Source organism: Methylobacterium cerastii (genome assembly GCF_022179125.1).
In the GTDB taxonomy this organism is placed as follows: domain Bacteria; phylum Pseudomonadota; class Alphaproteobacteria; order Rhizobiales; family Beijerinckiaceae; genus Methylobacterium; species Methylobacterium cerastii.
On the sequence record NZ_BPQG01000081.1, the window covers coordinates 1 to 54,967 of the forward strand.

General features: G+C 67.7%; 59 protein-coding genes and 1 pseudogene (1 of these 60 cut by a window edge). 30 read left to right on the forward strand and 30 right to left on the reverse strand.

Features of this window, described 5'->3' with window-relative positions:
* Positions 1–140 (reverse strand): annotated as a pseudogene (locus tag MFF13_RS22245) (cation:proton antiporter); the annotation flags it as partial.
* A 154-nt stretch (positions 141–294) separates the two neighbouring features.
* Entirely contained in the window at positions 295–1,065 is a 771-nt protein-coding gene (locus MFF13_RS22250) for a potassium channel family protein (protein ID WP_238272946.1), read from the reverse strand.
* Positions 1,066–1,305: 240 nt separating this feature from the next.
* Here MFF13_RS22250 and nhaA point away from each other — a divergent pair, with 240 nt between their 5' ends.
* Together nhaA and MFF13_RS22260 are read left to right on the forward strand one after the other, a co-directional pair.
* A complete protein-coding gene (gene nhaA, locus MFF13_RS22255; protein WP_147831136.1) occupies positions 1,306–2,538 on the forward strand; it encodes a Na+/H+ antiporter NhaA in 1,233 nt (410 codons plus the stop codon).
* The gene (locus tag MFF13_RS22260; protein WP_147831134.1) at positions 2,535–3,818 is read left to right on the forward strand and encodes a DUF2254 domain-containing protein; all 1,284 of its coding nucleotides are present in this window, start codon (positions 2,535–2,537) and stop codon (positions 3,816–3,818) included. Before nhaA ends, MFF13_RS22260 begins: the two co-directional genes overlap by 4 nt.
* A gap of 205 nt (positions 3,819–4,023) precedes the next feature.
* On the opposite strand, the gene MFF13_RS22265 is transcribed toward MFF13_RS22260, so the two are convergent.
* A complete protein-coding gene (locus tag MFF13_RS22265; protein ID WP_056171512.1) occupies positions 4,024–4,227 on the reverse strand; it encodes a CsbD family protein in 204 nt (67 codons plus the stop codon).
* An 884-nt stretch (positions 4,228–5,111) separates the two neighbouring features.
* Here MFF13_RS22265 and MFF13_RS22270 point away from each other — a divergent pair.
* On the forward strand, positions 5,112–6,710 hold the full coding sequence (locus MFF13_RS22270; RefSeq protein ID WP_238272947.1) for a porin: 1,599 nt from the start codon (positions 5,112–5,114) through the stop codon (positions 6,708–6,710).
* Positions 6,711–7,247: 537 nt separating this feature from the next.
* Entirely contained in the window at positions 7,248–7,547 is a 300-nt protein-coding gene (locus MFF13_RS22275) for a hypothetical protein (RefSeq protein ID WP_238272948.1), read from the forward strand.
* A 131-nt stretch (positions 7,548–7,678) separates the two neighbouring features.
* Here MFF13_RS22275 and MFF13_RS22280 read toward each other — a convergent pair whose 3' ends face one another.
* From MFF13_RS22280 to MFF13_RS22295, 4 genes are all read right to left on the reverse strand, one after another.
* Complete coding sequence (locus tag MFF13_RS22280) at positions 7,679–9,064, reverse strand: sensor histidine kinase (protein ID WP_238272949.1); 1,386 nt, start codon at positions 9,062–9,064, stop codon at positions 7,679–7,681.
* Positions 9,051–9,731, reverse strand: a complete 681-nt coding sequence (locus tag MFF13_RS22285) for a response regulator transcription factor (protein ID WP_238272980.1) — start codon at positions 9,729–9,731, stop codon at positions 9,051–9,053. The genes MFF13_RS22280 and MFF13_RS22285 overlap by 14 nt, the downstream gene beginning before the upstream one ends.
* Positions 9,732–9,906: 175 nt before the next feature.
* Positions 9,907–11,280, reverse strand: a complete 1,374-nt coding sequence (locus tag MFF13_RS22290; RefSeq protein ID WP_238272950.1) for an efflux RND transporter periplasmic adaptor subunit — start codon at positions 11,278–11,280, stop codon at positions 9,907–9,909.
* Positions 11,280–14,531: an efflux RND transporter permease subunit gene (locus tag MFF13_RS22295; RefSeq protein WP_147762528.1), complete on the reverse strand. Its 3,252-nt coding sequence runs from the start codon at positions 14,529–14,531 to the stop codon at positions 11,280–11,282. Before MFF13_RS22295 ends, MFF13_RS22290 begins: the two co-directional genes overlap by 1 nt.
* Before the next feature lie 507 nt (positions 14,532–15,038).
* Between MFF13_RS22295 and MFF13_RS22300 the strand changes: the two genes are divergently transcribed.
* On the forward strand, positions 15,039–15,224 hold the full coding sequence (locus MFF13_RS22300; RefSeq protein WP_238272951.1) for a hypothetical protein: 186 nt from the start codon (positions 15,039–15,041) through the stop codon (positions 15,222–15,224).
* 79 nt (positions 15,225–15,303) lie between these two features.
* On the opposite strand, the gene MFF13_RS22305 is transcribed toward MFF13_RS22300, so the two are convergent.
* Positions 15,304–16,638, reverse strand: coding sequence for an IS1182 family transposase (locus MFF13_RS22305; protein ID WP_238272952.1), 1,335 nt, complete (start codon positions 16,636–16,638; stop codon positions 15,304–15,306).
* Positions 16,639–17,638: 1,000 nt separating this feature from the next.
* Between MFF13_RS22305 and MFF13_RS22310 the strand changes: the two genes are divergently transcribed.
* The 4 genes from MFF13_RS22310 (at position 17,639) to MFF13_RS22325 (ending at position 20,350) form a co-directional block, all read left to right on the forward strand.
* A complete protein-coding gene (locus MFF13_RS22310) occupies positions 17,639–18,151 on the forward strand; it encodes a KwaA family protein (RefSeq protein WP_238272953.1) in 513 nt (170 codons plus the stop codon).
* A 4-nt stretch (positions 18,152–18,155) separates the two neighbouring features.
* Complete coding sequence (locus MFF13_RS22315) at positions 18,156–19,028, forward strand: hypothetical protein (protein ID WP_238272954.1); 873 nt, start codon at positions 18,156–18,158, stop codon at positions 19,026–19,028.
* An 878-nt stretch (positions 19,029–19,906) separates the two neighbouring features.
* Entirely contained in the window at positions 19,907–20,083 is a 177-nt protein-coding gene (locus MFF13_RS22320; RefSeq protein WP_238272955.1) for a hypothetical protein, read from the forward strand.
* A 96-nt stretch (positions 20,084–20,179) separates the two neighbouring features.
* Positions 20,180–20,350, forward strand: coding sequence for a hypothetical protein (locus MFF13_RS22325; protein ID WP_238272956.1), 171 nt, complete (start codon positions 20,180–20,182; stop codon positions 20,348–20,350).
* A gap of 103 nt (positions 20,351–20,453) precedes the next feature.
* Here the strand turns inward: MFF13_RS22325 and MFF13_RS22330 are convergent, their stop codons facing one another.
* Positions 20,454–21,071 carry a hypothetical protein gene (locus MFF13_RS22330; RefSeq protein ID WP_238272957.1) on the reverse strand — a complete coding sequence of 206 codons (618 nt, stop codon included), beginning with the start codon at positions 21,069–21,071 and terminating at the stop codon, positions 20,454–20,456.
* A gap of 139 nt (positions 21,072–21,210) precedes the next feature.
* Between MFF13_RS22330 and MFF13_RS22335 the strand changes: the two genes are divergently transcribed.
* Together MFF13_RS22335 and MFF13_RS22340 are read left to right on the forward strand one after the other, a co-directional pair.
* Positions 21,211–21,570, forward strand: coding sequence for a hypothetical protein (locus MFF13_RS22335; RefSeq protein WP_238272958.1), 360 nt, complete (start codon positions 21,211–21,213; stop codon positions 21,568–21,570).
* Between the two features lie 194 nt (positions 21,571–21,764).
* Entirely contained in the window at positions 21,765–22,082 is a 318-nt protein-coding gene (locus MFF13_RS22340) for a response regulator receiver protein (protein ID WP_238272959.1), read from the forward strand.
* Positions 22,083–22,240: 158 nt separating this feature from the next.
* Here MFF13_RS22340 and MFF13_RS22345 read toward each other — a convergent pair whose 3' ends face one another.
* Positions 22,241–22,867, reverse strand: a complete 627-nt coding sequence (locus MFF13_RS22345) for a hypothetical protein (protein ID WP_238272960.1) — start codon at positions 22,865–22,867, stop codon at positions 22,241–22,243.
* A 389-nt stretch (positions 22,868–23,256) separates the two neighbouring features.
* A complete protein-coding gene (locus MFF13_RS22350) occupies positions 23,257–24,150 on the reverse strand; it encodes a hypothetical protein (RefSeq protein WP_238272961.1) in 894 nt (297 codons plus the stop codon).
* Between the two features lie 274 nt (positions 24,151–24,424).
* Between MFF13_RS22350 and MFF13_RS22355 the strand changes: the two genes are divergently transcribed.
* The 8 genes from MFF13_RS22355 (at position 24,425) to MFF13_RS22390 (ending at position 28,000) form a co-directional block, all read left to right on the forward strand.
* Complete coding sequence (locus MFF13_RS22355; protein ID WP_238272962.1) at positions 24,425–25,018, forward strand: hypothetical protein; 594 nt, start codon at positions 24,425–24,427, stop codon at positions 25,016–25,018.
* 1 nt (position 25,019) lies between these two features.
* Entirely contained in the window at positions 25,020–25,313 is a 294-nt protein-coding gene (locus MFF13_RS22360; protein ID WP_238272963.1) for a hypothetical protein, read from the forward strand.
* Between the two features lie 39 nt (positions 25,314–25,352).
* Positions 25,353–25,529, forward strand: a complete 177-nt coding sequence (locus MFF13_RS22365) for a hypothetical protein (protein WP_238272964.1) — start codon at positions 25,353–25,355, stop codon at positions 25,527–25,529.
* A 69-nt stretch (positions 25,530–25,598) separates the two neighbouring features.
* Entirely contained in the window at positions 25,599–25,874 is a 276-nt protein-coding gene (locus tag MFF13_RS22370; protein WP_238272965.1) for a hypothetical protein, read from the forward strand.
* 208 nt (positions 25,875–26,082) lie between these two features.
* Positions 26,083–26,409 carry a hypothetical protein gene (locus MFF13_RS22375; RefSeq protein ID WP_238272966.1) on the forward strand — a complete coding sequence of 109 codons (327 nt, stop codon included), beginning with the start codon at positions 26,083–26,085 and terminating at the stop codon, positions 26,407–26,409.
* Positions 26,410–26,615: 206 nt separating this feature from the next.
* Entirely contained in the window at positions 26,616–26,939 is a 324-nt protein-coding gene (locus tag MFF13_RS22380; RefSeq protein WP_238272967.1) for a hypothetical protein, read from the forward strand.
* Positions 26,940–26,952: 13 nt separating this feature from the next.
* Complete coding sequence (locus MFF13_RS22385; protein ID WP_238272968.1) at positions 26,953–27,177, forward strand: hypothetical protein; 225 nt, start codon at positions 26,953–26,955, stop codon at positions 27,175–27,177.
* Between the two features lie 166 nt (positions 27,178–27,343).
* Entirely contained in the window at positions 27,344–28,000 is a 657-nt protein-coding gene (locus MFF13_RS22390) for a hypothetical protein (protein ID WP_238272969.1), read from the forward strand.
* Positions 28,001–28,041: 41 nt separating this feature from the next.
* Here MFF13_RS22390 and MFF13_RS22395 read toward each other — a convergent pair whose 3' ends face one another.
* From MFF13_RS22395 to MFF13_RS22420, 7 genes are all read right to left on the reverse strand, one after another.
* Entirely contained in the window at positions 28,042–28,323 is a 282-nt protein-coding gene (locus MFF13_RS22395) for a hypothetical protein (protein ID WP_238272970.1), read from the reverse strand.
* Complete coding sequence (locus MFF13_RS22400; protein WP_238272971.1) at positions 28,310–28,870, reverse strand: metallophosphoesterase; 561 nt, start codon at positions 28,868–28,870, stop codon at positions 28,310–28,312. The genes MFF13_RS22395 and MFF13_RS22400 overlap by 14 nt, the downstream gene beginning before the upstream one ends.
* 340 nt (positions 28,871–29,210) lie before the next feature.
* Positions 29,211–30,692, reverse strand: a complete 1,482-nt coding sequence (locus MFF13_RS22405) for an integrase arm-type DNA-binding domain-containing protein (RefSeq protein WP_238272972.1) — start codon at positions 30,690–30,692, stop codon at positions 29,211–29,213.
* A gap of 395 nt (positions 30,693–31,087) precedes the next feature.
* The gene (locus MFF13_RS26450; protein ID WP_281406040.1) at positions 31,088–31,222 is read right to left on the reverse strand and encodes a hypothetical protein; all 135 of its coding nucleotides are present in this window, start codon (positions 31,220–31,222) and stop codon (positions 31,088–31,090) included.
* Between the two features lie 148 nt (positions 31,223–31,370).
* Complete coding sequence (locus MFF13_RS22410; RefSeq protein ID WP_147752174.1) at positions 31,371–32,051, reverse strand: TenA family protein; 681 nt, start codon at positions 32,049–32,051, stop codon at positions 31,371–31,373.
* A gap of 34 nt (positions 32,052–32,085) precedes the next feature.
* Entirely contained in the window at positions 32,086–32,760 is a 675-nt protein-coding gene (locus MFF13_RS22415; RefSeq protein WP_147752173.1) for a response regulator, read from the reverse strand.
* A 64-nt stretch (positions 32,761–32,824) separates the two neighbouring features.
* Entirely contained in the window at positions 32,825–34,285 is a 1,461-nt protein-coding gene (locus MFF13_RS22420) for an ATP-binding protein (RefSeq protein WP_373322592.1), read from the reverse strand.
* Between the two features lie 132 nt (positions 34,286–34,417).
* Between MFF13_RS22420 and MFF13_RS22425 the strand changes: the two genes are divergently transcribed.
* Both MFF13_RS22425 and MFF13_RS22430 read left to right on the forward strand, forming a co-directional pair.
* On the forward strand, positions 34,418–35,314 hold the full coding sequence (locus tag MFF13_RS22425) for a DUF6925 family protein (protein WP_238272973.1): 897 nt from the start codon (positions 34,418–34,420) through the stop codon (positions 35,312–35,314).
* A 280-nt stretch (positions 35,315–35,594) separates the two neighbouring features.
* Positions 35,595–36,575 (forward strand): hypothetical protein, encoded by a 981-nt coding sequence (locus MFF13_RS22430; protein ID WP_147829227.1) that lies wholly within the window; start codon positions 35,595–35,597, stop codon positions 36,573–36,575.
* Between the two features lie 56 nt (positions 36,576–36,631).
* Here the strand turns inward: MFF13_RS22430 and MFF13_RS22435 are convergent, their stop codons facing one another.
* Complete coding sequence (locus MFF13_RS22435) at positions 36,632–38,368, reverse strand: DEAD/DEAH box helicase (protein ID WP_147763239.1); 1,737 nt, start codon at positions 38,366–38,368, stop codon at positions 36,632–36,634.
* A 215-nt stretch (positions 38,369–38,583) separates the two neighbouring features.
* On the opposite strand from MFF13_RS22435, the gene MFF13_RS22440 reads away from it, so the two are divergent.
* Positions 38,584–39,687, forward strand: a complete 1,104-nt coding sequence (locus MFF13_RS22440) for a calcium:cation antiporter (RefSeq protein WP_147829225.1) — start codon at positions 38,584–38,586, stop codon at positions 39,685–39,687.
* Between the two features lie 368 nt (positions 39,688–40,055).
* Positions 40,056–41,018 carry a phytanoyl-CoA dioxygenase family protein gene (locus tag MFF13_RS22445; protein WP_238272974.1) on the forward strand — a complete coding sequence of 321 codons (963 nt, stop codon included), beginning with the start codon at positions 40,056–40,058 and terminating at the stop codon, positions 41,016–41,018.
* A 39-nt stretch (positions 41,019–41,057) separates the two neighbouring features.
* On the opposite strand, the gene MFF13_RS22450 is transcribed toward MFF13_RS22445, so the two are convergent.
* Both MFF13_RS22450 and MFF13_RS22455 read right to left on the reverse strand, forming a co-directional pair.
* The gene (locus MFF13_RS22450) at positions 41,058–41,738 is read right to left on the reverse strand and encodes an FAD-binding oxidoreductase (RefSeq protein WP_306422442.1); all 681 of its coding nucleotides are present in this window, start codon (positions 41,736–41,738) and stop codon (positions 41,058–41,060) included.
* Positions 41,739–41,766: 28 nt separating this feature from the next.
* Positions 41,767–42,372 (reverse strand): sulfite oxidase-like oxidoreductase, encoded by a 606-nt coding sequence (locus tag MFF13_RS22455; protein WP_147753008.1) that lies wholly within the window; start codon positions 42,370–42,372, stop codon positions 41,767–41,769.
* Between the two features lie 41 nt (positions 42,373–42,413).
* Here MFF13_RS22455 and MFF13_RS22460 point away from each other — a divergent pair, with 41 nt between their 5' ends.
* Together MFF13_RS22460 and MFF13_RS22465 are read left to right on the forward strand one after the other, a co-directional pair.
* The gene (locus MFF13_RS22460; RefSeq protein WP_238272975.1) at positions 42,414–43,250 is read left to right on the forward strand and encodes a class I SAM-dependent methyltransferase; all 837 of its coding nucleotides are present in this window, start codon (positions 42,414–42,416) and stop codon (positions 43,248–43,250) included.
* Positions 43,251–43,426: 176 nt separating this feature from the next.
* Positions 43,427–43,729: a hypothetical protein gene (locus tag MFF13_RS22465; RefSeq protein ID WP_147753009.1), complete on the forward strand. Its 303-nt coding sequence runs from the start codon at positions 43,427–43,429 to the stop codon at positions 43,727–43,729.
* A 40-nt stretch (positions 43,730–43,769) separates the two neighbouring features.
* Here the strand turns inward: MFF13_RS22465 and MFF13_RS22470 are convergent, their stop codons facing one another.
* The 6 genes from MFF13_RS22470 to MFF13_RS22495 form a co-directional block, all read right to left on the reverse strand.
* Positions 43,770–44,672: a DMT family transporter gene (locus tag MFF13_RS22470; RefSeq protein ID WP_246686166.1), complete on the reverse strand. Its 903-nt coding sequence runs from the start codon at positions 44,670–44,672 to the stop codon at positions 43,770–43,772.
* A 55-nt stretch (positions 44,673–44,727) separates the two neighbouring features.
* The gene (infA, locus tag MFF13_RS22475) at positions 44,728–45,003 is read right to left on the reverse strand and encodes a translation initiation factor IF-1 (protein WP_147025743.1); all 276 of its coding nucleotides are present in this window, start codon (positions 45,001–45,003) and stop codon (positions 44,728–44,730) included.
* A gap of 234 nt (positions 45,004–45,237) precedes the next feature.
* The gene (locus tag MFF13_RS22480) at positions 45,238–46,344 is read right to left on the reverse strand and encodes a branched-chain amino acid ABC transporter substrate-binding protein (protein ID WP_147829219.1); all 1,107 of its coding nucleotides are present in this window, start codon (positions 46,342–46,344) and stop codon (positions 45,238–45,240) included.
* Between the two features lie 144 nt (positions 46,345–46,488).
* The gene (locus MFF13_RS22485; RefSeq protein ID WP_147829217.1) at positions 46,489–47,001 is read right to left on the reverse strand and encodes an MmcB family DNA repair protein; all 513 of its coding nucleotides are present in this window, start codon (positions 46,999–47,001) and stop codon (positions 46,489–46,491) included.
* Positions 47,002–47,084: 83 nt separating this feature from the next.
* Positions 47,085–47,861, reverse strand: a complete 777-nt coding sequence (locus tag MFF13_RS22490; RefSeq protein ID WP_147829215.1) for a cobalamin-binding protein — start codon at positions 47,859–47,861, stop codon at positions 47,085–47,087.
* Complete coding sequence (locus tag MFF13_RS22495; protein ID WP_238272976.1) at positions 47,861–48,382, reverse strand: DedA family protein; 522 nt, start codon at positions 48,380–48,382, stop codon at positions 47,861–47,863. Before MFF13_RS22495 ends, MFF13_RS22490 begins: the two co-directional genes overlap by 1 nt.
* A 105-nt stretch (positions 48,383–48,487) precedes the next feature.
* Here MFF13_RS22495 and pdxY point away from each other — a divergent pair, with 105 nt between their 5' ends.
* The 4 genes from pdxY (at position 48,488) to MFF13_RS22515 (ending at position 51,859) form a co-directional block, all read left to right on the forward strand.
* Positions 48,488–49,336, forward strand: coding sequence for a pyridoxal kinase PdxY (pdxY, locus tag MFF13_RS22500; protein WP_238272977.1), 849 nt, complete (start codon positions 48,488–48,490; stop codon positions 49,334–49,336).
* Between the two features lie 20 nt (positions 49,337–49,356).
* Entirely contained in the window at positions 49,357–50,241 is an 885-nt protein-coding gene (locus MFF13_RS22505; RefSeq protein WP_147829209.1) for a PhzF family phenazine biosynthesis protein, read from the forward strand.
* Positions 50,234–50,989, forward strand: coding sequence for an NUDIX hydrolase (locus MFF13_RS22510; protein WP_147829207.1), 756 nt, complete (start codon positions 50,234–50,236; stop codon positions 50,987–50,989). Before MFF13_RS22505 ends, MFF13_RS22510 begins: the two co-directional genes overlap by 8 nt.
* Positions 50,990–51,073: 84 nt before the next feature.
* Positions 51,074–51,859 (forward strand): 3-hydroxybutyrate dehydrogenase, encoded by a 786-nt coding sequence (locus tag MFF13_RS22515; RefSeq protein WP_147763226.1) that lies wholly within the window; start codon positions 51,074–51,076, stop codon positions 51,857–51,859.
* A gap of 77 nt (positions 51,860–51,936) precedes the next feature.
* Here the strand turns inward: MFF13_RS22515 and MFF13_RS22520 are convergent, their stop codons facing one another.
* The 3 genes from MFF13_RS22520 to MFF13_RS22530 all read right to left on the reverse strand — a co-directional run bounded on the left by MFF13_RS22520 (position 51,937) and on the right by MFF13_RS22530 (position 53,540).
* The gene (locus tag MFF13_RS22520) at positions 51,937–52,368 is read right to left on the reverse strand and encodes a CsbD family protein (protein ID WP_238272978.1); all 432 of its coding nucleotides are present in this window, start codon (positions 52,366–52,368) and stop codon (positions 51,937–51,939) included.
* A gap of 43 nt (positions 52,369–52,411) precedes the next feature.
* Complete coding sequence (locus MFF13_RS22525) at positions 52,412–52,540, reverse strand: TFIIS helical bundle-like domain containing protein (protein WP_147726177.1); 129 nt, start codon at positions 52,538–52,540, stop codon at positions 52,412–52,414.
* Between the two features lie 76 nt (positions 52,541–52,616).
* Positions 52,617–53,540, reverse strand: coding sequence for an alpha/beta hydrolase (locus MFF13_RS22530; protein ID WP_238272979.1), 924 nt, complete (start codon positions 53,538–53,540; stop codon positions 52,617–52,619).
* A gap of 226 nt (positions 53,541–53,766) precedes the next feature.
* Between MFF13_RS22530 and MFF13_RS22535 the strand changes: the two genes are divergently transcribed.
* Positions 53,767–54,967 carry the 5' portion of a NupC/NupG family nucleoside CNT transporter gene (locus MFF13_RS22535; protein WP_147829201.1) on the forward strand. It continues 50 nt past the right edge of the window, so 1,201 of the gene's 1,251 nt are visible here — the first part of the coding sequence; it begins with the start codon at positions 53,767–53,769; the stop codon falls past the right edge of the window.

A 54,967-nucleotide genomic window follows, 5' to 3' on the forward strand; every position in this document is an offset into this window, starting at 1 on the left:
TTTGTCACCGCCCTACACACCAGCAGGCCCATCACGAGGAGGCCGATGGTGTGCGGCATCCGCAGGAAGCGGCGGTTCAGCCAACCGAACAGGGCGGAGAGGGTCAGCAGCATCGCCGCCAGGTCGAAGATCGAAATCACGTAGGAAGTCCCATCCGCCCGTGGGCATCCATCCCGTAACGTCGCGCTTCGCCGAAAGGGGCAAGGTAGATTGGCCTGCGGGGGGTAGCGAATGCCGCGCCGTGCCGGCGACCGGGGCCGGACGTGCCGCGAGGAACCCCGGAGACCGCTTCCCTCAGTAGGCTCCCTCGTCCGGGATGCTCAGCACGGTGCCGCACGCCTTGCAGTGGACCGCATCCGGTTCGTGCCGCTGCAGCGCGCAGGCCGGGCACGGGTGGCGGACCTTGTTGGGCCGAAATAGGACTTGGGCGAGCCGCAGGAACAGCGTCACGCCGCAGAGCATCACCACGACCGAGATGAGGCGTCCGCCCGTACCGGACAGCGTGATGTCGCCGTAGCCGGTCGTCGTGAGGGAGGTGACGGTGAAGTACAGGGCGTCGACGTAGTTGCCGATGGCCGGGTTTGAGCGATGCTGGGTCGCGTAGACCAGCCCCGTCATCACGAAGACGAAGACCGCCAGGTTGGTGGCCGCGAGGATCACCTCCTCGTTGCGGCGGAAGAGGTCGCTGTCGGAACGGAGGCGGTCCAGGAGTTGATAGGTCCTGAGGAGCCGCAGCGTCCGCATGATGCGAAGGAAACCCGCCCCTTCACCGACGATGGGTGCGAGGAAGGAGACCAGCGCGGCGATGTCGGCCCAAGTGGTCGGTCGCAGCAGCTCCCGCCAGCGATGCCGCGAGATCGCGAGGCGGGCGACGAAGTCCGTCAGCACGGCCACCCCGATCAGGACATCGAGCCCTTCGAGGAATGGCGCGCGCGGCAGGAACGACGACACCACGACGAAGAGGATGGTGGCGACGTCGAAGACGAGCAGGCCGTACCGGAACCGATGGGCCCGGTCGGTATCGCCTTCGTAGAGGTCTCTCAGGCGGTGCCTCAGGGTATCCATGACGTGTCCCTACCCGCGTCGACCTCCGCCGTCTCGCCCGACGCCGGGATGGACCGCACCCCTTGGAACGTCCGAACCGTCGACGATGGGCCGCGGCGCCGTCAGGCGCGCTGACGCCAAGGGCCAGATTCCGGTCCCGGGCGCGGTCATGGGATGCGGTAGCTCCCGGCCGCCCTGTCGTCTTAACCGAGTCGTCCCGGGGCGATTGCACTCGCGGAATCCAGCTGGCAGGCCAGGCATATGAATGCTCCAAGACCCCTCCGCCGCCCGATCTCCGCCCTTCGCGACATCCTGCACGGCGAGGCGACCGGTGGCCTGATCCTGATGGCGAGCGCCGCCCTTGCGCTCGCCATCGCGAATTCCGCGGGGTCGGAGGCTTACTTCGCGACGCTCAAGACCTACGTCGGCGGCCTCAGCGTGCTGCACTGGATCAACGACGGCCTGATGGCGGTGTTCTTCCTGCTCGTCGGCCTGGAAATCAAGCGCGAGGTGCTCGACGGCCGGCTCCGGACCTGGCCCGACCGCGTCCTGCCCGGCGTCGCGGCGCTGGGCGGCATGGTGGCCCCGGCGCTGATCTACGTCGCGGTCAACCGCTCCTCGCCCGAGACCCTTCGCGGGTGGGCGATCCCGACGGCCACCGACATCGCCTTCGCCCTCGGGGTGCTCGCCCTCCTCGGTTCACGGGTGCCGGTGTCGCTCAAGATCTTCCTGACCGCGCTCGCCATCATCGACGACCTCGGTGCGGTCCTCATCATCGCCGCGTTCTATACCGCCGACCTGTCGCTGCCGATGCTCGGCGGGGCGGCGGTCGTGTTCGCGATCCTGTTCGGGATGAACAAGGCCGGGGTCAGCCGGCTGACGCCCTATCTCGTCCTCGGTGCCGTGCTGTGGTTCCTGGTGCTGAAGTCCGGCATCCACGCGACCATCGCCGGGGTGTTGCTGGCCCTGACGATCCCGCTCCGCCTTAGCGTCGGAAAGCCCGACGACCCGACCTCGCCCCTCCACATCCTGGAGCATGCGATCCACCCGTGGTCGTCGTACCTCGTGCTGCCGGTGTTCGGGTTCGCCAACGCCGGGGTCTCGTTCGCGGGCATGACCACGAAGATGCTTCTCGATCCGGTGACCCTCGGCGTGGCGTTGGGCCTGTTCGTCGGAAAGCAGATCGGGGTGTTCGGGGCGGTAGTTACCGCGGTGAGGCTCGGGCTGGCGCAGCGTCCGGCCCATGCCGGGTGGTGGCAGCTCTACGGCCTGTCGCTCCTGTGCGGCGTCGGCTTCACCATGAGCCTGTTCATCGGGCTCCTGGCCTTCGCCGACAGCCCCGAGCTGGAGGCCGAGACCAAGATCGGCGTCCTGCTCGGGTCCCTGTCCTGCATGGCTACGGGCGCCCTGGTGCTCCTGTTCGCGCCAAGGTCGGACAAGGGCGGTCGCTCCGATGCCCCGGCCGGCCGCCCCCGCGCCTCGGAGGCGGCATGACCTCGCGCGTCAGGGCTTGGCTGGAGACCCTCGGCGACCAGTTCTGGCTTCGTCCGGCCGTCGTCGTTCTGGCCTGCCTCGGCCTGGGGCAGTTTGCGGTCTGGCTGGAGACGGCCCACTTGGCCGGCTACGACGCATCCTCGCCGGAAGCGAACTGGGGCTATTCCGGCGGCGCCGAAGGGGCCAGGGCGCTCCTGAGCGCGGTGGCGTCCTCGACCATCGGGGTCGCAGGCACGACCTTCTCGATCACCATCGCCGCGCTGTCCCTCGCCTCCGGCCAGATGGGCCCCCGGTTGCTGCGCAACTTCATCCGCGACGGCCGCAACCAGGTCGTGCTCGGGATCTTCCTGGGGACCTTCGCCTACGCGCTGATCGTGCTGCGCACCGTGCGCACGGTCCAGGAAACGCCCTTCGTTCCGCATCTCGCGGTCACCGGCGCCATCGTGCTCGCGATGGTGAGCGTCGCCACCCTGGTCTGGTTCGTCCACCACATCGCAACCAGCATCAACGTCGAGACGGTCGTCGACGCCGTCCACCAGGACCTGTGCAAGGCCGTGCGGGAGCGGACCCTTGACGCCGCGGGCATCCCGGCACCGACGGACGATGCGGTGGGCTCGCCCGCGGCCGTCCCTGGAAGCGGTTACCTCCAGGCCCTGGATGCGGAGCGCCTTGCCGATTGGGCCCATGAGAACCGGGTCGTCGTCCGACTGGGGATCCGACCGGGCGACTACGTCCCCATGGGCCTGCCCCTGGCTCGTGTCTCCGCCCCGGTCGAGGGCGTCGAGGATGCGCTCGCCCGCGTGCTCACCTTCGGTCGCCGTCCGGCGGCTCTTCAGGACATCGAGTTCCCCGTCCGGCAACTCACCGAGATCGCCGTCCGGGCGCTCTCCCCCGGGATCAACGACCCCTTCACCGCGGGAAGCGTCGTCGACCATTTTGGAGACGCCCTATGCCGCCTCGCGCCGCGCCACCTGCCGACAGGCGTTCACGAACGGGATGGACGGATCGTCCTCGTGCATCCAGCGACCGATTACGACGGGCTCTGCGATTCCATGTTCCACATGATCCGTCAGAACGCCGCCGGATCGGCGCATGTGCTCGGACGGATGCTCGATGTGCTCACCAGGGTCGCCCGGGTCGAGCGGTCTCCCAGACGGGTGGAGGAGTTGCGGCGCCACGCCGATCTCGTCGTCGCGGCGGCCCGGCGGGATGTGGCCGACCCTGCGGATCTGGAAGACTTGGTAGCGCGGCATCGATCGTTCGGTATCGCCGTGGAGTGACCGGATCTCGCCCCGCCAGTCGCAGGCCTCCGGATGGAACGGCGGTGCCGGCCATCCCCGAATTAAGGTCGCGCGGGCCCGTCACCCCGGCGACACCGTCCTGCCCATCCCTCAAGACGCGCCCAGGTCGTCGACGCCACCCACCACGCTGATCGCCCCCGACACGGCGGTTTGCGGGGCGGACAGGCCGCCCCACGGTACCGGTTCATGCCTTGCCGGTGACCTTGTCGGCGACATGCTTGGCGCCGTCCTTCACGTCCCCGGTCGTCTTCTGGGCGTCGCCCTTAAGTTCCTGCGCTTTACCTTCAGCTTTCAGCTTGTCGTTGTCGGTCGCGTTGCCGATGCCCTGCTTCACGTTGCCGACGGCCTCGTTAGCCAGGCCCTTGATCTTGTCGGTGGTGCTACTCATGGCGTGCTCCTACTACGACCAGGGCGGTCATTGGGGATCAGAAACGGTTAGGGTCTCACCCTCGTTCCGTCGCAAACTCCACCCGCGCGCGCTCGGCGGGGGAATAGGGGGCACCGGCCGAGCCGCGAGCGCCCGTTCTCCAGAAAGTAGTGCAAAGGGTTCAACAACATTGGCATCGAGCCCTCCTGAATGTCCGCTTTCGGGTATCGGCTTTGAAAGCCTGACCGACCGGGTTGGGTCGGGACCCGCCTGTCCGCTCTACGCCCGAGATGGGTGGTTTGCCGCCCGTCTGCTTTCGTAAGTCAAGTTTGAAAATTCGGACGTCTGCTCAGGCCGCGAACCTTACAAGGCTGACGTTATTGAGCGGCGGCGCCATCAGTCCGGGAGCAGAAAGAGCTTGGAAAGCACCCTCTGACCTAACTGATCCGCTGTGGGCGGCTATGGCAAAGCAATCCTTGACCTAGAACATTCCATTATTGGCGACCGCGAACGAGATCTACTCCCGTCTTGGCCGCAGGGCCGTCGAAGCGCTGGCCGAAGCATCTCACAAGATGCGCATCGATTATCGTCTATTCTTTCGGTTTCTACGGGTCTTTATCGGCGTTCTGATGACGGGGAAGATGGCGTCCGCTTCAAACTCATAAAATCAAATCAGTTAGAAAATTAAAATACTATTTAAAAATGGAAATACCTTTATTTAAATAAAGCACTTTTTATTTGTCGAAAGATGCAACCAAATATATAGTCAAGCTGCCGATCGATAAGCGGCCAAGCCACCAAAAAGCTGCAACGATAGTCCTTTCTACTGACGAGGACTGCGATTGGGCACCGATTCGGGTCGATGCTGGCGCTTGGGCGCAAATGGCGTCGGATGTGGGGACACAATGCAAAACCTCAAGACGATTCTGCTCTATTCCTCGGCCCTGCTAGCCATCGGAGGGGGCGCACGCGCCGCGGATCTTCCAGTCAAAAAGGCAGTCCCTGTCGAATATGTCCGCGTCTGCACCGCCTACGGCGCGGGATTTTTCTACATTCCTGGCAGCGACACCTGTATCCGCCTCTCGGGGCGCGCACGGTACGACTACCTGTATCAGGCCAGCAAGGTCCGCACGGGAAGCGGTGGCGACGTGTCTGGCTATGTCGGCCTCCTCCGATTGAACCTCGATGCGCGCACGCAGACTGATTACGGCACCTTGCGCGCGTTCCTGCGCCTCGACGTCGCCTCCCGCAGCGGCCCCTTCGTCACCTCGGCCTCCCGCCAGCGCGAGGGGCAGGCCTTCCCAGGCCTCGGCGCGGACGCCTTCGGTCGGACGCAGGATTTCGTGAATGCCGACAAGGCTTTTATCCAGTTTGCCGGCCTCACTGCCGGTCGCGCATCGTCCTTCTTCGACTTCTACGCCCACGACTTCGAGTTGATCGGCGGCACCGCTGGTTCGGACAATTACAGCACCAACCTGCTTGCCTACTCGGCGGTGCTCGGCAACGGCATCACCCTGACGGCTTCGATGGAAGATCCGACCTTTCGACGCTTCCCGATCTTCGGCACCGGCGCCGCCGCTGGGGCCTTCACGGCGGCGGGCGGATTTGCAGGCTATAGCAACGCCTTCAACCCTTTTACGCCGTCCACGTTCCTCGCCCCGATCATCGTGGGGCCGGGCACCGTCGCCTTCGTGGACGTTACGCAGAAGAGCCGCCTTCCTGACTTCGTCGGCGTCGCTCGAATCGATCAGCCCTGGGGGTCGGCGCAGCTGTCGGCAGCCGTGCACGAGATCAACGCCGGCGACGCCGCCAGCACGGTCGCGGGTGTCGCGACCGCCACGGCAGGGCTCGGCATCGCTCCGACAGGCCGCGCATCCAGCGACTACGGGTTCGCGGTGCAGGGCGCCGTGAAGGTCAATCTACCCTTCATCGCTCCGGGCGACACCTTCTACCTTCAAGGCGCCTATGGCCAGGGCGCCATGAGCTACACAGGCATCTCCAACTACACGGCGCCGTACGATGCCCTCGCTGCCGCCCCTGTGAGTGGAGGATCGTTCCTGCAATACTACTCCGATGCTGTATTGAACCCATCGACGGGCAAGCTAGAACTCTCGACTTCGTTCTCCACCGTCGCCTCGTTGCTGCATTACTGGTCGCCAACTTGGCGCTCCGCAGTTTTCGGGAGCTACGCGCAGATCGACTACAACACGCGGGGCCGCAACGCACTCGGCGCCCTCGGTTTCGGTTTCGCGCCAAGCGGAGCTAATGCGGCAAATGCTTTCGCCTTCGCCACGAGCCCCGTCCTGCGCGGAAACAACCAGATCGTCACGGGCGCTAGCCTAATCTGGACCCCGGTAAAGGACCTGGATATCGGCGTCGAGGGCGAATACATTCGAACCGCCCTTAACAGCGGCGTGACCCCCGACATCTCCAAGAGCTCCCTGCGCTACATCAGTTCGCAGGATGCGGCCCAGGTCCGCTTCCGTATTCAGCGCGATTTCTGAGCCTGTTCCGTCAACGCGGATACCGTCTCGGCGCGTAATAGAGCCGCACGACTATCGACCAGGGCGTTTTCCTTGATCCATGGAGAACGTAAGACATCCTGGTTTCGCTCTTCCTCCGCAGGATCGACAAAGCCCGGTCAACTGGCCGGGCTTTGCTGTTTGCACATCGATAAATTGGTATTCAAATGATAAAACTTATTTTCATTGACTGATACTGTAGTTTTGCTAGAAGTATCATAGTTCTTCGGCGATCCAGTGCACAGCCGGCAGAACAGGCGCTTAGTTTCAGAGCCGACAGGCCCAGGTACCGGGCCGATCGACTCTGAACAAAAGCTTCAGACCCTTCGACTCAGCCGACCGGGAAACCGGTCGGCTTTTTCTTTGGCGCTAAAGTGGACTTAAACTTTCGTTTCAAATTCAAATCCAGCGTTCAAGACGAAAACTTTATTACTTGATAAAACGTTGAATTTACACAGCGTCGGATGCACTATGATGGAATGTCGCCAGCGAGCGACGCCATCGATACGAGAATTGACCATGAAAACGTTCGTTCTGGCCTGCTCTCTTGGTGCCATCCTCATGTCCGGCGCTGCTTATGCGGCGGACACGCAGCAGCCCATCGACCCGAAACTCATCATCCGCACCAGCGGCGATGGCCTCGACGCCGACGCCTACGCACAGGGCAACGACCGTTCCGGCGGCATGTGGCGGAACGCAATAGGAGCGAGCGGCTCGCTCGCGGCGCAGCGCCCGGTCATTGTCGGATCAGTCCCGACGGACCGTCAATGGAGCCACCTGCGGTCGCGCCAGCGTCGGGCCTACAGCGACGCTTACTGAAACCTCAGGGCTTGGCCCCGGCACCAGTGTAGAGCATTTTTCATGGTCCTCGGATCATGGGAAATGCTCTATCTCTTTGTGATGCCGCATTGTCTTTCGTTGAATCGGCAATTGCTCTGATGGAAGGTGCTTCAAGCGCTCTGGGCTCGGATGACAGCGGGGGATCCTGCCGCCGTGACCGCAGGCTTCCACACCAAGGTGGCGTGGGTGCCACCCGCATCGCTCGCGATGTCGAACGCGGCGCTGTGCAACCGGGCGATGGAATCGACGAGGCTGAGCCCGATGCCAAAGCCGCTCTTGCCTGTCCTCAACGCCCCGCGCCGGTACCTCTCCCGCACCGCACCGAGTTCATCGACCGGGATGCCGCAGCCCGTATCGTCGATGCGGATGCCCGGAGGATCGCGCACCAGCGCGACCTTTACCTCGCCACCGGCAGGGGTAAACTTCAGGGCGTTGTCGATCAGGTTGCTCACCGCCTCAAAGATCAGGCTGCGGTCGCCCTCCACGGAACAGGGCTCTTCGGGCTGCTCCCAGCGGAGCTCGATATCCCGTTCCAGGGCTAGGGGCTCGTAGTACTCGATCGCATCCTCCAGCAGGAGGGCGAGGTCGAGGTCCGTGAAGCCCGAGCGGCGCATGCGGTCTTCCATCTCCGAAATACGCAGTAGTGCTGAGAAGCGGATGACGATGTCCTTCACCTCCGCGAGAACGTCCTCGTTGCAAGTGCGGAACGCTTCGACGTTGTCGGCCTTGCGGAGCGACCGCTCCAAAATGCCCACCACTCGCGTCAGCGGGGTCCGCAGGTCGTGAGCGATGTTCTCATTGACGCCCTTGATTTCCAACATTAGCCGCTCGAGCTGATCGAGCATGTCGTTAACGACGCCGGTCAGGTGCGCGAGGTCCGCAGAGACGCCCCGCGTCGGCAGGCGCTCGCTTAGGTCACCCCGCATGATGCGTTCGACAGCTTTGGTGATGGCGTCGTTCTGGCGAAGCGATCCGGCGCCGAAGATCACTGCTCCGACGAGGCCGATGACGATGGTGGCTGCCATGCCCCAGACGAAGGTTTCGACGAGGGCTTTCTCGAGGGCTTCCAGATCCTTGGCCGAGCGACTTACGAGGACGTATTCGCCGCTCTCAAGGCGGCTCAACTGGCTGAACAGGGTGCGCGACCCGTGCTCCGCCGGCTGCGTCAGTACGAATGGGCGGCCGACCGGGGCCGTTTCAGGAAACGGGATCGGTGCCCCTACGCGGCGAGCGTGGTCGGGTCCGAACAGCACGAGGGGGCGGCCGCCTTCGGCGAAATCCTCCGAGGCGTCAATACGATCGCGCAGGGCGTGGGGCGCGAGGCTCAGGAGATGCTTCGACTCCCACCCGACCCACTCGAACGCAGCCTTGCGGCCGTAGCTGCGGGTGTCGAGATAGAGGAAGCCCGAGAGTGCGAGGGAGGCAGTTCCGAACGTCGCGAAGAACAGGCACGCGACCCGGAACCCGCTTGTGCGGCGGACTTCAAGCAGCCGCACGGAGGATGAACCCCGTATTGCGGACGGTGTGGATGCGCGGGTTCAGCCCGTCGGGATCAAGCTTCTTGCGGATCTTGCCGACATGGACGTCGATGACGCTCGACTGGTGGTTGAAGCTGTAGCCCCAAACTGACTCGAAGATCATTTTGCGGCTCACCAGCACGCCCGCGTTCTGCATCAAGAACTCGATGATCGCGAACTCTTTCGGTAGAAGCTCAATCTCCCGACCTGCGCAGTGGAGCACACGCTCGATCAAGTCGAGTTGTAGGTCGCCGACGACGAGTTCGCTCACCGCCTCGGCGGCCATTTTGCGCCGGGCAAGGGCATCGACCCGCGCGGTCAGCTCGATGAACTCGAAGGGCTTGGCGAGGTAGTCGTCGCCCCCGGCACGCAGCCCGTCCACGCGCTCGTTGACGGCCGAGAGCGCGCTAAGGATCAGGACCGGGGTCGAAACCTTGGCGGCGCGCAGCTTGGTAAGCAGGGCGAGGCCGTCGATCTCCGGCAGCATCCGGTCGAGGACGATGACATCGAAGTCACCATCCATCGCCTTGCGTAGACCGATCGATCCGTTCATGGCCTCATCCACCCGAAAACCGTGTTCGGTCAGTGCCAATCCGATTTCGGCAGCAACGCGCTGATCATCCTCAACCACAAGAACGTTGGCCATCCTTTTATCCTTTTTATTATGGATACGCTGAGCCCGTTTCGGGCTCGGCGCTTCGGCTGGGACGCTGGAGTTATGCTCTTCGCGGTCGGTGTCAAATGGCGCGTTATCAGGCGGCGGAGCGTGCGTCATATCGTCGGCAAAGCTTGTCGCATAGGCGCTGTCGTTGGCCATTTCGTCACTCCGCGCTTGCCTGCACGGAGAGCTTGGCAACGGGTTCCCCTGAAGAGACGCTGCCCTTCGGGACGATGCGGCTGCCGTCGCGCAGGTCGGCTGGGGGGTTGAGGACGACGGTGTCGCCGCCCTTCAGGCCGGAACGCAGCTCAAGGGTCGTACCCAGATCACGCGAGATCGTGATCGGATGAAGCTTCACCGTATCGTCGGGCTGGACCACGGCGACCTGGGTTCCAGCGGCATCGAAGATGAGTGCCTCGGACGGGATCTGCAGGCCGGGATGGGCGCGGGGCACGGCGAAGGTCACGTTCACATAGAGCCCCGGCCGCAGCGCCCCGTCCGGGTTCGCTACGTCGACCTCGGTGTCGAGGGTCCGCACCGACGAGCGCAGGGCCACGGAGCTGCGCGAGACCGTGCCCTCGAAACTCCGCTCCGGCATCTGAGCCACCTGAATCGTCGCTCGGACACCGTCGCGGATGTGGACCGCCGCCGATTGCGGCACCTGGACGGACACGCGTAGCACGTCCGTGCTTTCGATGGAGAAGAGTGACGCGCCGCTGCCGAGATCGGCATGGACGAGGTCGCCGACATCGACCATGCGCGCCACGACGATGCCGTCGAAGGGCGCGGTCACGTTCTCGAAGGTGGTGAGCGTGCGCAGCCGGTCTACGGTCGCCTGTTGGGCAGTGATGTTCGCCTCGGCCACCTTCACCTTCGCGTCGGCGGCGGTGAGGGCGGCCGTGGCGGTGAGCATCTGCGCCCGGGTCTGGTCGGCAGTCTGCTTCGAGGCCCAGCCCTGGCCGGCGAGCGTCGACGTCCGGGCGTCGGTGGCGTTGGCGAGGGTGACGTTGGCCTTGGCCTGCTCCACGTCGGCATGGGCGACGGCGAGCTGGGCCTGAAGCTGGCCGAGCTGTGCCTCGGCCTGGCTTTTCTGCTGGTCGAGGTCGGGGGCGGCGATGCGCACGAGGAGGTCGCCCTTCTTGACCCGGGAGCCGATATCGACCCGGCGTTCGGCGATGTAGCCAGTGGCACGGGCAAAAATGTCGGCGTGGTCGAAAGCCTCGGTCTGTCCCGGCAGTGTCAGCCTCATCGGCTCGTCGTCCTCGACGGCCGAAACCGTGCGGACGGTCGGTACGAAGCTGATGACGTCCTCCTGCGTCTCCAACGACGTGCGGTAGGTCTGCCAATGGTGCCAGCCGCCCAGGCCGAGGGCGCTGCCGAGCGCCAGAAGCGCGATCACGAACGGGCGCTTGCGCGGCGGGGGAAGGTGCGCATGAGTCAGGGCCTCGCCCAGCAGGTCCTGCCGCAGAGGATCGATCTCGACCGCATGGGCATGCGCCCGCTCCGCGGCGTCGTTGGATTCGATGAACGGGCTCATCAATAGTCCTCAAGGGGCTTGATCGGGTTGCGGCGGAGAAGCGTGTAGAGGAGCGGTACGAAGAGCAGCGTGGAGAGCGTGCCCATGCCGATGCCGCCCATGACGGCGCGGGCCAGCGCCGCGTTCTGTTCCGAGCCCTCGCCCGAGCCGATCGCCATCGGGATCAGGCCGAGGAACATGGCCGAGGCGGTCATCAGCACCGGTCGCAGCCGGGTGTTGCCGGCCATCAGCGCGGCCTCGGGGGCCGAGCAGCCCGTGGCCTCACGGTGCTCCTTGGCGAAGGTGACGAGCAGGATCGAGTTCGCGCTCGCCACGCCCACCGACATGATCGCCCCGAACAGGGCCGGGATGGAGAAGGTCGTGCCGGTAACGAACAGGCTCATCACGATGCCGCAGAAGGCGAGCGGCAGCGCAGCGATGACTACGAAGGGATCGACCCAAGTCTGGTAGTTGAGGACGAGCAGCAGGTAGACCGCCATCAGCGCGATCCCGAGTCCGACCTCGATATGGGCGAAGGCGCCCTCCATGCTCTCGATCTGACCACGCACACGGATCTTGTCGGGGGCGGGCAACGTCGCCTGCTCCTCCGCGACGATCTTTTCGACCGCGCTGCGCACGCTTCCGAGGTCGGCATCTTGCACGTTGGCGAGGATGTCGAAGGTCGGCTGGGTGTTGACGTGGTTAATCACCGTCTGCTCTGGCTGCCGCTGCATCGTGGCGATATTCGAGAGCAGGATCGGGATGCCCGGCTGGCCGTCTCCGGTGCCGTGGACCGAGACTGGCGTATTCATCAGCCGGGCGATGTCTCCGTTGCGCCATTCCGGGGTCTGCACCCACAGCTGGTACGGCGTGCCGGATTTCGGATCGGCCCAGAAGTTAGGGCTGACCTGAAAGGAGCCGGAAAGGGAGACGTTGAGGTTCTGGGCGATGATCTGCTCGCTCACCCCCATCTCCGAGGCGAGCCGGCGATCAACGTTTACGTACATCTGCGGCGCATCGACGATCTGGTGCAGGTGGACGTCCACCGCCCCCCGCACCGCCGCGACCCGGCGCACGAGCGCGCGGGCGACGGCGAGGTCCTTCGCGTCGTGCCGACCGGAGACCTGCACGTCGATCTGCGCCACGGTGCCGAAGTTCAGGATCTGCGTGATGATGTCGGCGGGCTGGAAATAGAAGACATCCGAAGGAAACGCCCGACGCAGCACCTTCCGCAAACGCCGCTCGTAGAACGAGATCGGCTTGTGCTCACCCTTGAGATTGATGAGCATCTGTCCGTCGTTATAGGCGACGAAGGATGCGTCCATGAACGCGTAATTGTAGTTCGACGCCGGCAGGCCGATATTGTCGAGCATGAGGCCTAGCTCGTCCTTCGGGACGACCTGCCGGACGATGTCCTCCACCTGCGCGAAGGTCTTCTCCGCCTCCTCAATCCGCATTCCCGGCCGGGTGCGGATGTGCAGCGTCATCTGGCTCGACTCGATCTGCGGAAAGTAGTCCTGCCCAATGAAGGGGAAGAGCCCCGCCGTCACGGCGAAGACACAGGCTGCCCCGGCAAGCGCCCGCTTCGGATGGCGGATTACCGCACCGAGCAACCCGACATAGCCAGCGTGGAATCGTGCGAAGCCGCGCTCGAAGGCCTCGCGGAATGCCAAGGCGACACGCAGTGGAAAGCGCAGCAGCCACGCAAGCGGCGCCAGGAGGCGCGACAGGAGCGAGCGGCGGCGCGGGCCGACTTCCAGCGCAGGAGCCGCCCCACCATGATGTCTTGCATATTCCGGCGCGACGAGGACGTCGATCAGGATCGCCACAAGGGTGCGTGAGAGCAGGTAGGAGGTGAGCATCGCGAAGACGACCGCCTCGGCCTGTGGCACGAACAGGTAGCGGGGGGCGCCCGTCAGGAAGAACACCGCCGAGAAGGCCGAGCAGATAGCCAGTGTCGAGATCAGCGCCGGCTTGGCGATACCCGCCACGCCTTCCAGCACCGAGCGGCGGAAGGGATAGCCCTCCTCGAACATCCGGTAAGTGTTCTCGATGGCCACCGTGGCGTCGTCCACGAGGATGCCGACGGCCAACGCGAGGCCGCCGAGCGTCATGACGTTGATGGTCTGGCCGAGCGCCACCAGCACCGACAGAGAGGTGAGAATGCAGAGCGGGATCGAGACGAGGACCACGAGTGTCGATCGCCACGAGCCCAGGAACAGGAGGATGGCGAGTCCCGTGAGCCCGGCGGCGATCACCGCCTCGCGTACGACATCGCCGATGGCGTCGGAAACGAAGACCGATTGATCGAAGAGCGGCGTAATCGACAGGCCCTTGGGCGAGGCCGCGCGGATGTCCGGCAGGGCCGCCTTCACGGCGTTGACCACGTCCAGCGTCGAGGCCGAGCCGTTCTTCAGCACCTGCAACAGCACGGAATGCTCGCCATCGGCGCGGACGATGTTGGTCTGCGGCGGCGAGCCGTCGCGGACATGGGCGACGTCGCGCAGGAGCACCGGCTGGTCGTTCACGACCTTGATCGGGATGCGGTTAAGCTGATCGACGAGCTGGGGGCTCGAATTGAGCCGCACGGTGTATTGCTGGCGACCGATCTTCGCGAGGCCCGAGGGGACGACGAGGTTCTGCTTGAGGACCGCGTTGGTGACGTCGAGCGGCGTCATGCCCACGGCGCGGAGCTCGGCGAGGTCGAGATCGACCATCACCTGGCGCGGGGCGCCGCCATAGGGCGACGGCAAGGTCGAGCCCGGCACCTGGGCGAGGCGCTGGCGGGTGCGGTACTGGGCGTAATCGAACACTTTGGTCAGCGGCAGCGTGCCCGAGGACAGCGCAAGCTGGATCACCGGCACTGAGGAGGCCGAGAAGCGCATGATCACCGGCGGCTGCACGCCCGGCGGCATGCGCGAGCGGATGGCGTTCATGGCGGAATCGACCTGCGTCATGGCGAGGTCGATGCTTACGGCGGAATCGAAATAGATCCGCTCGGTCACGGTCCCCTGGATGGACGTCGACTCGATTCGCTTGATGTTGTTCACGTTGCTCGACAGCGAGAACTCGCTGTAGTTCGTGATGCGCTGAACCATGTCGGTGGCGTCGAGACCGCTATAGGTCCACACCACGACAACGACGGGAATGTCGACCGAGGGCAGCACGTCCTTCGGCGCTACGGCGATTGCGCCGACGCCGCCCAACGCCATCAAAATCGCCAAAACGTAGAAGCTCTTGCGGAATTTCAGGGCGAACCGAACAAGATTCATCGATAAATCGGGCTTCCCGGCACAACCCACCATGCGGCCAGCGCCTGAAGCGCGCTCGGACGAACAGAGGAAAGGCGCTATTTGGAGGTCTGAGCGAAGCGAAGTAAGTCCACCACTAGATAGAGCTCGACGAAAGGTCTTACGAATGAATTCGCGATTGATTTTTTAAAAATATTTTTAAACAGAAAATCGCCACGCAGCCTTTAAAAGGTGGGAAGCAACTAGCCCGTGAGGCGAAGGGACGGCTCAAGCGCAGAAGATCCAAAAATTTAATTTATAAATAAAAATTAAAAGCAGCTATTTTACTTCAGAGATCAAATGTTTATTCGATTGCCTGATCAGAGTTTGTTAGCCACCATTCTCCGTCGCCGCCGGCTTGGCAGGCTTGCGCGTTCGGAGTTCGCGATGTCGAGACAGCCCATCCGCGTCCTCGCGGCTCTGGCGATCCTTTCGCCATGGGCCACTTCTGCTCTGGCCCGGAACGAACAGCCAGCGGGCGGTGCCTTCATGAGCAGTTACACGAGCGATCCATATTTCGATCCGCGCTCCCGCTATTCGCAGGAACATTCCCTGGGCGACATTGGCGGTCAGCCGATGCTGACGGAGCCCAACGGCGAGAGGCCCCCCTGCGCCCTGTTCGATCAGGCCTGCGAGCAGGCCTTCGAACGGAACCGGCGGCACGCCTATCCTTGAAGGCTAGGAGCCCGTCCGAGTAACGGGTTTGCGGATCAAGATTGGGGTTAAGATCAGGGCGATCCAGCCTGCGTCATGCTCAGCGCCCGGCCTCGGCCAGCTTGAGGAGGTTGTGGGCGGTGCAGATCATCGCCCATTCGCCGCGGACGTGATCGAGCCCGCGGAGCAGGAACTGCCGGATGCCCCGGGCTTGTTTGATCTGTCCGAATACCGGCTCGACGACCTGCTTCCTGAGGCGGTAGCGGCTCCGGCGGCCAGCCCGCTTCAGGCGGACAGCCATCGCACGCATCAGGGGCGTCTTCGTCAGCTTTCGACGGCCGGCCGCATCCGCCTCGCCGTGACGCGCCCGCCCCGGAGCGAGATAGGCGGTGATCCGCCGCTGCTTCAGCGCGGCCAAGTTCGCCTCGTTGGCAAAGCCTGCATCGCCCGAGACCTCGCACGGTTTGCGCCCGAGATGAGCGCGGACATCGTCGATGAGCGGCACGAGGGCGCGCGCGTCGGCAGCATTCGTCACGAGGCGGTGCGCCACGATGATCTGATACGCGGCATCGACGGCGATCTGGCCGTTGTAGCCCTGCACGAACCCGTCGCGGGTCGGCAGGATCCGGCTGTCCGGGTCGGTAAAGTTGCGCTGCGCTCGGTCCGGCGGACCGCCGTCCTCACCGCGCAGGGGCCGACCCTGCCAGCGCATGCCAGAGGATGCGCCCGGCCCGCTCTCGTCCTCGGGGTCGGGCGGATCGACCGCTTCCGCTTCCAACGCGGCCTTGGCATCGCGGATCGTCTCCAGCCGTCGCTGCTTGTCGGCCATCCAGTCCGGCGTCTCGTTGCCCCGTCGGTTCGCGCCCTGCACCGCATCCTCGGCCGCGTCCGCCTCGCGCGCTTGCTCCAGCCAGGCGTCGACTTCGGCGGCCAGCGCCGGCTCTGCCGTCTTCATGCGTCCGTAGCTCATCGCCTTGTGGCGGGACGCGTTGGCCTTCACCTTGGTCCCGTCCACCGCCACGTGGGCGAACTGCACCAGACCAGCCGCGCGGCACAGGCGCAGCACCTGCACGAACAGGTCCGACAGGGCCACGAGGTGGCGCTTGCGGAAGTCGGCGATGGTGCGGAAGTCCGGCCGGTTCAAGCCGGTCACCGCCATGACGTCGACCCGCTCCTCGCAGGCCCGGGCGAGCTGACGCGACGAATACAGGCCGCGGCTGTAGCCGTAGAGCAGCAGCGCCACCATCATCCCCGGATGGTAGGGCGGGTAGCCTCGCTCCTCGCTGTAGGTGCCGAGGATGGCCGAGAGGTCGAGCGCTTCCCGCACCGTGTCGCGGACGAAGTGCGCCATGTGCCCGGGCGGCACGAACTCGTGCAGCGAGGGCGGCAGCAACCAGCCCTGATCCACATCCCAGGAGCGAAACACCTTGGCCATGAGCCGAGTGAATCACCCTCTGGCCTCGCCGTCGAGAGCATTACTCGGACGGGCTCCTAGCTGTTCTGTCCCGAGGTACGGAGAAAGACGCAGCATGGCCATGTCCGAGGGCGTCCATACCATTCCCAATGGGCTACACGTTTGAAACCAGTAAAAATCGTTATTTTATAAGCTCTTATATTCTCTATGAAATGTCCCTCAGGGGGTAGGGGGTTCCCACCACCGGAGGATAATTACCGCAGGTAATCAGGGGTTAACTTCTAAGGTGAGGGTTCCTCAAGCGCGCCCTGGCGCGAGGGCAAGCCCTCGCTGGGACGCGAGAGGTATGGGGCTTTCCGTATGGGAAGCTGACCTCAGGGGTTGGCTTCGCCATTCTTCTGAGGTTGAGGACCGTCGACCTCCATCGCCGCTCCATGGCGTCGACGCCGCGCCTCTCACGCCTGCCCGATGCCCGCCCGCCGCTGCCAGGGGCCTTGCCTCCATCTAATCACCGAAGGTGTCCAGCGGGCTTCCCTCCGTTACGCGCCGATCCATGATCCTTGCGGGCCATTCCTGAGCCTCGCAGGCGGGGATGATCCAAATGACGGCATGAGCGCGGTGCCCCCTCCCAGAATTTGAAGCCCCCTCGTACCACCCCACCCACCAATGGCCCGGCATCTTCGCTCCTTGGCGCTATGGCGGACCAGCCATCTACCGTTCGCGCAGGCCCTCAATCTGTCCCAAAGGTGCTGACGTCGGACAGGCGCCTGCAGACCTGACGGGCGCTCGACCACCGAGCCGAGGTGTATCTACTGGCCGAGGGCGATTGGCACCCGCACTGGCCGAGGGACCGACCGGTCCTTGAGGGAGCCACCCACGAGCCGGGACACGTCCCCCTTAGGAGTGCCGGCGGTCACGGCTGCGTTGTCAGTAAGACGACGGCGGCCTATATTCACTTTTTGTTCTCGAATGCTCCTTCGAGGGGAGCTTACCCCAAACGGACGCAGTCGATGCGAGCGCGATGAGGAACGCCCTCAAGACGGTCATGTTTGTGTCTGCGCTGTCGCCATCGTTGATCAGCGTGGCGCTCGCTCGGGTCTGGGATCGCGGACCGACCTGGGACGCGCTGTGGTACGCGCTGGCGGGCTGCGTCGGCATTCTCTTGATCCGGTACATCGTCGACGCGCTCAGATGGAACGGCGAGACCTTCCCGATCACCCTGAAGAAGGTCGAGGCCAACGACGCCCTGATGCTCGGCGTCATCGTGACGTACTTCATCCCCTTCATCGGCAAGGCGGCCGACATCACGGTCGGGGTCGTACTGGGCATTCTGGCGCTCGCCGGCGTCTCCTTATGGATGTCGAGCTCCATCCTCCCCAACCCGGTTCTGCGATCGCTCGGGTATCGCTTCTACAAGGCGGAGACTGACAGCGGCGTGGTGTACACGCTCATCACGCTACGCGACCTGGTGGATCCGAGACAGGTCAGGGCCGTCAAGCGGATTTCCGGCTCGATGCTCCTGGAGGTAGTCTGAGCCCATGAACCTCTTCGCTCTGACCCAGGGGCCAGCCCGGCGCATCCTGCGCATCCCCCTTTCCCGGGCAATCCAGGTTCAGGTCGGGGCGCTATTCCGGCAGCAGGAAGCAGACTTCGTAACGTCGGCCGAGGAGGAGCACGCGTTCGACGGCTCGTACACCCCGGACTTGGGAGAAAGCCTCGTCATCGCGGGCTACGACGACGTCGACAACATTCACCACGCCATCGAGCATCCCCTAGGCATACCGGAGATCCCGCCGGATCCGGCCGCGTTCGAGACAGTCAAGGCGCTCTTCGTAGGCTATCGCTCCGATGGGGGCGAGCCTAGCGCGCTGATCCAGGGCTTCAACCGCCGCAGGATCATATCCCCAACCGGATTCACCCTGCTCCATTCCGCCGACACCTACCGGATGGTTGACAGTGTTGGGTTGACCCTCGACAACCGGCTCGCGGCGATGCTGGTCGGGACGAACCTCAGGTTTTTGAGCTTTCACGTCGTGCGCCAGATCCTCGACCTGAGCGCCTATTTCGCCGAGGCCACGGTTCCCGAGCTGCGAGCCTTCGCGCGCACCGCGGGCATCCACGTCGCGAACGAGGAGGCCTTCGTGGCGCTCGCCGACACTTGGGTCAGGAAGAAGGTGACCTTGATCGGCCGAAACCGAATTTTGGATACAGTGAGTTCGGCGGCGATCCGCGACGCTGCCCTCGCATTCGGCATCGAGATCGAGACGGTTCAGGTGAATGGCCGGGAGGCCATCTCCCTGCCGGGCGCCAAGGCCGATCTGAAGATGCTCCTGAAGTTCCTCGACGAGGACTACTACCGCTCGCCCATCCAGGGCCGGAACTACGTGACGAACTCGAAGCGCCCGATTTGATCCCGTTCCGTTTGCCCCACCCGGACCGACGGATATGCTTGGGGGCAGCGTTACGTTTGAGGATGACCTCGCCGGTCATGGGCGACGTGACAAAGGCGACGGAACTCGCCGCCCGCATCGAGGTCGTCCCGACGCTCCTGGAGGTGATCTGCCAAACCACGGGTATGGGCTTCTCCACCGTCGCCCGGGTGACCGAGGAACGCTGGATCGCCTGCGGCGTCCAAGATGACAGCGGTTTCGGGGCTTACCCCGGGCGACAAGTTCGGCGTCGAGACGACCCTCGGCAACGCTGGAGGCTAATCCGTGCGTTAACCTAGTCGTGTTGAACTTCGCCATGCCGAGCATGAACGGGGCCGAGGCCTACATCGACATCCTTAAGCGGTAGCCGGGGATGGCCGTGCTATTCGTTACCGGCTTCGCCGGCACCGCCGCAATGGCCCAGGCCAGCGCGGACGGGGTCAAGGCCATCATGCTGAAGCCGTTCCGGGACGGCGAGTTCGAACGAAGGTCGCAAGAGCGCTTGCTGCCCGAGCCACGCTTGTCCCGCGGCTCGTGTCGGACCGGGGCAGCAGGGACGAGGCTTCGATGATCGGAGCTGGACCACCGGGTTTCCGCCCCCCTTGCGCCGCCGTCGCGTCGTTGACGTGCCCTCATGCGGCACCCCTCCTTTTCGCCCTGCTCGGACATCCATGGGGCATTCGGTCCTGAAACCCTTGCGGCCCAATATTGATCGGCCCCCTTGGTAGTGGTCCGCCCTGAAGTATGGCTTTTGAGCCGACAGAGGACGGAACCTATGGCGCAAAGACCCAAGCCCGAGGAGATCGTGAGCAAACTGCGTCAGGTCGACGTGCTGGTCTTAAAAGGACACCCGTCACCAGATGCGGTATTATGGGTCGACGCTGATCGGCATCATGACCGTGTCCAAGGCCAAGGGCATCACCTTCGTCGTCACCCGTCGGATCGACAACGACCGCTCAGCGGACGACTACCTGCAGTACGTGAACGCCGACGGCACCCCGAGCTACGAGTTCATCAAGAAGTCGACCGGCCGGTAGACCCTGCCCAACGACAACTTCGTCACGACCGGTGACCTGCCCCTCCTAGTGACGTCCCGCTACATCGTCTGCCAGGTCACAGGCACCGAGATCCGCATGTACGACTTCACGGGCGCCATGGTCCGTACCGGGAGTCGGAACCAGAACTCGAACGGCACGGCGAGCAATTTCAGCTTCGTGCACCTGCCCCAGTTGGACGCCCTCGGGTACCGGGCCAACGATTACGCCGTGACGTACGCCAGTTTCGACTACGGGCAGACTTGGTAGTCGATCGACACCTGGGGAGCCCGGGGATCGAAGAAGCCGACCATCCTGCGGCCGCCTCACGACCCCCATAACGCCGAGCTCGCCTCGTGCCGGCCGCTATTCATCACGTGATGTCGAAGGCCTGCTCGAACGTGGGCCCGAAGGCGTCGAGGGCGCCCCCGGTCGCCAGGCCGTCGAAGTCGAGCGTCTGGGGCTGGAACGACACCTCGTTCACGATCAGGGCGAGGACCTCCAGCGGCTGCCCGGGGCGCTTGCGGACGAGGGCCGGGGGCTCGCCGGGCTTGAGCGTCACCCACGAGACGTCGGGCTCCTGCATGGCCTTCGCGGTGTAGCCCCGCGGCAGATTCCCGAAGTTGTCCCGGGGCGCCTTCGGACCGGGGACGATGGGCCCCCGCTTCGTCGTGAACGGGTCGCCGGCGTGCCGGGTGCCTCCGAAGACCTGCAGGTAGAGGTAGGACGCCGTCCGGTCCTTCAGATAGATCAGCACGGACGGGTCGCCGCCGCCCGTCCGGATCGAGGCCTTCATCACGCCGACCCCCTCCAGCGTGAACTGCGTCGGGCGGTCGAAGCTGGTCATCATCCCCTGCCGGACGGCGTCCGCCCCGGCCTCGCCGGCCCGATTCAGGGCCTCCACAACCGCCGGCGCGAACGCCTTCGCCATGTGGTCGTCGACCTGGCGTTCGAACCCGGCGACGTCGATTTCCAGGGCGATCTTCAGCATGCCTTGAGCCTGCGGACGGCGTCCGCAACGGACAACCCCGCTCCGGACGGTGTCGGCCCGGACACCGTCCGGATTTGCCGATTTCGGCCCCGAGGGGGAGAATCCCTCATCCCCCCCGGAGGCCGCCATGCAACAGCTTATGACGACGTTTCCCGAGCCCGGCACGCCGGTCCCGGACCCCATCGAGAGTACATCCGCACAGGCGGCCGCCGGGCGTCGCGGTGAGGCCGAGCGCAAGCGGATCGAGCGCGCCGCCCGCAAGGCCGAGGGCCTGCCGGACCCCCGCCTGGTGGACAACGCCATCGCATCGGCCCTCGCGACCGTTCTGAAGAAGGGCAATGCTGCCGTGCGCATCCAGGCGAATGGAGGCGATCTGCGGAAGTTCCGGCTTCCGCTTGAGGCACTCATGCAGGAGGCCATGGCCACCCTCACGCTGGGTCGCCACGTAGATAAAAAGACGGCCAGCAAGGTGCTCTCGCAGCGCCTCAAGCTCGTCTGATGCCAACCGTTACAGCCGGTCGGCGTCCTGCTGATCTTTCGATTCAAACCCAAGAAGTAACGGGACGCTAACAACCCTCATAGGTATCCACCCGTTCCTGCATCCGGGCCAGGGACAGGTGTTGACTCCCCCTCGACGACGAGTCCGCGAGCTGAGATCGTCTCCTCAACGCCCGAGCCCAAGGAGCCCCGCTGATGTCGATCTCCGCCTACAACATCGCCGCCCCCTTCGACGCAGCGGGCCTCGGTCTGGCTGGCGTCCTTCACCGGGCTCGCCAGGACCGCCTCGCCGCTCAGGCCCACGCCGACGCCGTGCAGGCAAACCGGAACCTGACCGCCGCCACCCGCGCTGCCCGGGCCGTCGAAGCCCTGCGTGGCGTGCTCTTCGCGACGCAGGCGGAGAATGCCGCCCTGGACCAGGAAAACGCCGAACTGAAGCGCGCGCTCGCGGTCGCCAGAGCGGAAACCCTGCGCGCCAAGGGCCTGTTGGTCCGCCACATGCGGGCCGCCTAACGCGGCACACGGTGTGCGCACGTCAGCACACCGTGTGTGCACAGGGGGTAGCACAACACTTTTCCTCGGGGTGTGCGCCCGTGCCGCACCTCGGCATCCAGACATGAAAAAGGCCCGCTCCGATCATCTCGGGCGGGCCTTTTTCTGAGCGGGGAGGCTCACATCGCGGGGGCGTACCGCATCGGGTCTTCCTCAAGGAGTTCGTCGATGACCCTCCTCAGGGTTTCCTCGTGCTCCCGGACGTTGGCCCGCTGCTCCGGAGTGACTTGGGCAGCAGCGCAAAGGGCGGACCGGTACTCGGTCAGCGTCGGCGTCAGGGGTAGGCCGTCGATCAGGCGGAGGCCGGCCATGTGGCTGCCGATGCGGTGGGCGCCGTGCTGGTCCAGCTTGAGAAGCTCGGACGCGTTTAGGCTGTTCAGCCAGGCGGACGCGGCCTCGTCCAAGCCCTCGGTGGTGGGCTCCTGATCGATGGTCAGCATGTCGTGGGCGAACCGCTCGGCGATGCAGCCGCGGGCCAGGATCGGATCGAGGGGAATCGGCGCCAGCATCGCCTTCGCGGCGGCGCCGGGTTCGGCCGCGACCACCGAGACGGCGGCGGTGGCGGATTCGGCCTTGGCAGCGATGCCGTCGAAGGCGTCCTCCAGACCGGCGTTGGCGCCGACCGGCGGGCGGAGGCTGTCCCGTACGGAGCGGAGCACCCAGCGGCCCCCCTCCCAGACGGCTTTGACGGTGACGGCGGCCATCATGGCCATGGCGAGGGCGAAGAGGCGAAAAACGTTGCGCATGAGGGTGGGTGATCCTGCTCTCGGGGTGGGATTCGATTTTCGGGACGGGGACGAAAACGACCAGGTCTAGCCGTCGTCGGCCTTCCACTTGTCGGGGACGCGGACCCAGCGGCGCTTGCGGTTGCACCACGAGATCGGGTCCCCCCCCATCCGGCATCCGCCATGAGTAAGCCCCGGCCCCGAGGGGCCCATGGATGGTGACGTCCAACAGGCCGCCGTCCGGAACCTCGACCCGGGCGACGAATCCGCCGCGGATCACGGTGAAGGCGTCGACCCGGCGGACGTAAGTCGGGACGTTCTTCGGGAGGATGTCGGCGACGTAGGCGTGGACGATGAGGTCCTGCTCGTGCGTGACCGCGTCCGGATGAAGGGCGAAAGCGAGCTGCATCTCAGACCCCGGCCGAGCCGAAGATCGCCGCCCGCAACTCGGCGCCGATCTGCCGCCGGTGCGCCCACACCGCGCGGAGGGCATGGGAGGCCTGGGTCTGGTCGAGCGCGTGCAGGCTGGCGACGACGTGGCCGGTGTGGCTGTGGGCGGCACTCCAACCGACGTTGTTCCGGATGGCGGCGCGGTCCTCGTCCAGGCCAGACAGGAGACGGCAGGCCTGCAGGACGGCGGCCCGGACGCCCTCGTCACCGGCGCGATCCCACCACTCCTCGATCCGAACCGCCCCAAGCCGCTTGATCACCTCGGCGATCATGAACTCGACTTCGTCCACGAGCTCGCCGGCCAGCCGGGCGTCCCGCTCCGACGGGCGATCCTTAAGAAGGCTGACCGCCCACTCCTGCTTCCTCTTTGTCCACGCCCACGGCTGCCCGTCGAGGCATGCCTTCAGGCGGGCGATGGCCCGCTCCCTCTCGGCTCTATGTGCCAGCCAATCGCGGTCGGCCTGCTGGACCGCCGCGATGCGCGCGGCCGCCTTTCCGGCCTCGATGGCGTCGGCCGCGGATTCGGCGGCGGCGACGGCAGCCAGTACGTCCGCATCCTCGGGCGCCGGTACGGCCTCCCAGCACACGGGTGTGTGGTTGTCCCAGGAGAAGCCTGCGCCGCGCATTCCATCCCGGTCGGCCGAGTAGGCCCTGGCGAATGCAGCGGTCTCTCCCTCGCCGGTCCAGAGGGTGCGCAGGCCATTGCGCGTGCGGATCTCGCCGACACAGCGCCAGGAGAGTGCGAGGACGCCGGCGGGCAGGGCCTGCTCGACGGTGATGGGGCTGGTGCTGGTGGAGAGGAAGGAGGCCGCGATGGCCGCCATCCCGAGTGCGAGGATGATGAGGGTGAACATGGGCGATGCGCTCCTTCGATACGTCAACTGACGTATTCAAGCACCCTGCCATGCGTATTGAAATGGCACTCGGAGAACAAAGCGCAGGCCGAGACAATCAGGAATAAGTGGTGTATTTCTGGTATCACTTAATCTGGTGCACTTACCGAGATACTACGACATTCGAATAAATTTAAATCCTTGCGGATACGCGGATTGGCGCTACCTTTTTGAAAAGAATCGACAAAGGCCATCCACGATTACTGCACCAAAGACCGTACTCAAGAGGAGCGACGTGATCGATAGGCTACGGGCAGCCTGCAAGGCAGTCGGAGGCCAGAAGGTCTGGGCTGCCCGCAACGGGATAAGCTTCGGTTACCTCAATGACGTCATCAACTATCGCAAGACGCCTGGGGATTCGGTGCTGCGCAGCCTCAATTTGCAGCGTGCCGAGCTGACGTACGTGCTGCGTGAGCCGCTGGAGATTGCCATCCACGACGAGGATGGCGTGACGCTCGCGACGGCCTGGGCCATCCTGATGAGCGGCGCTCTCCACGATCCCTCTCGCCAGTGCAAGACGGAATACAAGTTCTACGACCTCATGGTCGGCGACCGACTTCTGACCGGGAGCGTGCAGGTCACATACAACGTGACCCCGGCGTATCGGGATGCCGGCGACCCGCCGCGGATGGTGGCCGCCCAGTTCGAGATCATCGCGCTCGATCAGGTCCGGGTCGACTGGATCGTCCCGGACCTATCATCCGGCGACGAGGTCGAAGGCCCGGGCTTCTTGCCCTGGCGCGATCCCTTGGAAGCCGCCGTCGTCGAGGTTCTCAGGGCAACCTCGGACCTCAAGGACGAAGTCGTCGCGCAGCATCGGGAGGACTGAGATGGCCTCCCTCTCATTCGTCGACGGGCTCTACCGCCTCGACGCCGCCCAGACACGTCGCCGGCTCGCCGACGCGATGGCCGTGGCCCGCGCCGGGACGGATGGGGACGCCGTCCGGCGCGTCGAGGCCGAGCTTCTTCGCACCGCGCGATGGGCAGTCCGGCATCTCGATCTCGCCATCGTCCAGGCCGAGCGCGCCGCCGCCCCGGAGGCCGAGGCTACGTACCAAGCGGTCACGACCACCGAGATCCTCGCGAGCGCCTTTCGCGACGACGAGCCCCCGCCGGGCTGCTGAACTCTCAAGGCGAGCCCCTCATCCATTCCGGAGACAGCCATGACCAAGCGGATCACCAAGGCCGTGAAGCCGGTCGCCCCATCCCGGCTGAGGATGGTGGCCATCGATGCCGATCAGGACGACGGCCGATTCCAGATGATCGTCCTCAAGGCCGAAGGCGCGGCCGCCGTCGAAGCCGGCATGCGCCTGGTCAAGGCCGCCCTCGGCAAGCCCTGAGCACCTCGCCGACGCGCCCGGCGGCAGGGGCGCTCCTCCCGATCAAGTTCCCCCAACATCGAGGTCGTCATGAGCACGAAAACGATAACCGAGCAGGCGCTGTCCCACATCGCCGGTGAGGTCGCCGCCTCGGGCAAGCGCCCGGCCACCGAAGTCGCCCAGCGCATCATGGAGCGCCTGGAGAAGATCGGCCTCGTCGTTGTGCCTGCCAGTCAGGCCGGGGCGATGCAGGTCCTCATCGAACTCGATGAGACGTTCGACCTGTCCGGTGTCGAATCTGCTCGCCTGTTCCTCGACGGCCTGCGCTCCGCCGACCTGCCCATCCCGGCGAACCGCGCCGCCTAACACCTCCGTCGTGCGCCCGGCGACAGGGGCGCTCCACCTGCTCAAGCATCCCCAACAAGAAGAGGAGCGTCCCATGCGGCGCAAGGACCGAGATATCATCGACGAAGCCCTTTGGGTGGCCTACGAGCGCGGCAAGGCTCAGGCGGGCCCCCGTCCCAGCGCTGGACACAACCTAGTCCGGGCTCTCGAAGGAGCCGGATTCGAGATCTTGCCGAAGACCGTCATGGGCAACGTGTTTCCCCTGACGCCCGCCGGCGAGGACGCGATCCGACGGTTCGTCGATGCGGTCGATCTCACCCAGGAAGCCGTCTCGGCCGGCGGTGCCGATCTGGGGCGCCGGATCGAGACGGACCCTGACCGATACCTCCGCGACGTCTCCGGACGGGACCATGCGGTCGATCCGCTGGCCCTCGCGGTGCGGGACGCCATCGAGGCGAGTCGGCTCCTCAACCTCGCGGCGGCGACGCTCGGGCGAGAGGCCGTCGACACGCTGCTGCAGGTCCTGACGAAACCTGCGCCGGCGGCCGCCGCCTGATGCCGAGCTCGCACTGCATCGTCGACCGGGGGACGTCGTTGATCGTCACCCGGCACGGGTCGCTTGCCCTGGCGCGGAAGGCCTGGCGACGGCATGCGACCGTCCTGCAGGGCGGCCGCATCAGCCTAACGCCGTGGGCGGCCCGGCACATGGTCGTGCCCCTCAGTGTCGCCAACGCCGCCTTGGCCCGGCTCCGGAGCTCGCCCGTGCAGCGTGTCACCGCCTCGTCGCACCCCCACGTGCACAGGGCCTTCGGGATCGTGGCCGAGGACGCAGGGGAATCCCCGCGTTTCGAGTACCTCGTGCCCCGCACGTTCGAGCACCGCCTCGGGCAGGCCGAGGTCGCCCTCGGCGAGCTCGACGAGGCCGGATTCGAGACGCTCTGCCTCGGATCGCCGAGCGCCGTCCGGGCCCTGATCGGTCGCGATGACGGACGTCGGGCCGCTGCGGATCTCCTCGCTGGCTTCTTCTTGGACTGGCACCCGCTGACGCATGCCGGCGTTGCCCCATCGCCAAGGCCGTCCGCCTGATCACCGAGATCCCATGCACCCGTTTCACCCGCGTCGCCTTTCGCCTGCCGTCGTCGGAGCATGCCGCGCCCTCGATGGCGTCCTGACGCTGCCCGAGGCCGGCCCGGCTCCGGACGGCGATCTCTCCCTGGCGGAGGTCCTGGCCGGGCACGCGCGAATGCTGGCCGCGTCGGTGGAGGAGGCCGCGCCGGGGCTGATGCATGCCGTCCGTGAGCCGATCAAAGCAATATCCCGTTAACCACAAATCGGGTCTGCTCTTGTTTTGGCTTGCGTCGGACTGCGTTGCGACTTAAATTAACCTTCGAGCGCTATTAACCTAAGCGACAATTGTCGCTTTATCATTGATAGCATCTTTGGCTACCTCCTGCCTATGCCCCACGGGGCTTCACGGCAGAGAGGATGCCATGTCCGACATCAAGTACCGCGACCTCCTCCAGATCCCGCTCCCTCCGGTTCCGCCGGAGGGCTTCGTCGACGAGGACAGGACGGCGAGCAAGCCCCGCTCCCCCGGGAAGCACAGGGTCAAGCCCTGGCCCACAGCCGCGGAGCGCGAGTGGGAGATCGACCGTCACGAGTTCCAGTGGGAGCTTCCCGATGCGGCCTACGACCGGTTCCGGGACTGGGCCATGCGGGTCGAGGCTGGTGAGGCGAAAGCCGTGGCGCTGGCGGCGTGGCGGTCGATCTCCGTCCTGTGCAGGAGGCCCCCCGGCAAGCGCGATTTCCTCATGCACCCGGAGAATGTCCTTTTCGACATCTCCGACGCCATCCACAACGATGCGTTCGACGACCCCGACGACGAGGACATGTCGCATGAAGGGTACGAGCGTCGGTTCGAGCTCCAGATGGCAATCGGGCAGGAGATCATCGAGCAGATCTTCGGCCCGGACCCCGGCAACCTGATCCTGCTGATGACGCAGCACTGCTACGAGGGGCAGGGTGACCCCGAGTACGAACTGGGTGGCCAGCAGGAGCGCGCCGAGGCGAGGCTGAAGCTTGGGATCGCGACCAAGCGCGATCACGAGATCTTCGCCCAGGACCCGATGGACCGCTACTGGGCCTAGCATGTTGAAAGGCCCCGGACAGATCCGGGGCCTTCCTGGTTTCAGCCCTCCCAGATGACCGCGTTGACCGTCGCGCCGTCGGGGCAGTCCTCCGCCCGCGCCGGCCGGAAGGTCGACCCCGCGCAGTTCTGGCAGACGTACTTCGAAACGCTCGGGCCCTCCGCCGACCAGCCCCGGCGATCCTCGGCCGACAGGGTCGCGAGGTACGCCCGCATGCGGACGACCTCAGATTCGGCCTCGGCCCGCGTGACCGCGTAGGACACCCAGCCACACGAGAGGCAGGTCACCTCGCCGTCGCCGATCTCCCGCTCACGCCTCGCCATCCTCATCCTCCTGCGGCTCGCCCAGCAGGCGCTCTTCGGGAATCGTGGGCGTGGCTGCGAGGCGCTCCATGATCTGCCCCAGGCTGATCGGCGCGTACGACCAGCGGTCGACACCGACGTCGCAGGACTGGGAGGTGTCCGGGAGGCGTCCGTGAGTATGCCCGAATAGCTGAAGGCTCCCGCGGAACGCACCGGCCCAGGCGCGCATCGGGTAGTGAAAAAGCACAACCCGGGTCCCCTCGACCTTGGGTGTCGCGAGGTCCTGCCGGGAGTACCATGGCAGGTCGAGGACCCGCTTCTTGTCGTGGTTGCCCCGGATGAGGTGCTTGCGACCGCGCAGGCGCCGAAAGATCATCTGGCATCGCTCCGGGGTGGCGCCCATCGCGAAATCGCCGAGGTGGTAGACCTCGTCGCGGGGGCCGACGACCGCGTTCCATGCCGCGATCAGCGCCTCGTCGTGTTCCTCGATGGAGGCGAACGGGCGCCCGGCCATCGACAGGACCCCCTTGTGGCCGAAGTGGGTGTCGGCGGTGAAAAAGGTCTTCATCGGGGCAGCCTCCATGATGGGGCTGCGCGCACTGCGTCACGCCCCGGGGATGGGTCTCGTCGGTAAGCGGGGGGTGCGTATTCGTTTCACGATGGCCTCGTGGGCTGGCTGAATCCCGAAGATCGCAGCTCTCATGCCGCCGCGCAAGGGATACCCGATCAGATTGTTATGCAATCCACAGACTATGCCAAGTCGCTTGTGCATGTATTAACAGACTACTAATGTATAAAATTGTCGTCATTGAACATAAGGACGGCCGATTTATCGAATTTGTATCTATCGTGCGCATAAGACGCCCGATTTCGTCCTAACGTAGTCATGGACATCGATCGCTCGCTTCTTAACGACGAGCGGCGGAACGGTCGAGCAAGGCGGCCTCCCGATTGTAGGCATCAATTACCGCGGCGACCCAGGCCTCCATCCCACGGGCCTTCAAGTCGAGCCTCTGCGCCTTCGCGTAGACTTTGCGGGTGATGTCCTCCAACCGCGCGTCCTCGTCGTCCCTCTTGCCCGTCTTGTGCGCCAGGATTGCGCTCGCCGCGCCGCCGAGCTCCTCCTCGGCCAGGAACGATCCGAGGGTGCGCCGGACGTCGTGGGGCGTCCAGATGCGGATGCGGTGGGCCTTGAACAGGTCCACCTCCCGCAACGTGACAGCATCCTTCTTTCCCGCCTTCGCCTTGCCCTGCAGGCGGTAAAGCATTTGGTTGAGGCCGTCGGACGTCACGTGCTTGCCCAAGGCTCGGGACGGAAACGCCCACTCGCTGTCCTCGCCCTCGTCGAAACGGCTCAGCGCCTCAAGCGCCGCCGGTGGAATCGGCAGGGCGTGCGGGCGCGGGCTCTTGCCGCCCTTCATGTCGCCGGACGACCACGTCCACACTTCCCACCCGGGGCGCCCCGGCATCGGGATGACCCGGTCCCTTCGTGTGGCCGCCAGGGCGCCGGTCCGCTGCGCGGTCAACACCACGGACCACAATGCCTTGAGCATTCCGGCCGACGTCTCCTGGTCGGTCGTGCCGAGGACGCGGTGGCGCTCGGCCAGGGCGAGGGTTCGCCCAAGCTCGGACAGGGTCGGCTCGTGGTCGCGCGTGCTGGCGGCATACTCGATGGACCAGCCCTGCCACCACGGCGTCTTGCCGAGGCGGCTGAGGCGCCGGTGGTACTTCCAGGCCCAAGTCAGCATCGCCTTTCCCTGGTTCACGGCCCGGGCGGCGGTGGAGACCGAGTTGGCCTTGGCGATCCTGTCGCGGATCTCCTCCAGCACATCGATGTCGAGTCGGGCGAGCTCCCATGTCGAGATCCGCTCGAACGCCGGGTGGCGCAGGTATCCCTCGTACTGCTCGGCCCATCCCGGCTTCAGCTTGGGCAGGCGGGTGGCGAGGTACGCATCCACCAGGTCGCGCCATTGCCATGGGCCGTCCCGGCGCCGGTCCTCGTCGGACTGCTCCACGACCTCTTCCGGGAAGGCGACCTCGACGGACAGCCCGACGTCATCCGTCTGGGCGATGGCCTCGGCGTAGATCTCCAGGCTCGCCCGGGGATTCCGGCCTGCCCTGAGATCGAGGCGGGCCTGCTGGGCGGCTGCGCGGGCGGCGGGGACCGGCAGCGCATCCATGTCGCCGAGGCGCACGGTCCTCGCCTCCGTCTTGAGGAGCCATGCCCCGCCGAGGGGGCCGACGCGGAGCAGGAGGCCGGTGGTCGCGGTGTCCGCCCACTCGATCCCGCGGCCCGGGACCTTACTCGTCGCGATGAGCCGGCGGGCCCTCTTCAGGTGGTCCGCGGTCAGGTTGACGCGTTCGCGGGTCCACGTGTTCTGGGTCGCCAAGGTAGCTCTCCGAGGGCTGATACCAGCCTGATACCAGCCAGCCCCCGAGAGGGATGGCAAGGAGTCGGAGTGCGCAAGCGGCGGTTAAGTCACGGAAATCATTGGCGCAGGGTTAAGAATTCGGGCTCGATACTTGGGTGCGAAAGGTAGGTGTCCGGCTTCCCAAGCTGAATATACGGGTTCGATTCCCGTCGCCCGCTCCAATCGGCGCTTACCGAACGAGCATGAGTTCCAAGGTAAGCGGACTCCTACAGGCGCATTTTCGCGCTTGATCGGATCAAATCCAAACTCATTTGAATGTCCGCGTAAGGCTCGTCCGGCCAGCTCATGCAAGAGACCGGGGAGCCCGAAGCAGTTTCGCCGATCGTTGGCCTCGATCGGCGACGGACAGTTCGTTAAATCAGGTAGAAGGTCGCGTCCGTCTTGAACACCTTCGGGCAGTTCGCGGCGTCGACGAGCGCCTGTGCATCCGCGATGGAGATGTGATGGTGCAGCGCGATCTCGGGAAGGGTCATCCAGCTCTGTTGCACGTTAGCCTCCTTGGTTAACGCGACAACGCGGCGCATTCCGAAGCGTTGCCCGCGTTCTCGGCGGAAAACCGTTTCCGGCGCGGCCTCCGACGCTTTGCTGAAACGGACGAAGCACGGTGGCAGTTGGCGGCCATCGCGAAAATGCGCGTCAGACCGGCCAGGCGGCGTCGCGGTAGGCGCTGTCCCAGAACATCCATTCGAGCCGGGTGGCGTGCGTGAAGGCCCGGTGCATTCGTTCGCGCAACGTGGGCGACGCGTGGATCGCGGCGGCATTGGTCGCCGCGATCATCCGGGCGACGGCCTCCTGGAAGTCCGTCCCGGAATAGGTGTCGATCCAGGCGTGGTAGGGGTTGCCGGCGCTCTCGCGCGCCAGGATGTCTCGGCCGACCTCGGCGTAGATCCAGAAGCACGGCAGCAGCGCCCCGAGGAGCACCTCGAACGGTTCGGCATAGGCGGTCGAGAGCAGGTAGGCGACGTAGTGGTCGCAGGCCGGCGTCAGCGGCGTCGCGGCGAAGGCGTCCGGACCGATGCCGAAGTCGCGGAAGAAGCCGCCGTGCAACGCGCGCTCGACCACGATCGCCTCCTCGGCGGCCTTCGCGAACAAGACTATGCCGTCAGGCTCGGGCGCCTTGGCGGCGGCGAGGCTCAAGGCACGTCCGAAGCCGATCAGGTAGTGCGCATCCTGCACGATGTAGTGCCGGAAGCGCGACTGCCCGAGCGTGCCGGCGGCGAGCTCGGCGTTGAACGGCATCGTGCGGATGGTCTCGTAGAGCGCGGCGTTGCGCGCCCACGCCGCCTGCGAAAAGGGGCCTGTCTCGGTCGCGCCCATGGTTCGCTCCTCCGTCGTGTCGCGCCTGTGCCGGTCAGCCCTGGCGCTGGGCCTCTGTGACGGCGACGTGGATCAGCTCGGCCAGCGTGCGCACGCCGAGCTTCTGGCGCATCTGCGAGCAGGCGTTGGTGACGGTCTTGTAGCTCACCGACAGGTCGGTCGCGATCACGCCGTAGGACTTGCCCTGGGCGAGACGTGCGAGAATCTGCTGCTCCCGCGGCGTCAGCTGGGATTCCGGGGTGCGGCGGGCGTCGGTCCGCAGCATCGCGACCTCGGTGGCCAGCCGTCGGTCGAGGTAGACTTGGCCCGCGCGGACCTTCTCGAAGGCCTCGAACAGCTCGGCAGAGGCATGGTCCTTGAGGACGTAGCCGAGCGCCCCCGCCTCGAGCGCGCGCGCCACGATCACCGGATCGTTGTGCATGCTGAAGACCAGGATGCGGGTCTTGGGCTCGACGGCGCACATGCGGCGGATCAAGCCTAGGCCGGCCAGGCCGCTGCCCTGAAAGGTCAGGTCGCAGATCACGATCGGCGGGCGCAGGCGGTGGAACGCGCGGTAGCCGTCGACCACCGTCGTCGCCTCCGCCACCGTCTCGATGCCGGCATCCTCCAGCACCCGGCGGCAGCCCTGCAGCACGATCGGGTGGTCGTCGATCACGAGCACCGGCATCCGGGTCTCGACGGCGACGGGCTTCATGGCAAAGGCGTTCATCGAGCCACGGACTTCATGGTGAGGCCACTCGGGGTGCGAAGACGACACGGGATGGGAGGGCCGCTCACGCGGATCGCTCCGACCCGGGATCGTCGCCCCGGTGCGAATCCACGGGAATGATAATGCGGACAACGGCGCCGGGCGGGTGCTTGTCAAGAACAAACGTGCCGTCGAGGGCCTCGACGCGCTCGCGCATCCCCGAGAGCCCGAGCCCGGTGCCGTGGTCGGGATCGAACCCGGCGCCGTCGTTGGCGATCGACACCATCAGCGCGCCGTCCGCCTCGCGCGCCTTGGCGGTGACCGACGCGGCGCGGCCGTGCCGCACGGCGTTGGTCGTGCTCTCTTGGATGCAGCGGAACACCGTCAGGTCGGCGAGGTCGCCATAGCCGCGGGCGAGACCGGCGAAGTGCCCGGAGAAGCGCGTCTCGGGATGGCGGCGGGCGAAGTCGCGCAGCAGCAAGTCCAGGCAATCGGCGAGCGGCACCTGCCCGAGGGCGTGCGGGCGCAGCCGATTGAGCAGGTCGCGGTTGCGGCTCTGCACCTGCGACACGATCCCGGCGATTTCTGACGCTCGCGCCGAGAGCTTGTTGCGGTCGGGTTCGGCGGCTCCGGTGGCCAACCGCCCGATCGAGGCGGCGTTGGCTTCCAGCGCGAACAGGCACGGGCCGAACTCGTCGTGGAGTTCCAGGGCGGTGCTGCGGCGCTCGTCGTCCTGCGCGGTCAGCAGTTGCCGCTTCAGCCGCCCGTTGGCGGCGCGGACCGCGCTCAAGGCTTCCGCCACCTGGTTGAACCGGGTCGCGATCACCGCAAACTCGTGGCTCGACGGGCTCGGAAGGCGTGCCGTGTAGTCGTGCCGCTCGAGCTGGGTCAGGCCGTCGGCGAGGCGCGCGAGCGGCGCCAGCACCCGCCCGAGCGCGAGGTACAGGGCGGCCAGCATCGCCGCGTTGATGCAGAACGTCGTGAGCGACAGCGCACGGGCGTAAACCCAGATCTCGTCGATCTCGTCCATCGGTTGGGTGGTGATCCGCGCGGTGCCGATCGTGCGGCCGGCGGTGACGATCGGCAATTCGTGCTGCTCGATCTTCGGCATGATCAGGTCGGCGAACCAAACGGGCGCCGCCCGCTCCGGGCGCGGCTGACCGATCGGCGCGCCCACCGTCGCGCCTTCGGCGTCGCGGACGGTCACGCGGACGTGGCGCAGCACCTGGAAGCGCAGGTCGAGGGTCTGAAGCAGGCGCTCGGCCGGCGCCGCCTCGAGGAGGCGGATCGTGTCGGCGACCAGCGATTCCACCGTGGACAGGGACGCCCGCGTCTCGACCTTCACCGCGTTGCGCGCGTTGATGACGATGACGCCGCAGGACACCAGGGCGGCAATCACGTCGATGGCCAGGACCACCGCGATCAGCCGTGCACGCGTCGACCAGCCGCTCCAGAACCTGACGGCCGGAACCGTCTGGGGCGGCGTCGGCTCGCTGGCGGGCACGTCGTCCGGCTGCGTCGCGAAGGGGATCGGCTGGGCACTCACGCGACGCAGGGTGGCGGCGCGGCGCGGCGAAGTCCATGGCGCGGATCGGTGCCCGACGGGCCATCCACATTCCGGCCCTCGGCGACCGACCCGGCTTGAGCCGCCGCGACGACCGGCGTAGCCGTCGCCGCCATGCCCCTCGATGCGAACGATCGCGAGATCCTGCTGGACGCGCTCGCCGACCCCGCGAGCGCGTGGAGCCTCGGCGCGTTCGGGGCCGCAGCCGAATTTCGCCGGGGCCAGGATGAGCCGTTCGCGACGCTCGAAGCGGGCAGGGTAGGTCTGCGGACCGCCCGCGGCGGCGTCGTGTTGACGCTTATCGAGACACTGCGACCGGTCGCCTACGAAATGCCGGTGGGCGACGGCTGGAGCCATGCAGTCGCCCTTTGCCTGCCGGCGACAAGTCTCGTGCCGCCAGCCCGCATGGGGTTCACCGATTTCGGCCCCGACGCCGAGGCCCTCGATCCGACGCGGCGCGAAGCGGTGAGCTTCGATCTCGGGCTCGGGCTGAGCCCAGCGTCGGTCCGCATCAGGACCGACCGGCCGGCGGCGTTGGACAGGCTGCGCGCGCATCGCGGCTCGGCGTCGATCGACTTCGACGCCGTCATCCGGCCCGAGCTGGTGGCGGGCGGTGCCGACCTCGTCGTCGCGGGTCCGCTCGGGCGCATCGAAATGCTGGGCGGGGCCGGCGACGCCTCCGGTCCGCGGGCGTTCGTCGTGCCGAAGATCTTACTGCGCAGGCTGACGCACCTGGCGACGGCGCCGATCCCGGTGGGCCTCGTGCCGGTGGGCCACCTCTATCCACCGCATCCCTGCCGCGACGCGGCGGGCCGCGCGATGCCGTTCGAGCGTGCGCGGCACGACGCGTTCCAGGCCCTGCTCGCGCGCTGGGGCGACCGGGACGGCTTCGCGCTCAAGGCCGCCATCCTGTCCGGCGGGCCGCGCCCCGCCCAAGCAGCGGATCGGTGGGTCCGCGCGATCGAGCGGGTGGCCGGCGCGCAGGCCGGCTACTTGGCACACTCGCGTTGAGGCGTGCCGGAGAGCAGGCGATACGAGTTCTTAAGCAGCCTGCGTCTACGCAAGACCTCGTCGCCGGAACGACTTCTCCACAGAAGACGCCGGGTGCTGAAGCCGCGGATCAGCGCGGCGAATGCGCTACGACATCGTTGCGCCGTATTGCCGGTCCTCATTGGAACGCCAAATCTCGCGTTCGGAAGGTCTTCGGGGGCGGGCGCGACCGTGATGGGGGGATCGGTCGCATTCGTCTCGCTTTTCCGACGCAACCTCGTGCCAAGATCGACCCCGCCCGATGATTGATCTCGCCCTCGACCCTTCCGAGACCCGATCCGCCGCCGCCGCGACCCCGCGCTCAGGCGTTCGCCGTCCATGGGCGCGGATCGCCCTGTTCGGTGCGCTGGGCCTCGGCGCCACCGGGGCCTTCGCCGGCGTCGCCAGCACGTACCTCTCGAGCCTTGCCGGCCCGCAGCGGGCGAAACCGATCGCGATGAGCCAGAAGGCCGCCGACTGGCCCGACCTCAAGGACGGCATGCCGGCGCTGGCCGGAAACGGTCCCGCGGTCCCGAAGATCCGCGAGATCCTGCCGCCCGAGCCGGCGACTGCGCCGGTCGTCGAGGCGCGGGTCGACCCGATTCTGCGCGCCGGAAACACGGCCGCGGACACCGTCACACTGCCGGTCGCGCTCCCCGTCGCCCCGAACCCCGTCGCCCCCGCGGGCAAGCCCGACGTCCCGGCGCAACAGCCGCTTCCGGCCATCGTCGAGGTGCCGGTGATCGGCCCCGCCCGCCAGGCGACGCTGGTCGCGCCGGCCCGCGCTGTCCCCGGAATTGCGCCGCTCGCGGCCGAGACGGTTCGGGCCAAGACGGAAACCACCACCTACGCGGCCCTGCCGCCCGAACCGCCGAAGGCGATCGTTGCCAAGGCGGCGGCGACGAAGGACGAGGCGATCCGGCAGGAGGGCGCCAAGCCTGAGGTCACGAAGCTCGAGATCAGCAAGCCGGAAGCGGTCAAGGCGAAGCCGCGGATCGAGGCGCACGCCAAGCCCACTTCGGTGCCGGCGAGCAAGGCGGTGGCGGGGAAGCCTGCAGCCCTGAAGCCGGTGGCGGTCGAGGCCAAGGCGGCGGAGACCAAGCTGGCGCCCGCCCAGGCGCAGGACGAGGACACAGAGGTGTTCGGGATCAAGGTCCCGTCGCTCGCACCCGCCGGCCGCAAGATCCGCGAGAGCGTCGAGGCCCTCGGCGACGCCGTGAAGGGCATTCCCGACCGGTTCTGACCGGACCCGGACGTGTTGGTGACGGGCGTCGCCTTAAGGCGGCGCCCGGTCGCGGCTCAGGCCCGCGGCTTCCGGGCGTAGGTCTTGGCCCCTTCGGGCTTTCCGACGTGGCGCTCGTGCTTGGCCGCGCGCGGGCTCTTGAAGCCGGCTGGCCCCTTGCGCTCGGCGGCGGGCGCATCGCCCTCCAGCGCTTCCACCTGGATCTCCGGTGAGCCGTTGCGGGCGAACGCCTGCGCGAAGCGCGAGGCGGCGTTGCCGCGGACTTCGAACTTGGTCTCCCGGTCGAAGATGCGGATCGCGCCGATCTCCTGGCGGTCGATGCCGCCGCGGCGCGTCAGCATCGGCAGCAGGCGACGCGGGTCGGCGTTGTCGCGCCGGCCGAGATTGAGCCGGAACCACACCGCCGGGCCCATCGCGGCGATGCGCTCGGGGTCCATCGGGTCGTAGGGCGGACGGCTCGACGCGCCGCGGCCGGACTGCTCGCCGGGGTCGGTCACCTCCTCCGGCGCCGGCAGGCGGGTGCGGTAGACCCGGGCCAGCGCGGCAGCGAGCTCGAGCGGCGTACGGCCGGTGACCAGGGTCTCGGCGAGCGCGAGGTCCTCCTCGCCGGGCGCCTCGGTGAAGAGCGGGTCTTCCAGCATGCGCTCGCCGTCGAGGCGGCGGATCTCGTCGGCCGAGGGCGGGCCGCCCCATTCGGGGCTGATCTTGGCGAGCTGGAACATCTGCTCGGCCCGGCGGCGGCGGGCGTTCGGGATCAGCAGGATGCTGGTGCCCTTCTTGCCGGCGCGGCCCGTGCGGCCGCTGCGGTGCTGCAGCACCTCGGCGTCGTGCGGCAGGTCGGCATGGATGACGAGCGACAGGCCCGGCAGGTCGATGCCGCGGGCGGCGACGTCGGTGGCGACGCAGACCTTGGCACGGCCGTCGCGCAACGCCTGGAGCGCGGCGTTCCGCTCGCCCTGACCGAGCTCGCCCGACAGCGCCACGGTGGAGAAGCCGCGCTCGGTCAGGCTCGCCTGGAGGTGGCGCACAGCGTTGCGGGTGTTGCAGAACACGATCGCCGTCGGCGCGTCCGCCGCGCGGAGCAGGTTGAGCACCACGTGCTCGATCTCGCGCGGCACGACGCGGATCGCCCGGTAGGCAATGTCGGCGTGCCCGCGGGTCTCGCTCTTCACCGCGAGCCGCAGCGCGTCGCGCTGGTAGCGGGCGGCGAGGCTGTCGATCGCCTTCGGCAGAGTCGCCGAGAACAGGAAGGTGCTGCGCTGGTTCGGCGTCGCCGAGAGGATGAACTCGATGTCCTCGCGGAAGCCGAGGTCCAGCATCTCGTCGGCCTCGTCGAGGACGACCGCCCGCATCTGGTCGGTGACGAGGGTCCGGCGTTCGAGGTGGTCGCGCAGACGCCCGGGCGTGCCGACGACGATGTGCGTGCCCTCGTTCAGCGCGCGGGCCTCGCGGCGCGGGTCCATGCCGCCGACGCAGGCCGTGACGCGGCCGCCGGCGGGGCCGTAGAGCCACATCAGCTCGCGCTGGACCTGCAGGGCGAGCTCGCGCGTGGGTGCGATCACCAGCGCCAGCGGGGCGCCGGGGGGCGCCAGCGTCTCCGCGCCGTCGAGGAGCAGGCCGGCCATGGCCAGCCCGTAGGCGACGGTCTTGCCGGAGCCGGTCTGGGCGGAGACGAGGAGGTCGCGGCCGTCGGCGGCCGCTTCGAGCACGGCGCTCTGCACCGGCGTCGGTTCGGCGTAGTCATGGTCGGCGAGCGCCCGCGCGAACGGGGCGGGAAGGGTGGGAAACGGCACGGTACGGGGCTTTCACGACCGTCCGTCCCGTCAGAACCGACGCTGGGCGCGGCTCTCTGTCAGGCTCACCGGTCTCGACTCGGGTTGCGAAGCCATACCCTCTAGCGGCTTCCCGGCGTTTCCGCCACGTCCCGGCCCGCATGGGGCGGTTGCGTGTGCGCAATCCATCCCGATCGCCTAAGCATCGTCGCAGGGGTGGATGGATCGGACGATCGATGGGAACGGCGCGGTTGGCGGTGGCGTGGACGACGGTTGGCGCCTTCGCGTGGTTCGGTAAGGCGTGGCTCGGCGATCTGGCGTCGCCGATCTTCGCCCTCGCCCTGTTCGCGTGGCTGCTCGTCGCGATCTTCTGGTGTGCCTTCGGTGTGGTGCATGAGGCGGAGGAGCTGGCCGACATCCTGGGCGAGCCGCTGGGCACCCTGGTGCTGACGCTCTCCATCGTCGTGATCGAGGTGGCGCTCGTCTCAGCGGTGATGCTCGGCGCGAAGGACGCGCCGACCCTCGGTCGCGACACGATGTTCGCGGTGCTGATGATCGTCCTCAACGGGGTCGTCGGCCTCGGGCTCCTGGTCGGCGGCCTGCGGCACCACCAGCAGAGCTACAACCTGCAAGGGGCGTCGGCCTTCCTGTCGGTGATCATCCCGCTCTCGACCCTGGCGCTGATCATCCCGAACTTCACCACCTCGACCCGCGACGGCACCTTGACCACGCTGCAGGCGGTGACGTTCTCGGGCTTCACCCTGGCGCTCTACGCGGTGTTCCTCCTGATCCAGACCGGGCGGCACAGCGACTTCTTCCAAGATGGTTCCGGCGCGGAAGGCAGCCGGTCCGTCGCGGAGCCGGAGCGACGCACCAAGGCGCCGGCCGGCAGCATCGTCCGGCACACGGTGCTGCTCGTCGCCAACATCCTGCCGATCGTCTTGCTCTCCAAGAGCCTCGCGACGATCCTCGACCACGGCATCGCGGCGCTGGGCGCGCCGTCCGCGCTGTCGGGCGTGCTGATCGCGGCGATCGTGTTCACGCCCGAGGCGATTTCGGCGCTGAAGGCCGTCGCCCGCAACGAGCTGCAACGCGCGATCAACCTGTGTCTCGGTGCGGCGACTTCGACCATCGGCCTGACCGTGCCGGCGGTGCTCGCGGTCGGCCTGATCACCGGCCAGACGGTGGTGCTCGGCCTCAAGCCGACCGAGATGACGCTGCTCGCGGTGACCCTGATCCTCAGCACGCTGACCTTCTCGGGCCTGCGGACCACGGTGCTGGAGGGGGCGGTGCACCTGATCGTGTTCTTCGTCTACCTGGTGCTGATCTTCAGCCCGTGAGCCTTGCCGTCTGCTGCAGCCTAACGCCGAAATCCCTTGGATTTCACGGGGCCAGGCCTTGAGACTATCGAAGACATCACGGCAAGGGTCGGCTTCGGCCGTACCGGTCCAAGCCGACCCGCGCAGGCGCGGACATTGCAAACGGCCTTGGGTCGACGGCCTCAGTATCACCCAAATCCAATGTCGAAATCGATAGCCTCTGATATCGGCGCGGTGGGCGGAGCGGATCGATGACGCGTGCGAGCGTAGCGGGCAAGGTTCGGACCTGGGCGAACGCGGCCCGAGGCTTAGCCGGTGGACGGAGCGACACGCTCGGAAGCGAGCCGCCGGTGCACCTTCCCGTCTCGCGGCCCGGAGCGCCCAACGTCGTGGACGCCGACGTCCCTGTCGACATCGGCTGCATCAAGGTGTTCCGCTCGGAGAACTTTCCCGAATCCGGGCCTTCGCCCTGGCTCGACCGGCCGGACGCCACCGAGACGATCGCGCGGCGCCTCGATCGGGGCGAGCTGACACCGAAGCAGGCCGAGATGTGCCGGTTCTGGGCCGAGAACGGGTATTACGTCGCCCGCGGCGCGGTGGATCCGGACACGATCGACGTCGCCTGGGCCGCCTACGAAGCCGCCATCGCGCAGGGCGAGATCACGCTCGCGCCGGAGAAGGCTGCCGACGACGACCCCCATCCCGGCCGCTACCTCAACCCGCACCTCAAGGTCGAGGAGCTCGATACGCTGCTCGAGCACCCGGTGCTGTTCAACTTCAGCAGCATGGTGCTGGGGCGCCGGGCGATCCCGTTCCAGACCATCGCCTCCCACAAGGGGAGCCAGCAATCCGAACATTCGGATTCGATCCACATGACGACCTACCCGCTCGGCTACCTCGCCGCCTGCTGGGTCGCGATGGAGGACATCCACGACGATTCGGGGCCGCTGGTCTACTATCCCGGCAGCCATCGCCTGCCTTACGTGTTCAGCCACGACGTCGGCATCTCGACCGACGACTTCCGCGAAAGGGGCTACGCGGCCTACGCAGAGCGCTACGAGCCGGCGATCAAGCACACGATCGCCGAGCATGGCATCGCGCCCCGGCGCTTCATCGCGCGCAAGGGCGACGTGCTGTTCTGGCACGCGAACCTCCTGCACGGGGGCTCGCCGCGCAACGACGTCACCCGGTCGCGCAAGGCGCTCGTGCACCACTATTTCGCCGAAGGCTGCGTCTGCTACCACGACCTCTCGGCGACCACGTCCGCGGTCCACGGGTCGGTGGAGAGCCTGCCGACCTGCGGCGCCTCGAGCCCCGACATCAAGCGGCGCAAGCAGATCAGGCGGTCCTGACGCCCGGCGTCGCGTCGAGAGAATCTGTAGAGCGAACTGCTAACCGCCGAACCGCTCGGTGCGGATCAGCCCCGGGGCGACGCCGGCCTCGACCAGCAGCGTCGCGGCCGTGCCCACGAACGGCGTGGCGCCGCAGATGAAGACGCGGGTCGGGTGGCCGAGCGTCGTGAGCGCTTCCGCCACCGTCGCCGCATCGATCCGCCGTCCGCCCGAGCGGGTCGCGGTGAAGATCAGCGACAGGCCCGGCTCGGTGCCGGCGCGCGCCTCGATCTCGTCGAGCGCGATCGCATCGCCGCGGGTCCGCGCCGAGTAGAGCAGAAGAGCCGGGATCTCCGGTGCCACCGCCCCCCGGTGGCGCAGCATGGCTAGGAGCGGCACCACGCCGGAGCCACCGCCGACGAGCAGCAGCGGCCCGCCGTCGGCCGGCCCCCACGAGAACGCGCCGCCGATCGGCCCGCGCAGCTCGATCGCGTCGCCGACCTCGGCGATCTCGTGGAAGAAGCCCGAGACCTCGCCGCCCTCCAATCCCTCGATCATCAGCTCGATCGTTCCCGAGCCGTCCGGCGCCGAGGCGATCGAGTAGCTGCGCTGCGCACGGTAGCCGTCCTCGGCGGTGAGGCGCACGTCGACATGCTGGCCCGGCCTGTAGGCGTCGGCGATCTCGGTGCGCAGGCGAAAGCTCTTCACCCGCGCGGTGACCGGCGCGATCGCCGTGATCAAGGCCTGTCGCCAGCGGAAGTCGGGCACCTCAATCACTGGTGTAGCGCTGCTCGCGCCAAGGGTCGCCGTACATGTGGTAGCCGCGCATCTCCCAGAAGCCGGCCTCGTCCTTCTTGGTAAAGCGCAGGCCCTTCAGCCATTTCGCGCTCTTCCACAGGTAGAGGTGCGGCACGAACAAGCGGGCCGGACCGCCGTGGTCCGGCTCGATCGGCGCCCCCTCGTAATGCGTCGCGATCATCGCGCGCCCGCCGGCGAGGTCGGCGACGGGGACGTTGGTGGAATAGTCGTCGTAGCCCTCGGCGAGCAGGAAATCCGTCGGCGCCGCGATGCGGGCGTCGGCAAGCAGGTCGTCGAAGCTCACGCCCTCCCAACCGGTGTCGAACTTCGACCATTTGGTGACGCAGTGGATGTCGCCCTGCCAGGCGGTGCGCGGAAGCGCCTGGAATTCGTCCCAGCTCCAGGACTTCAGCGGCTTGGCGCCCTCGCGAAGGGTGAAGCGCCACGTCGCAAGGTCGATCGTCGGGTTCGGCCCGATCTGGAGGATCGGGAAATCCTCGACGCGGTGCTGTCCCGGCGGAAGCCGCTTCTGCGTCTCCTCCGGACTGCGCCGGCCGACGAAGCCTCGTGTCGCCATCTCGGTCCCTTCCGTTGCGGTTCGGCCCGGTTGCAGCCGGAATGACCGGCGCCGTCAAGCGGCGGCTTCTTCGAAACCGCTGGCAGGGCTACCCTGATCCCGCGACAGGCGACGACGAGGCGGCGACGATGGACCCGGCGTTCAAGGACCACTTCTCGTCGCAGGCGGCCGCCTACGCGGCCCACCGGCCGACCTATCCGGCGGGCCTCGCGGCGTTCCTCGCCGAGGCCGCGCCCGGACGTGGGCTGGCGTTCGACGCCGCCTGCGGCACCGGGCAGCTCTCGACGCAGCTCGCCGCGCATTTCGGCGACGTCGTCGCCACCGATGCCAGCGCCGCGCAGATCGCGAACGCGACGCCGCATCCCCGTGTCACGTACCGCACCGCGCCGGCCGAGCGGAGCGAGTTGGCGACATCGAGCGCCGACCTGATCACCGTAGCGCAGGCGGCCCACTGGCTCGACCTTGCCGCGTTCTACGACGAGGTCCGCCGCATCGCCCGGCCGGGCGCGGTGCTGGCGCTGGTCAGCTACGGCATCCTGCACGTCGAGGGCGAACCAGATGGAGCGGTCCGACACTTCTACGACGACGTGGTCGGGCCGTACTGGCCGCCCGAGCGCCGACACGTCGAGGACGGCTACCAATCGCTGCCCTTCCCGTTCGCGGAAATCGCCGCACCGGACCTCGCGATCACGGTGGCGTGGTCTCTTGCCGACCTGATCGGTTACGTCGAGACGTGGTCGGCCCTGCGTGGGCTGGAGAAGGCGATCGGTCGCGGGGCCGTCGACGCTTTCCATGAAGCGCTCGCGGCATCATGGGGGCCGGGCGGCCAGCTTCGCACCGTGCGCTGGCCGCTGTCGCTGCGCCTCGCGCGGGTGTGAGTGGTGGCCGAGGGCGCGCGCCGAAGATTTGCCTCAAAGCAAGTTTGTTCTATCGAACGATCCGAGGCCCAACACGAATGTGATCTTCGTGGCAGGCGGCGAAGCCCGGGGCATTCGCATTTCGTTTACGACCTGGCCGGACATTGCGGCCACGACAGACCCAGAGGGGACGAACCATGATCCGATATCTTTCCGTTGCTCTCGTCGCAGGGAGCCTCGTGGCAGTCGCGCCGGGGGCGCAAGCCCGCGACGGCATCGGCGCCGGCGGTGCGGCCGCGCTGGGCGTGCTCGGCGGCCTCGCCGTCGGCGGCGCCATCGCGTCCTCGCAGAACGGCTACTACCCCGGCCAGCCGGTCTACCGCGCGCCGCGCCCGGTCTATGTCGAGGAAGATTACGGCCCCGTCTGCCATTTCGAGCGCCGCCGCTCGGTCGACGCCTATGGCGACGTGTTCGTCCGCCGCGTCCGGGTCTGCGAATAAGCCGACTGATCCCCGTGGCCGGCGATCCCGCCGGCCGCGATCAGGGCGTGCGACGGTCTCGCGGCGCCGCCGGCTCGGCGATGGCCGGCGGCGCGCCGCGCCCGAGGCGTTCCGCGCAGAAGATGCCTCCGAGCACCAGGGCGAGCGCCAGGGCCTCGTTGATCCCGAACGGCTCGCCGACAACCAGCACGGCGAGGCCTGCGCCGAAGATCGGCACGAGGTTGACGAAGAGGCCGGCCCTGTTCGGCCCGATCAGCTCGACGCCGCGCATGAAGAACAGTTGCGCGGCGAGCGACGGCCCGAGCGCGACGAACACCACGATCGCCCAGCCCTGCGCCCCCGGCCAGATCAGCCGACCGGCCGCCGCCTCGACCGCCAGGAGCGGCAGGGAGGTAAGGAAGGCCATCAGCGCCATCGCCGCGAAGAACGTCAGCCCGGAAATCGCCGGGCGATGCGGCAGGGCGAGGGTGTAGCCGGCGTAGAGCAGGCAGGCGATGAAGACGAGCACGTCGCCGCGGTTGAAGTCGAGGGTCGCGAGCACGTGCCAGTCGCCGTGCGTCGCCGCCACCGTCGCGCCGACGAGGGTGACGAGCACGCCGACCACCTGGCCGGGCGTGACCGCGGTGCGATACAGGGCGTAGTTCAGCAGGATCACCAGCACGGGGATCGAGCCCTGGAACAGGGCGAGATTGATCGCGCTGGTGTAGGTCCCGGCAGCGTAGAACAGGCTGTTGAACGCGGTGTAGCCGAGGCCGCCCATCAGCAACACGAGCCGCCAGTGACCGCGGATGCCCGACCAGTCGGCGGCGATGCGCCTGCGGGCGAGCAGCCCCAGAACGACGCAGACCACGCCCCAGCGCAGCGAGGTGATCGCCTGGGGCGAGACATGGCCCGGCGCCCACCGGCCCGCGACGGCGTTGCCCGCCCAGAGCAGGGCAGTCAACGTCAGGAGCGGGTAGGCAGCAGCGGTCCGGACGGGCGCGGGAATCGGCGGCCGCTCAGCGGCGGCGGAACTGACCGCCGCGCACCGGCGGACGGGGGCCGGCGGAGCGCTCGTCCTTGTGCCGGAACACGAGGCGGCCCTTCTCCAGGTCATAAGGCGACATCTCGACGGTGACGCGGTCGCCGGCCAGCGTCTTGATGCGGTTCTTCTTCATCTTGCCGGCGGTGTAGGCGACGATCTCGTGGCCCTGGTCCAGCTGTACCCGGTAGCGCGCATCCGGCAAGATCTCGAGAACGAGACCGTCGAACTGCATCAATTCTTCTTTCGCCATTCACCCTCTCCAGTCGGACCGTCTGGAAGCAGGCGTTCCGGCGCACGATCGTTCGTCACGGCAATTCGATGTCCGCCGCGGCGGCGGGTCCGTATCCGGAGGCGCCACGCCGTCGAGCGTCGGCACGATGTAGGGGGCCGCCGCCATGCAGGCAAGCTTTGCCGCAACGTCGTCGCGACGGCGTCGACATAAAAAGCATCGTTCCTGCACGATTTCTCCGCGGAACGACCGATTCTACGGCGCGACCTCGTTGCCGGCATAGTCGAGCCGCCCGTCCGGCGTGCGCTTCCACGCCCGCAGCGACACGGCCCCCTCGCGCAGGTCGCCCTGCGCATCGAAGGCGACCTCGCCCTGGATCGTGCGGAAGGGCGCGCCTCGCAAGGCCGCAGCGACCCTGCGCGAGTCCTGCGATTTCGCGCGGTCGAGCGCCTGCGCCAGCACCTCCACCGCCGCATAGGTCGGGCCGGCGACCGCATCGGCCTCCGCGGTGCGCGGCGGCCGACCTTTCGCCTCGGGCAAGCGGACCGGTTCGACGGGAACGGTCATCACCGTGCCCTCGCCAGCGGTCGCCGCGAGGCTCGCGAAATCGCGGTCGAGGATGCCGTCGCTCGCCACCATGCGGGCGCCGAGGCCGGCATCCCGCATCGCGCGCAGCAGGGTCGCCGCTTCCGGAGCTAGGCCGCCGAAATACACCGCCTCGACGCGGGCCGCCTTCAGGGTCGTTACCAGTTCCGTGGCATCGCGGCTGCCGCGCGGCAGGCTCTCGAACGCCACCTCCGGGTCGCCACCCGCCTTCAGCGTGCGCGAAACCGCGTCTGCGAGATCGCGTCCGAAGGTGGTGCGGTCGTGAACGACGCCGATCCGCCGCCCGGGCTCGTGCACGAGGAGATAACGGCCGGCCGCCGCGCCCTGCTGCGCGTCGCCAGGGGCGACACGGAAGATGTTCCCATAGCCACGCTGCGTCAGCGCAGCCCAGGACGCGCCCGGCGTCACCAGGACGACACCCGCATCCTCGTAGAGCGGCGCCACCGCGGCCGCGACCGAGGATTCGAGAGCGCCGACCACGAGGCGGATGCCGTCCGCCGCGAACCGCCGGGCGACCACGGCGCCCTGCTTGGCCTCGCCGGCATCGTCGGCCACGACCAGCGCCAGCTTGCGGCCGGACGTGCCGGTGGCGCGATTCAGGTCGGCGATCGCCTGTTCGGCCGCGAGCCGCATGCCCTGGCCGAAGGCCGCATCCGGCCCGGTGAGCGGCGCCGAAAGACCGATCCGGACGACGGTCTGCGCCGCGGCCGGCCCCGCGAGGAGGAGTGCTGTGACGATCCCGATCAAGGCGCGCATCGAAACCATTTCCCGGTGACGGTCGGGGACCGCGATCCCGCCCGCGAGCTTAGTCGCCCCCGTCACGCTGCGAAAGCGTAGCACCGAGCAGCCTGATCGATCGACAATTCGTTCGACGGCCTCCGGTCCCCGTCGGCCCAGCCGTCAAAGCGCCCCGTCGCGGATCGCGCCCGGGTCGGCGAGGCCGTGCAGCACGCGGGCGGCGCTGTGGGCGAAGCGCAGCGTCACCGCCTTGCGGCGCGGGCCGGAGAGCGGGTGCTCGGGCGCCTCGCGGACCACCAGCCCGCCGAAGGCGTCGGCGACGATCAGGCCGCATTCCTCGGGGATCAGGGATTCCGGCACCGTGTCGGGGATCGCGAAGAAGAACCGGTCGCAGAAGTCGCGGTAGTCGGGCCATTTCCGGTCTGCGCGGAAGTCGGCGACGCTCGACTTGATCTCGACGATGGTCAGTCTCCCGGCACCGCAGAGTGCGATCACGTCGGCCCGCCGGCCGTTGACCAGGGAGAACTCGGGCAGGGTGGCGCACCCCATCTCGGAGAATAGACGGCGGACGCCGCGCTGGATCTTCAGCGCCGTCGGCGACTGGCGCCGGTCGGGCGGCAGGACCAGATCGGGCGCGGCTTGGGCCGGGAGAGCGTGGGCGAGGGCTGACGGCATCGTCTCTCGTGTGGCGGCCTGTGCCGAATCGGGACGTGGCATCTTGCCAAGGCCTGACTCGCCTTGTCACCTGCGGCGGGAGATCACGCGAGCGCGGCGCGGATCGCGGCGAACCCGTCGGTGAACGCCGCCGGCCCGGGCTGCAGGATCAGCGGCGACTTGATCTCGTGGATGCGCCCGTCCCGCACCGCCGGGATCGCCGCCCATCCCGGCCGCTCCGCGATCCGCGCGACGTTGACCTTCTTGCCGCACCAAGAGGCGAGGATCACGTCGGGCGCCGCAGCGATCACCGCTTCCGGCCCGACGATCCGGTCCTTGGCTGCGGCCATCCGGGCGTGCTCGGGAAACACGTCGTCGCCGCCGGCGATGCCGACCAGCTCGGAGACCCAGCCGATGCCGGAGATCATCGGCGCGTCCCACTCCTCGAAGTAGACCCGCGGCCGCGGCCGACCGGCGACCTCGGCGGCCACCCGCGCGAGGTCGTCGGCGTAGCCCTGCGCCAGGGCCTCCGCACGGTCCGGCACGCCGACGAGCGCGCCGACCGTGCGGATCATCGCGAGGCAGCCGGCCACGTCGCGCTGGTTGAACAGGTGTACGGCGACGCCGGCGCGGGCGAGGTCGGCGGCGATGGCCGCCTGCAGGTCGGAGAAGGCGAGGACGAGGTCGGGCTCGAGCGCCAGGATCTTCGGCAGGTCCGCGCTGGTGAAGGCCGACACCCGCGGCTTCTCCCGCCGGACCTGCGGCAGGCGCACCGCGTACCCCGAGACACCGACGATGCGGTGGTCCTGGCCGAGTAGGTACAGCGTCTCGACGGTCTCCTCGGTGAGACAGACGATGCGCTCGGGCGGGAACCGCCGCATCAGCGCTGAAACCACGCGAGCAGGCCGGCGCCCGGCGCCAGGAGCACGAAGGCCCAGACGATCGCCGAGAGCACGTTGGCCAGCTGGAACGGCAGCCGGGCGACGCCGAACATCCCGGCGATCAGCGGCACCACCGCGCGGGCCGGCCCGAAGAACCGCCCGACCGCCACCGCGGCCGCGCCCCAGCGCTTGAGGAAGACCTCGCCCTTGGCGACCATCTCCGGGTAGCGCCGCATCGGCCAAAGCCGCTTGGCGCCCTCGCCGTAGTACCGGCCGAACTCGTAGGACAGCCAGTCGCCGAGCGCCGAACCCAAAGCCGCGGCGGCCACCACCGGCCAGAACGGGATGTCGGCCGCGCCGACCATCGCCCCGATCCCGACCAGGATCACGGTGGCCGGCACCAGCAGCGACAGGAAGGCGATCGATTCGCAGAAGGCGAGCACCCCGACGATCAGCGGTGTCCAGGCGCGATGCGCCTCGACGAAGGCGAGGGCGGAGGCACGCAGCGATTCGAAGTCCATGACCTGTCTTTTCCAGGGTGAGCCGCGCCGGGTGCGCGCGGTGCCGAAAGCCGGTAACACGCCGCGGGACCGATGCGCGCGGAAGAGCCGCGGGGAGACATCGCGATGAACATCCTGTCGATCCAGTCGCACGTCGCCTACGGCCATGTCGGCAACGCCTCCGCGGTGTTTCCGATGCAGCGGCTCGGGGTCGAGGTCTGGCCGATCCACACAGTGCAGTTCTCCAACCACACCGGATACGGCGCCTGGCGTGGCCGGGTGTTCGACGGGCCGGCGGTGGAGGACCTCGTGGCCGGCATCCGCGAGCGCGGGGTGCTCGGGTCCTGCGACGGCGTGCTTTCCGGCTACATGGGCTCGGCCGACATCGGGACCGCGATCCTTGGCGCGGTCGCGGCGGTGCGGGCGGAGAACCCGCGCGCGCTCTACGCCTGCGACCCAGTGATCGGCGACACCGGCCGCGGCGTCTACGTCCGCTCCGGCATCGCCGAGTTCATGGCCGACCGCGCGGTGCCCGCCGCCGACATCCTGACGCCGAACCAGTTCGAGCTCGACCTGCTCACCGGCCTGACCAGCAGCACCCTCGCCGACGCCAAGCGCGCCGTCGCCGCGCTGCAGGCCCGCGGCCCGCGGGTGGTGCTGGTGACCTCGCTCGCCACCGATGCCACGCCGGCCGACGCCATCGATATGCTGGCCGGCGAAGGCGGCACGTTCTGGCGGGTGCGCACGCACCGCCTCGACCTGTCGGTCAACGGGGCGGGCGACTGCATCGCCGCCTTGTTCCTCGTGCACTACGCCCGCACGCGCTCGGCGGCGCTCGCGCTCGGGATGGCCGCGGCCTCGGTCCACGGGATCCTGCGGCGAACCCTCGCCGAAGGCTCGCGCGAGATCCTGACGGTGGCGGCGCAGGACGAGTTCGTCGCGCCGACCGAGACGTTCCCGGTCGAGACGGTCTGAGCGAGAAGGAAGGAACTGCGATGCCACGCCGCTTCGTCACCCTCGACGTGTTCACGACGCAGGCGCTCGCCGGCAACCCGCTCGCCGTCGTGCTCGACGCCGGCGGGCTCGACACGGCGGCGATGCAGGCCATCGCCCGCGAATTCAACTTGTCCGAAACGGTGTTCGTGATGCCTCCGGACGACCCGCGGCACCTGGCAAGGCTGCGCATCTTCACGCCGGCCCGCGAGCTACCCTTCGCCGGGCATCCGACGATCGGCACCGCCGTGCTGCTGGCCCTGCGCGCGGAGAATGCCGGGACCGCCGACGCCGTCGCGTTCGGCCTAGAGGAGACGGTCGGCACGATCCCCTGCGTCGTCGAGGTCGGCGACGGTGAGGGTCGCGCCCGCTTCAAACTCCCGATCCTGCCCGAGTCCCTCGGCGACGCCGCGGAGGCCGCCGAACTCGCCGCGGCATTCGGGCTGACGGCGCAAGACGTCGGCTTCGGCCGGTATCGTCCGAGCCGGCACGGCGTGGGCCCGAGCTTCACCTTCGTCCCGGTGGCGTCGCGCGCCCGCCTCGACGCAGCACAGCCGGGTACGCTTGCGGGCTCGCAGGACGGCTTCTTCCTCTACGCGCCGGACGAGGCGGGCGGCGCACGGGCGTTCCAAGCCCGGATGTTCGCGCCGGCGCTCGGCGTTCCCGAAGACCCGGCGACGGGTTCCGCGGCGGCGGCCTTCGCCGGCGTGCTGATGCAGTTCGAGACCCTTGGCGACGGCACCCACGACGTGGCGATCACGCAAGGGGTCGCGATGGGCCGCCCGAGCGAGATCGCGTTGCAGCTCGTCATCGAGGCCGGCGCGCTGCGTTCGGTCGAGATCGGCGGTGCGGCGCTGATCGTCTCGGAAGGACTGCTGCATGTCTGACCGCCCGACGCCGGATCCGCGGCCCTACGGCTTCGAGGTCGTCCGCCTCGCGCGGCTCGAAGCGCGGCTGGTGACCTACGATTGGGCCTGGGCGCGCGACAACGCCGCGCGCATCGACGACAATTGGAGGCGCCGCCGCGCGGCGCAGCCCGCCCTTTTCGACGGGCCGGTGCTCGTCGCCTGCGGCTGCGCGATCGACGACGACACCTGCCGCCTCGACCTGTTCAAGACGCCGTATTCGCGGTTCCTGGCCTATCGCGACGGCGGCTCGCCGGACGGGCACGTCGCCAACGCCTTCGCGGCGATCGTGCCATGGAGCGCCGACGGTGCGGTGCTGCTCGGGCGGATGGGCCCGCACACCGCCAACGCCGGGCAGATCTACTTCCCCTGCGGCACGCCGGACCTGGACGACGTGCGCGGAGAGTCCGTCGACTTCTCCGGCAGCGCCGCGCGCGAGCTTCTTGAGGAGACCGGCCTGCGGGTGCCGGACGCCGCGACCGAGGAATGGGTGTGCCTGCGCGGCGAGGGGCAGCTCGCCTTCCTGCGCCCCGTGCGCTTCACCGAGCCGGCCGCAGCCCTCGTCGAGCGCATGGAACTCTACGCCTTGCGCGAGGACGAGCCGGAACTCTCCGGCATCGTGACCGTTCGCGGCGCCGACGACCTCGACGGTGCGATGCCGGGGTTCGTGCGCGCCTACCTCGCCAGCGCGTTCGAGGCCGAGACGGGCGCCGCCGATGTGACGCCCTGACCGGTCCGTGACCTGGATGCGTCGACAACCGGCGGTGCATCGGGCAGGCTTTCGCGACATCCAGCCGCCATCCCGGAGCCCCGCATGACCCTGATATCCAGAACCGCGCTCGTCACCGGCTCGACCAGCGGGATCGGGCTCGGCATCGCCCGCGCGTTGGCGCGCGACGGGGCGAACGTGGTGCTGAACGGCTTCGGGGAGGCCGACGCGATCGAGGCGGCGCGGGCCGCGATCGAGTCCGAGTTCGGCGTGCGGGCACACTATTCGGCCGCCGACATGTCGAAGCCGTCCGAGATCGGCGACATGGTGCGCGAGGCGGAGGAAAAGTTCGGCTCGGTCGACGTGCTCGTCAACAATGCCGGCATCCAGTTCGTCTCGGCGATCGAGGAGTTTCCCGGCGCGAAGTGGGAGCAGATCATCGCGATCAACCTGTCCTCGGCCTTCTACGCGATGCAGGCGGCGATCCCGGGGATGAAGGCGCGCGGCTGGGGACGGATCGTCAACACCGCCTCGGCGCACTCGCTGGTCGCCTCGCCCTACAAGTCGGCCTACGTCGCGGCCAAGCACGGCATCGCCGGCCTGACGAAGACCGCGGCGCTGGAACTCGCGACGCACAAGATCACGGTCAACTGCATCTCGCCCGGCTACGTCTGGACGCCGCTGGTCGAGGCGCAGATCCCCGATACGATGAAGGCGCGCGGGCTCAGCAAGGAGCAGGTGATCGACGAGGTGCTGCTCAAGGCGCAGCCGACGAAAGAGTTCGTCACCGTCGATCAGGTGGCTGCGCTCGCCCTGTTCTTGTGCTCGGACGCGGCGAGCCAGATCACGGGCACCAACATCTCGATGGATGGCGGCTGGACCGCGCAATAGGCCAAACGAGAACACCCCGCCGGACAGGTCCGCCGGGGTGTTTCGAGGTCGCGCCCCGCTTTCGAGACGCCTCGGCGTCAGCGACGCCCGTGGAGCAGCAGGGCCAGGCCGTAGCCGACGGCGCCTGCGATCAGCAGCGCCACTAGCGGGTTCTCCTCGACCCGCGAAGACACCGCCTCGCGGCCGTCGCGCAGGTAGTCGCCGCGACGATCGTAAGCATCTGCGGCGTAGTCCGTGACGTTGTCGGCGACATCGCGGATCTTGCTGCGAGCCTGGCCGTAGGCATCCTTGGCCTGGCCGTAGGCGTCCTGCGCGCGGTCGCCGGCCTCGTCGGCCACGTTGCGCGCGGTGTCCTTCGCCTGTCCGTAGGCGTCCTGCGCGCGCCCTTGCGCCTCGCGCAGGCGCCCCTCGGCGGAGTCGCGGTTCGACCCGACGAAGTCGCCGGCCGCCCCCTGGATCTTGCCGCCGAGTTCCTTGGCACCGCCGACGATGCGATCCGTATCCACCATGGTCACCTCCTACGCGTTCGTTGTGCTGGTTCGGTGCGGGCGACTACTTGCCCAGAATCTTCGTGACGAGGCGGCCGATCGGCGAGGCCGAGCTCGCGTTGCGGTCGTCTCGGACCACCTGGCGGTCCTCGTTCCCGAGAAGCTTGGTGACGATGCGTCCGATCAGGCTCATGGCTCTCTCCGCGAGGTTGGCGCCGACCGACGGCGCAGCTTGCCTCCTCAACGGCCGATCGCCGCACCGCGTTCCGTCATGCGCGAGCCCGTTGCCGCGGAGCGAAGCCGGCCGGAACGACCTCAGCGGCGGCGCGCAAAAACTCCGCCGCACCGTCCAGCGACGCGCGCGCCTCCGGCAGCATGCTGTGGGCGAACTGCCAGACGTGGCTGACCACGGGGAACACCGTGATCGAGACGGTGACGCCGACCGCGCGCGCCTTCTCGGCCATCCGCACGGAGTCGTCGCGCAGCACCTCGCGCTCGCCGACATGGAACAGCAGCGGTGGCAGGCCGGCGAGGTCCGCGAAGAGCGGCGAGATCCGCGGGTCGCCCGGGTCGGCGCCGCCGAGATACAGCGGCCCGAGGTTGAGCATCGCCCGCGGGTCGAACATCGCGTCGCGCTGCGCATTGCTGACGCGCGAACCGTCGCGGGCGAGGAAGTCGGTGACGGGCGAGAACAGGGCCGCGGCCGTCGGCAACGGTAGCCCCCGGTCGCGGGCCGAGAGCATCGCCACCAAAGCGAGGTTGCCGCCGGCAGAATCGCCTGCGATCGAAGCCGACCCGTGCGCCGCGAAGGCGTTCCAGGCCGCGCAAGCGTCCTCGGTGGCGGCCGGAAACGGATGCTCCGGCGCGAGCCGGTAGTCGGGGGCGAAGATGGTGAAGCCGCGTTCGGCCAGCGCGCCCGTCACCGGGCGGTGGGATTTCGGCGAGCAGGCGACGAAGCCGCCGCCGTGCAGGTAGAGCAGCCGCCGCTCCGGCCCCTTCGCACGGGCCGGCCTGACCCATTCGCCCGGAATGCCGCCGACCGTGCCGGCCTCGTAGGTCGCGCCGGCCGGGTCGGGGAACGTCCGGCCGCCGAACACGGCGCGGATCTTTGCCACGTCGTCCATCGCCCCGAGCCGGTTCCGGACGTTGCGCCTGACCATGTAGGACGCGAGATGCGCGCGCAGGCTCGCCATGTTGTCGTCCGCTCCAGGTCGTCGGTGAGGTTCGCACGAGCGTGCCGGCCGTGCCTTTGGCCGAGCAGGTTAGGTTCGCCCCGGCGCCATGAACAGGCTCCGGCGTCGCCGAGCGCCGCATTCGCGCATCACCGGCGGTCAAACGCCTTTTGGGCGGTGGCGTCGGCGAGCGCTTGGCGCGAAGCTTCCATGATCTTCGTCGAGCCAACGCGCTTTCAAGGGACCGATGTCCGATCGCCTCCTGCATGCCGGCCTCAGCATCGTGCTGTTGCTCGCCGTCGCCGTCCTGTTCTCCACGAACCGTCGGGCGATCCGCCCGCGCGTGGTGCTGGCCGCGCTCGGTCTCCAGGCCGGGCTCGGCGCCCTCGTGCTGTTCGTGCCCGCGGGCCAAGCGGGGCTCGCGGCGGCGGCGGGCTTCGTCCAGACCGTGCTCGGCTACGGCGACCGCGGCACCGCGTTCCTCTTTGGTGGCCTCGTTGAGCCACGGATGTTCGAGCTGTTCGGCGGTAGCGGCTTCATCCTCGCTCTGCGGGTGCTGCCGCAGATCCTCTACGTCTCGGCACTCATCGGCGTGCTCTATCACCTCGGGATCATGCAGGCCGCCGCCCGGATCGTCGGCGAGGGCTTGCGCCGCGTGGTCGGCACCAGCCCGATCGAGTCGTTCTCGGCGGTGATCACCATCGCCATCGGCCAGAGCGAGATCGCGGTGGCGTTGCGGCCGTTCCTGGCGCTGCTCACCGGGGCCGAGCTGTTCGCGGTGATGACGAGCGGCGCCGCCTCCACCGCGGGCTCGATCCTGGCCGGCTACGCGGCGCTCGGCGTGCCGATGACCTACCTGCTGGCCGCCTCGCTGATGGCGATCCCCGGCGGCCTGCTCTACGCCAAGCTGCTGATGCCCTCGACCGAGCCGACGCGGATCGCGACGACCCGCGTCACCTTCGGGGAGACCCGGGCGGCGAACCTGATCGAGGCCGCCGCCGACGGGACGCAGAAGGGCCTCGCGGTCGCGGTCGCCGTCGGCGCGATGCTGATCGCCTTCGTCGGCCTGATCGCTCTGGCCGACGGCCTCGTCGGCTATGTCGGCGGGCTCGCCGGATATCCGGCGGCCTCGATCCAATCCATCCTCGGCGCCGCGCTCGCGCCACTCGCGTGGCTGCTCGGCGTGCCGTGGGAGCACGCGACGTTGGTCGGCGGCGCCATCGGCCAGAAGCTCGCGTTCAACGAGTTCTTCGCCTACGCCAACATCTCGCCCGCCCTGAAGGGCGGCGTCCTCGATCCGCGGAGCCAAGCGATCGTCTGCTTCGCGCTCTGCGGCTTCGCCAACCTGTCGTCCATCGCGATCCAGCTCGCGAGCTTCTCGAGCCTCGTGCCCGAGCGCCGCTCCGAGATCGCCCGCTACGGCCTGCGTGCCATCCTGGCCGGCACCC

Coding starts and splice junctions, on each gene's coding strand:
- MFF13_RS22250 (WP_238272946.1), bottom strand. CDS start 1,065: ATGGATACCCTGAGGCACCGCCTGAGAGACCTCTACGAAGGCGATACC.
- nhaA (WP_147831136.1), top strand. CDS start 1,306: ATGAATGCTCCAAGACCCCTCCGCCGCCCGATCTCCGCCCTTCGCGAC.
- MFF13_RS22260 (WP_147831134.1), top strand. CDS start 2,535: ATGACCTCGCGCGTCAGGGCTTGGCTGGAGACCCTCGGCGACCAGTTC.
- MFF13_RS22265 (WP_056171512.1), bottom strand. CDS start 4,227: ATGAGTAGCACCACCGACAAGATCAAGGGCCTGGCTAACGAGGCCGTC.
- MFF13_RS22270 (WP_238272947.1), top strand. CDS start 5,112: ATGCAAAACCTCAAGACGATTCTGCTCTATTCCTCGGCCCTGCTAGCC.
- MFF13_RS22275 (WP_238272948.1), top strand. CDS start 7,248: ATGAAAACGTTCGTTCTGGCCTGCTCTCTTGGTGCCATCCTCATGTCC.
- MFF13_RS22285 (WP_238272980.1), bottom strand. CDS start 9,731: ATGGCCAACGTTCTTGTGGTTGAGGATGATCAGCGCGTTGCTGCCGAA.
- MFF13_RS22290 (WP_238272950.1), bottom strand. CDS start 11,280: ATGAGCCCGTTCATCGAATCCAACGACGCCGCGGAGCGGGCGCATGCC.
- MFF13_RS22295 (WP_147762528.1), bottom strand. CDS start 14,531: ATGAATCTTGTTCGGTTCGCCCTGAAATTCCGCAAGAGCTTCTACGTT.
- MFF13_RS22300 (WP_238272951.1), top strand. CDS start 15,039: ATGAGCAGTTACACGAGCGATCCATATTTCGATCCGCGCTCCCGCTAT.
- MFF13_RS22305 (WP_238272952.1), bottom strand. CDS start 16,638: ATGGCCAAGGTGTTTCGCTCCTGGGATGTGGATCAGGGCTGGTTGCTG.
- MFF13_RS22310 (WP_238272953.1), top strand. CDS start 17,639: ATGAGGAACGCCCTCAAGACGGTCATGTTTGTGTCTGCGCTGTCGCCA.
- MFF13_RS22315 (WP_238272954.1), top strand. CDS start 18,156: ATGAACCTCTTCGCTCTGACCCAGGGGCCAGCCCGGCGCATCCTGCGC.
- MFF13_RS22320 (WP_238272955.1), top strand. CDS start 19,907: ATGCGGTATTATGGGTCGACGCTGATCGGCATCATGACCGTGTCCAAG.
- MFF13_RS22325 (WP_238272956.1), top strand. CDS start 20,180: ATGTACGACTTCACGGGCGCCATGGTCCGTACCGGGAGTCGGAACCAG.
- MFF13_RS22330 (WP_238272957.1), bottom strand. CDS start 21,071: ATGCTGAAGATCGCCCTGGAAATCGACGTCGCCGGGTTCGAACGCCAG.
- MFF13_RS22335 (WP_238272958.1), top strand. CDS start 21,211: ATGACGACGTTTCCCGAGCCCGGCACGCCGGTCCCGGACCCCATCGAG.
- MFF13_RS22340 (WP_238272959.1), top strand. CDS start 21,765: ATGTCGATCTCCGCCTACAACATCGCCGCCCCCTTCGACGCAGCGGGC.
- MFF13_RS22345 (WP_238272960.1), bottom strand. CDS start 22,867: ATGCGCAACGTTTTTCGCCTCTTCGCCCTCGCCATGGCCATGATGGCC.
- MFF13_RS22350 (WP_238272961.1), bottom strand. CDS start 24,150: ATGTTCACCCTCATCATCCTCGCACTCGGGATGGCGGCCATCGCGGCC.
- MFF13_RS22360 (WP_238272963.1), top strand. CDS start 25,020: ATGGCCTCCCTCTCATTCGTCGACGGGCTCTACCGCCTCGACGCCGCC.
- MFF13_RS22365 (WP_238272964.1), top strand. CDS start 25,353: ATGACCAAGCGGATCACCAAGGCCGTGAAGCCGGTCGCCCCATCCCGG.
- MFF13_RS22370 (WP_238272965.1), top strand. CDS start 25,599: ATGAGCACGAAAACGATAACCGAGCAGGCGCTGTCCCACATCGCCGGT.
- MFF13_RS22385 (WP_238272968.1), top strand. CDS start 26,953: ATGCACCCGTTTCACCCGCGTCGCCTTTCGCCTGCCGTCGTCGGAGCA.
- MFF13_RS22390 (WP_238272969.1), top strand. CDS start 27,344: ATGTCCGACATCAAGTACCGCGACCTCCTCCAGATCCCGCTCCCTCCG.
- MFF13_RS22395 (WP_238272970.1), bottom strand. CDS start 28,323: ATGGCGAGGCGTGAGCGGGAGATCGGCGACGGCGAGGTGACCTGCCTC.
- MFF13_RS22400 (WP_238272971.1), bottom strand. CDS start 28,870: ATGAAGACCTTTTTCACCGCCGACACCCACTTCGGCCACAAGGGGGTC.
- MFF13_RS22410 (WP_147752174.1), bottom strand. CDS start 32,051: ATGGGCGCGACCGAGACAGGCCCCTTTTCGCAGGCGGCGTGGGCGCGC.
- MFF13_RS22415 (WP_147752173.1), bottom strand. CDS start 32,760: ATGAACGCCTTTGCCATGAAGCCCGTCGCCGTCGAGACCCGGATGCCG.
- MFF13_RS22425 (WP_238272973.1), top strand. CDS start 34,418: ATGCCCCTCGATGCGAACGATCGCGAGATCCTGCTGGACGCGCTCGCC.
- MFF13_RS22430 (WP_147829227.1), top strand. CDS start 35,595: ATGATTGATCTCGCCCTCGACCCTTCCGAGACCCGATCCGCCGCCGCC.
- MFF13_RS22440 (WP_147829225.1), top strand. CDS start 38,584: ATGGGAACGGCGCGGTTGGCGGTGGCGTGGACGACGGTTGGCGCCTTC.
- MFF13_RS22455 (WP_147753008.1), bottom strand. CDS start 42,372: ATGGCGACACGAGGCTTCGTCGGCCGGCGCAGTCCGGAGGAGACGCAG.
- MFF13_RS22460 (WP_238272975.1), top strand. CDS start 42,414: ATGACCGGCGCCGTCAAGCGGCGGCTTCTTCGAAACCGCTGGCAGGGC.
- MFF13_RS22465 (WP_147753009.1), top strand. CDS start 43,427: ATGATCCGATATCTTTCCGTTGCTCTCGTCGCAGGGAGCCTCGTGGCA.
- infA (WP_147025743.1), bottom strand. CDS start 45,003: ATGGCGAAAGAAGAATTGATGCAGTTCGACGGTCTCGTTCTCGAGATC.
- MFF13_RS22480 (WP_147829219.1), bottom strand. CDS start 46,344: ATGCGCGCCTTGATCGGGATCGTCACAGCACTCCTCCTCGCGGGGCCG.
- MFF13_RS22485 (WP_147829217.1), bottom strand. CDS start 47,001: ATGCCGTCAGCCCTCGCCCACGCTCTCCCGGCCCAAGCCGCGCCCGAT.
- MFF13_RS22490 (WP_147829215.1), bottom strand. CDS start 47,861: ATGCGGCGGTTCCCGCCCGAGCGCATCGTCTGTCTCACCGAGGAGACC.
- MFF13_RS22495 (WP_238272976.1), bottom strand. CDS start 48,382: ATGGACTTCGAATCGCTGCGTGCCTCCGCCCTCGCCTTCGTCGAGGCG.
- pdxY (WP_238272977.1), top strand. CDS start 48,488: ATGAACATCCTGTCGATCCAGTCGCACGTCGCCTACGGCCATGTCGGC.
- MFF13_RS22505 (WP_147829209.1), top strand. CDS start 49,357: ATGCCACGCCGCTTCGTCACCCTCGACGTGTTCACGACGCAGGCGCTC.
- MFF13_RS22510 (WP_147829207.1), top strand. CDS start 50,234: ATGTCTGACCGCCCGACGCCGGATCCGCGGCCCTACGGCTTCGAGGTC.
- MFF13_RS22515 (WP_147763226.1), top strand. CDS start 51,074: ATGACCCTGATATCCAGAACCGCGCTCGTCACCGGCTCGACCAGCGGG.
- MFF13_RS22520 (WP_238272978.1), bottom strand. CDS start 52,368: ATGGTGGATACGGATCGCATCGTCGGCGGTGCCAAGGAACTCGGCGGC.
- MFF13_RS22525 (WP_147726177.1), bottom strand. CDS start 52,540: ATGAGCCTGATCGGACGCATCGTCACCAAGCTTCTCGGGAACGAGGAC.
- MFF13_RS22530 (WP_238272979.1), bottom strand. CDS start 53,540: ATGGCGAGCCTGCGCGCGCATCTCGCGTCCTACATGGTCAGGCGCAAC.